This window comes from Agrobacterium sp. SORGH_AS_0440 (assembly GCF_031453135.1).
GTDB classification, from domain to species: Bacteria; Pseudomonadota; Alphaproteobacteria; order Rhizobiales; family Rhizobiaceae; genus Agrobacterium; species Agrobacterium pusense.
In genome coordinates this window covers 1263358-1319826 of record NZ_JAVIYR010000001.1, presented here as the reverse complement: position 1 = coordinate 1319826, position 56469 = coordinate 1263358, and the positions used below count along the sequence as shown (strand labels likewise).

Sequence of the window (56469 nt, the reverse complement as noted above, 5' to 3'; positions counted from 1 at the left end):
CCTGCTTCGGCATTTCGACCAGCGCCGGTTTCACATAATAGGCATCTGCCGCACCCGTATCCACGCGCCCGCCCCCATTCACCACGCCGCCAGCCGCCTTGGCCGCTTCGAGGGCTTTCTGCATGGCCTCGAATGCCGCCTTGTCGACCAGCGGGCCTACGAGTGCGGAGGTTTCCAGCGGGTTGCCGACGGAGACGGAAGCATAGGCCTTTTTCAGGCGTGGCACGAGCTCGTCATAAACGCTGTCATGCACGAAAAGGCGGCGAAGCGTGGTGCAGCGCTGGCCGGCCGTGCCCATCGCACCGAAGGCGATGGCGCGCAACGCCATATCGAGATCGGCGGAGGGGCAGACGATGCCGGCATTGTTGCCACCGAGTTCAAGAATGGCACGGGCGAAGCGTTTCGCCAGACGCGGCCCGACATCACGGCCCATGCGGGTGGAGCCGGTGGCCGAAACCAGCGGCACCTTGGGATTATCCACCAATGCCTCGCCGACCGCGCGATCGCCGATCAGCAGTTGGGACAGACCTTCCGGCGCGTCGCCGAAGCGGGCGGCAGCGCGTTCGAAAATGCCCTGAACGGCAAGCGCCGTCAGCGGCGTCTTTTCGGACGGCTTCCAGACGACCGAATTACCGCAGACGAGGGCAAGTGCGGCATTCCACGACCAGACGGCGACGGGGAAGTTGAAGGCGGAGATGACGCCGACGACGCCGAGCGGATGCCAGGTTTCCATCATCCGGTGGCCGGGGCGTTCGGTGGCGATGGTGAGGCCATAAAGCTGGCGGGAAAGACCGACCGCGAAATCGCAGATATCGATCATCTCCTGCACTTCGCCCAGACCTTCGGACGGGATTTTGCCCGCTTCCAGCGATACGAGACGGCCGAGATCGGCCTTGAAAGCGCGCAGTTCTTCGCCAAGCAGCCGGATCAGCTCACCACGGCGCGGCGCGGGAACATTACGCCATGCCTTGAAGGCAGCGTCCGCCCTGTCGATCACGGCCGCTACGCCCTCGACCGAAACGGTCTTCAGACTTGCAATTCGCTCGCCTGTCACCGGGCTGAAAGAGGCCATGTCGCCACCAGTGTAGAGATCGCGGGCAACGCCCATCCTCTCGAGCAGGGCGGCGGCTTCCTGTTTCACGTCGAGCTTCGTGGTTGCATCCATATCAATTGTCCTTTTGGCTGAGAGGGAGGAAGGCCGCCTTGATACGGCGCTTTCAACTCCCGTCGCTCTTCTTTCCCCGGAATTCGTTATATGTTCTGGGAACTCGCTCCGTCGAACTCGGCAAAACCCCGTTCCATTCTTTCCCGTAATCATATATGGGCATTATGACCCTTTTCCAATGAGGAAATCGGGTAAGTTGATGCGAGAATGGAATGGATCCGCGTAGAAGACTGGTCCCTGACATCGTCACCCTGCAGGCGTTCGAATGCGCCGCACGGCATGGCAATTTTACCCGCGCTGCCGAAGAACTCAACCTCACGCAGAGCGCTGTCAGCCGACAGATCGGCGAACTCGAAGCGCAGACGGGGATGCAGCTTTTCGAGCGTATCCGCAGACGGGTGGTCCTTTCAGAGGCGGGGCGCAAATTCCTGCCCGATGTGCGGCGCCTGTTGCAGCAATCCGAGCAGCTGATGGTGCGTGCGGTTTCGGCGGGAACATCGCATGCATCGCTATCCGTCGCGACGCTGCCGACCTTCGGCAGCCGCTGGCTGATGCCGCGCCTGCACCGCTTCATCGACGCCAACCCGGATATGACGATCACAATCGGCTCGCGCTCGCATCCCTTCGATTTCGACGAGGAGGGCTTCGATCTGGCCATTCACTACGGCCAGCCGGTCTGGGCACATGGCACCTGCACATTCCTGTGCGATGAGGTGATCGTACCCGTCGCCAGCCCTGCCCTGCTGCGCCATGCGGCGGTGACGCGGCCTGAAGACCTGACGCGGCAGTCATTGCTGCACGTCACCACGCGCCCGAAACTGTGGACGGAGTGGCTGGAAATGAACGGGGTGATGGCCGAAAATGCCTATCAGGGCAGCCGTTTCGACCAGTTCTCCATGATCATCGAAGCCGCCGCGAGCGGTATCGGTTTCGCCCTTCTGCCGAAATATCTCATCGAGGCCGAACTTTCCTCCGGCCGCCTCGAAATCGTTTTCGATATGCCGTTGCAGACCGACAAGAGCTATTATGTCGCCCTGCCGGAAGGGCGGCAGGACAATGCGCTCGCCCGTGCCTTTCAGGCCTGGCTGCTGGATCAGGTTGGCAAGCCGTTATAGCTGTGCGCATTAGAGGCGATTGCGGAAAAACGGGTTCCAGCGCACCGTGCCGAGCCTGACCTTTTCGCGGATCATTGTCAGCAGCCCGGATGCGGCGATGACGGCGAGCCCAAGTACCGCAATGGCGTCAGGATATTCGTGGAAGAAGGCCATGCCCATCGCGACTGCCCAGAGGATTTGCGAATAATGCGAAGGGGCGATCTGGCTTGCCGGTGCAATGCGGGTTGCCACCAGAAGCGTGATCTGCCCTGTCGCCGTGCAAAGCCCGATAAAGGCAAAGGCCAGCAGCTGGTGCAGGTTGGGCATGACAAAATCGGGAATGGAGGCAATGCCGTTGAAGGTGAGGCCGTAGACCAGCAGCACACCCATGATCGAGGTGCGCTTTTCCTTGCCCGCAAGCGAGCGCAAAAGCACGATGGTCATGGCCGCCAGGAAGGCGACGCCGATTGCGGCGATATGCCCAAGTTCCAGCGTCTTGAAACCCGGCCGCACGACGAGGATGACGCCCACGATGCCCGCCAGAACCGCAGCCCAGCGCCATGGGCCGATATTCTCCTTCAGCACGACGGCGGAAAGGACGGTTACGAAGAGCGGTGACAGGAAGATCAGCGCATAGGCTTCCGCCAGCGGAATGGTGGTGAAGGCATAAATACCGAAAATACCCGCGAACAGGCCGGAAATGGCGCGACCGTGCACCGCGAACGGCCGGCTCATGCGCCAGAACTCACGCCACCTTTCCTCGCGCGGTTTGCTGAAGAAGATGAAGATGCCGGAGAACAGGATGCTGAAAAAGCCGATTTCGAAAACGCTGATCTGCGATCCAAGCGACTTGATGGTGGCATCGCCCATGGAAAAGGTCGCGTAGGCGAACAGACCGAGCAGAAAACCCTTTTGCATTTAAACGTCCCCGAAAATCGACCGCAACGCAAAACTTCTCCCAGCCGCGTGGAACGCGACCCGGACGCCCCCACTCCGGGGGACAGACAGTCTGGCAGATTTTGATCCTCTCCCTATGGCTAGACCCGGCTACCTATGAGTGCAAGCCGGAAAAATCGTAAAATGGTCCGATTGAACGCGACCGGTGCAAATGGCTGCAAGGTGCGGCAAATTTGTCCCGTCACCGCCATCACATCCCCGTCATGGAAAGACGTTAGCCGGTGTTGATCGCGGCGCTTGGCGGCGGGCATGAAGGCGGCTAAATATTATCCTGCGATTTTCACTCGATGATTTCCCTGGCTTATATTGCTGCGTTACCATGGCCTCGCTAACCGAAAGGAAAAAGAATGCGGATTGTGATGATCGGTTCGGGTTATGTCGGCCTTGTGTCCGGCGCGTGTTTTGCAGATTTCGGCCATGACGTGGTTTGCGTCGACAAGATGCCGGAAAAGATCGAAGCCTTGAAAAATGGCCATATCCCGATCTTCGAGCCGGGTCTGGAGACCATCGTCGCCAACAATGCCAAAGCCGGGCGGTTAAGCTTCACCACCGATCTTTCCGCCGCCGTTGCCAAGGCCGACGTGGTCTTCATCGCGGTCGGCACGCCTTCGCGGCGCGGGGACGGCCATGCCGATCTCGGTTATGTCTATGCAGCGGCAAAGGAAATTGCCCATGCGCTGGATGGCTTTACCGTAATCGTCACCAAATCCACCGTTCCCGTCGGCACCGGCGACGAAGTGGAACGAATTATCCATGAGGAAAACCCCTCGGCCGATTTCGCCGTGGTTTCCAACCCGGAATTTCTGCGTGAAGGTGCGGCGATAGAGGATTTCAAGCGGCCGGACCGTATCGTCGTCGGCCTGTCGGATGAACGTGCCCGGCCGGTCATGACCGAGGTTTACCGCCCGCTTTATCTCAACCAGTCGCCGCTGCTCTTCACCACCAGACGCGCTTCCGAACTCATCAAATACGCCGCCAACGCCTTTCTGGCGATGAAGATCACCTTCATCAACGAAATGGCCGATCTGTGCGAAAAGGTTGGCGCCAATGTGCAGGATGTCTCGCGCGGTATTGGCCTCGATGGCCGTATCGGCCCGAAATTCCTGCATGCCGGCCCTGGTTATGGCGGCTCCTGTTTTCCGAAGGATACGCTGGCGCTCGCCAAGACCGCGCAGGATTATGATGCGCCGGTGCGGCTGATCGAAACCACCATCGCCATCAACGACAACCGCAAGCGCGCCATGGGCCGCAAGGTCATCAACGCGGTGGGCGGCGACGTGCGCGGCAAGAAGATCGCCGTGCTAGGCCTCACCTTCAAGCCGAATACCGACGACATGCGCGACAGCCCGGCGATCGCCATCATCCAGACCCTGCAGGACGGGGGCGCGAAGGTGGTGGGTTACGACCCGGAAGGCATGGCGAATGCCCGCCATCTGATCGAGGACATCGATTACGCAACCGGGCCTTATGAGGCTGCGGAAGGCGCTGACGCGGTGGTCATCGTGACGGAGTGGAACCAGTTCCGCGCCCTCGACCTGCCGCGCCTCAAGGCGATCATGAAAAGCCCGGTGCTGGTGGATTTACGCAATATTTACCGCACCGACGAAGTCGCCGCCCATGGCTTCATCTATGCCGCCGTCGGTCGCCCGCAGGAAAGCGGTTCGGATAACGACGCTTGAAGGCGTCGCCATCGCAGTTTCATCAAAAGGTTTTCTGCGTTTCGGTTTAACCGCAGACGCACCAATGGATTCGGGAAATCATCATGCGTTATCTGGTCACCGGCACAGCAGGCTTTATCGGCTTTTACGTCGCCAAGCGTCTGCTCGATGCTGGTCATTTCGTCACCGGCTTCGACGGCATGACGAAATATTACGATGTCAGCCTCAAGGAAAAGCGTCACGCCATTCTTTCCCGCTCCAACGGCTTCCGGGCGGAGATCGGCATGCTCGAGGATAAGGATGCGCTGAAGCGCGCGGCCGACGCCGCCGAGCCTGAAATCATCATTCATCTCGCCGCCCAGGCGGGTGTGCGTTACAGCCTTGAAAATCCCCGCGCCTATGTCGATTCCAATCTCCTTGGCTCGTTCAACATACTGGAGCTTGCCAGAAGCCTTGATGTCAAGCACCTGATGCTGGCATCGACCTCCTCCATCTACGGCGCCAATGAGAAAATCCCGTTTGCGGAAAGCGACAAGGCCGATGAGCCGATGACGCTTTACGCCGCCACCAAGAAGTCGATGGAACTGATGGCGCACAGTTATGCCCATCTGCACAAGCTGCCCACCACCGCCTTTCGTTTCTTTACAGTCTACGGTCCTTGGGGGCGGCCGGACATGGCGCCGATCAAATTCGTCGACGCCATCTCGAACGGCCGCCCGATCGATATCTACGGTCAAGGCAAAATGAGCCGCGACTTCACCTATATCGACGACCTGGTGGAGGGCATCGTCCGACTGAGCGCGGTCATCCCTTCCGAGGAAAACCGCGTCACACAGGAAGGCGTCACCGACACGCTCTCCCACCATGCACCGTTCCGCGTGGTCAATATTGGCGGCGGCCAGCCGGTGGAACTGATGCATTTCGTCGAGACGGTCGAAAAAGCGGTTGGGAAACCGGCGGTCCGCAACATGCTGCCGATGCAGCAGGGTGACGTTCCCCGCACTTTCGCCTCGCCCGATCTTTTGAGAGCCCTTACCGGCTACGTGCCGCAGACGTCGGTCGAAGAGGGCATCAAAGCCCTCGTCGCCTGGTATCGGCAGATGCAATCCTCCTCGCTGCAGGAATAACTACAGCGTTGCCAGCAGGCGATTGGAGATGGTGCCGCCGGACGCGCTCTGCATGGCGATCTTGGTTTCCACTGCCTCTATGATCGTGTCGCTGAAATCCATATCCGTGAGGTCGCGGATATTGGAAAGCCCGCCCGGCGAAAACACGTTCACCTCCAGTATCTTGTCACCGACGATATCAAGTCCGACAAGGAACATGCCGTCCTCCACCAGCTTCGGCCGCACCATTTCGGCAAGCACCACGATGTCGTCTGTCACCTTCACGGCCTCCGCCGTACCGCGGGCGTGGATGTTGGAACGCAGATCGCCTTTTGCAGGCACACGGCGAAGAGCGGCATATTTCCCGTCGCGCATCAGCGGCCGGCCATTCATCATGAAGAAGCGGATATCGCCGTCCTTAGCAGCCGGCAGATAGGCCTGCGCGATCAGATAACCCTCGAGGCTGACGGCCTCGAAAATCTGGTTGAGATTGGTTTCCTTGCTGGAGCCGATCTTGAAGACGTTCTTGCCGCCGGAGCCCTGCAGCGGCTTGACGATGACGCCTTTTGGATGGGCATCGGCAAAGGCTCGGATTTCATCCACATTGCGCGAAATAATCGTGGTCGGCCGGACGATTTCGGGAAAGCTCTGGAAATAGAGCTTGTTCTGCGCCAGCGCCAGACCTTCTGGATCGTTCAGCACGACGACGCCGCGCTGTTCGGCGAGCCGACCGAACAGGATGCCGGCATGGACCGCCCAGGGCCGTGTGGTCTGGTCGAGCGAGGGATCGTTGCGCAGCATCAGAGCATCGACCTCCTCGACATCCATGGTCCGCCGTTCCAGCGTCTTGTCCTGAAGAGCAGCATGAAACGCTTCGGATTTCTTGTATTTCGCCTTCGGCAGCACCGTGGCATGGATCGTCAGGCTGTCATCCGAACGCAGGGTAAAGTCACCCGGCGTCAGATAGATAACCTCATGGCCGCGATTGAGCGCCGCCATGGCCAGCAGGCCGGTTGCAAAATTCGGCCCCTCGGTTTCAATCGAATTGACGAAAAATGCGATACGCATGAAGCCCCTCCTATAATGTCGCGAGTTCGGCAATGGATATTCCCGCCCGGATTTTTTCCAGACGCTCGTTGGCCCTGGCCGGCAGCAGGAATGCGGGCCTGACGCCTGGCGGGCGCAAAAGGCCGCGCAGGCCAAGCTCCTGCATGACCGGGAAATGCTGGGCGGCTATCTTGCCCATCCAGAACGGATCGAGCGCACCGCCCTTGCGCAGATGGTCCAGCACCTCCGCCAGCCCGCGCAAATAGATCGCGTCCTTCGAGAGGCCGCCGCCGCGATAGATGCGCAACGTCATGTTGAAGGCGCCAGCCTCATCAAAACCATGGTCGCGGGTCATGAGCCGGAACGTCTCCACAAAGCTGGCGCCATCCAGCATGGCGGCACAGCCGACGACGCGGGCAGCAATCAGCCGCAGGCGCTCGCGCGTCATTCCGCCAGCCAGATGCTCCGCCAGCACCGCCAGCCCTTCCTGCACGCCCTCATAGCCGGAGAGGCCGGTACGAAAGAGCCTGAGCCCCTGAAACGACCCATTGAAATAGGTGAGGAGATGCACGCCGATCTCATGCGACAGGAGCGCTTCGACACGGCGCTGTTCCATAACGGTGTGCCGGGAAATCAGAAGTTTCTCGCCCGTCACCATCAGACCCGGCGGCAGGTCGTCGCGGATTTCCACCCGTGCCTTGAAGCCCGGCTCCTCGGCCAAGTAGGACTCGACCATCTCGCGCGACTTCCGTGCGACGGCGTAACAATCTACCATCGCGATTTCGCCGCCCTCCTCCCGGCGAGGACAATCCTCCAGCACCCGCAGCGCCAGCGTCAGCAGCGCAGGTTCGACGGCGCCATAGAGGGCGCGTGAAAAATCCGTGAAAGTGCGCCGGTGCAGATTGGCCAGCATCGTCAGTTGCAGATCGATCTCCTGCTGTTTCTCCCGATAGAGATGGTAAAGCACCGGATCTTCCAGATGATCGAAAACCACCGAATAGAGCTTTCGCTTCTGCTCCTCGACATCGACGCCCAACGGCCGGTAGAGAAGACGCGGCGCGAACTGGAAGCTGCCGTCCCGAAATTCCTCGAAGGCCCGGCGGGCATTGATTGGCGTGACGGAGAGAAGGAAATCGAAGGACGATACGATATCGTCGATGGACCTGTCTGCGCGCCTGACCGCATCGACGAAGGCCTTGCGGCCGAGCGCCCTGTGGCTGGTCACTTTAAGCGCGTCCATCCCTGCAGAGAATGACGAGAAGGCTTGCAGGCCCGCGTCGAAAAGATCGGCGATCATCGTCTCGCGCAGGCCCGGATAATCGGCACCGGATTCCGGCTGTCTATAGATCGGCGCGAAACGGACACTGATACAGGGAAAGTACAGTCCTGCATTCTGAAACCGGAGGATCGGGTCGCCTTCCGGCTCGGGCCGGGTGATGCGCGGTGTACGAAACCGCACCTCGGCGTCACACACGGCCTTGATGAATACCCGACGGGCCTTTTGTGTTTCCGGTTCGGCTGTCGCCGAGACGGAGACTTCATAATGCGGTAAGAAGGGTGAATCGTCGGCAAGCAGGATGTCGTGCTCCAACTCACCGATATCGAGCACGATGAAGGCGCCGAAACGCTCCCGCATGGCCGTACCCACGGCGTCGATCAACGGCGCGGCCTCCTGAACGGTCGAAGCAATGAGATAGGAAGCGTGAGCGGCGGCAATGTCGCGCGCGGCAAGATCTTTCGTGCCGCCGGTCAGATGCAGGCACAGGAAAGGTAGTGGCCGATCGATATGAAGCCGGCCGTCTTTGCCGATATCGCGACGTATCGCCTTGCCTGCCTGGAGGCAGGATGTCACGTCATCCACCAGCTCGGCAGTGGAAGAAGGGACATCACGGGCGGCAGAAACATTCATCGCCGCGACCTCAGACATTCCTCGACAACGGGCTGAAGTGCCGTGATCATGTCCCGTATTTCCGACACGACGCGCCTGTCCGGCTTTCCGGTCCATTCGTCCATAAAGAATTTCTTGAACTCGATAGCGATGGCACAGCCGTTTTCCGCGAAACGCTCGTGGATGAAACGGGTCTGTTCCCCCTTGCCCTGAAACGCCACGTTCTCGCGGACATCAAGACGGCGTCCGGCAATGGTCGCTGACGCGAAATGATGACCGACGGCGCTGACGATATCGTTCCAGCGGCTGCGGTCCATGGAAAAGGTGCCGATATTGATATCGGGTGCTTCCGCAGGCGTGGTCGGCGGCGAAGCCGGACCCTGCCGGCGATGGTTGTAGGTGTGCACGTCGAGCACGACAAAAGCGCCGTGCCGCCGTTCGAGCGCGGCCAGCGTATTTTCCAGCATCGCGTAATAATCCGCGTGGAAATCCAGAGATTGCCGGACCGCTGCTGGCGCGGGCTCCTGTTTCCATACCTCAAGCCCCCAGGATTGTTCCGGCTTCAGATAGATGGCCTGATCGGCGGCGCGGTTGAGGTCGATTTCGAAACGTGAGTGGTGCACAATGATGCGGTTGGTCAATCCCGCAATCATGTCGCCGGTGAACGGATCTTCCTCTCTCAGGCGTTGTTCGCCCGAAAGGGCCACCAGCCCGGCTATATCGGGCCGTATGCGGTGACCGTCATGGATGGCGGTGCCGATAACCGGCGAATTGCCAAACCCGACCGTCCAGAAGCCCGTATTTTCATCCTTGCCGTCGCTGTGTCTGGCTACCATGCTGCCTCCCCTGCATCAGGGGTAGAACAGCACAAGCGGCCCGTTTGTTCCGGCAAAAATTGCGCGCGATTTATTGGGCCGCAGCACGCATGCGCCGTCAAAAAACTGCGGAACCATACCGGAAAGCTCACGTTGTTCTGGCAGGAGGGCCGCCGTGTCAAACGGACATGATGGCGCTGAAGAACATCGGGGTTTTTCCGTTTTCTCCCGGTGGCCAACGAAACGGCAGTCGAGCTTCTTACCCATCCGGCGTCCCTCCGTTCCCGATTCCACACACTAGGAGCCGCGACATGGAAAAAACCGAAACGCGCAAACTTGCGGAAGAATATCTGCGGCTCGGCGGCACGCGTCAGGTGATGATCGACGACAACAAGACATTTGTGCGCCAATGGGAGCACGAACCAGCTGCAGCCGAGACATTCTGGCAGACGCACATCGAACCGCTCGACGCTGAACGCCGCAAGGACGTGGAATTTTTCCTCCCCTCCGTGAATTCGGACAAGGAAGATTGAACCCAAAGGAGACAGATATGACTGCTATTAACGCCGCAAAAATCCTTATCCTGGCAACCGACGGCTATGAACGCTCGGAGCTCAGGGTGCCCTACGATCAGCTCAAGGCCAAAGGCGCGGATGTAAAGATCGCCTCTATCAAGGAAGGAGAGATCAAAAGCTGGGATGAAAAGGACTGGGGCGACAGTATTGCCGTCGATCTCCTCGCGAAAAGCGTTCGCCCGGATGATTTCGACGCGCTGGTGCTTCCCGGCGGCCAGATCAATCCGGACGTGCTGCGCCATGACGAAGACGCCATGCGGGTGGTCCGCGATTTTCTGAAATCCGGCAAGGTGGTAGCCGCCATCTGCCACGCGCCCTGGCTTCTGGTCGAAGCCGACGCCCTTCGCGGCCGTGACGCCACATCCTATTGGTCGATCAAGACCGACCTGAAAAACGCTGGCGCCAACTGGAAGGATGAAAAGGTGGTCACCGACAAGGGGATCATAACCTCCCGCAGCCCCGATGACCTTGATGCCTTTGTGGCCAAGATCGTCGAAGAGGTGGAGGAAGGTCGCCACGAGCGCCGTGCCGCCTGATACACTCCGCAATTCCTTTGTGCCGCCGGCTTACGGCGGCACTTTTTTTGGGAGGAAGTCATGAAAAGCAGATTGCTGGCGAGCGCCGCCGAACGTACCTTCATTCTCGTGATCGAGCCGGAAGAAGAGGCATTCGACGCGATCCGCCGCTTTGCGCGGACCGAAAACATCAACGCGGCGTCGGTGACGGCGATCGGTGCCTTCTCCACCGCGACGCTTGCGTTTTTCGACCTTTCATCGCGAGAATACAAAGAAATACCCGTGACGGAACAGAGCGAGGTCCTGAGCCTGCTCGGCGATATTACCCTTGACGAAAACGATACGCCGAACCCGCACCTGCATGTCGTTCTGGGCTTTGCCGATGGCTCGACCAAGGGCGGGCACTTTCTGAAAGGCGTGGTACGACCGACACTGGAAGTGGTTATCCGCGAAACACCCGCAGAACTGCGACGCAGCTATATCAGTGACTTCGGCATAGCCCTCATCGACCCCGCGAAATAATCCCGCGGAACCGGAAAAACGCCATTGCGTTATCTCTTCACACGGGGGATGGCATGGCGGCGACAATCGATCGGGACGGTGAAGGCGACGACGAGGTCAGACAGTTTCTGACAGGTCTGGCGCGAGGAACGGCGGGCGCATTGCTGTTTGCCCTGCCCATGCTGATGACCATGGAGATGTGGTTTCTGGGCCTTTACATCAGCCCATGGCGGCTCCTGCTGCTTTGCGTCCTCAACCTGCCGCTCCTTCTACTTCTCGCCCGTCGGATCGGGTTCGAGAATATTCACTCCTGGAGCCAGGCGGCGCGAGACGCAATAACCGCCTACGGGCTGGGCGTCGCGGTGAGCGCGGCCGCACTTCTGCTGTTCGGTGTCCTCAACGACCAGATCACCGCCTCCAACATCGTCACAAAGGTTGCGTTACAATCCGTTCCCGCGAGCATAGGCGCCCTGCTTGGCCGCAGCCAGCTTGGACAGCATTCCGATGAGCAGGATGAAGAGAAAGGCGAATATTCGGGCGAGACCGGATATCTGCACGAGCTCTTCATGATGGTGGTGGGTGCGCTCTTTCTGAACCTCAACGTCGCGCCGACGGAAGAAATGATCCTCATCGCCTATAAGGTGACCCCCTATCACATTCTCGCCCTGTGCCTGCTGTCGATCGCCATCATGCATGGTTTCGTCTACGCGCTTCATTTCAAGGGCTCGCATCGGCTCCACGAGGGACAGAAATGGTGGCAATCCTTCATCCGCTTCACCCTGCCGGGCTACGTCATCGCCATCGGCATCAGCATCTACACGCTCTGGACTTTCGAACGCCTCGACCACACCTCCCTGTCGCAGATATTGAATGCCGCCGTCATTCTCGGCGTTCCCGCCTCGATCGGCGCCGCCTCGGCCCGGCTGATCCTGTGAGGACATCATGACAATCTCCAAGGATGGAAAACACACGGAAAGTTCCGATCCGCACTGGATCGAATGGGTCACGGGCGCCATCTGCACCCTGCTCGTCGCCGCCATGCTCGGCTGGATCCTCTACGACATCTATCGCTACGAACCGGACGACGCCCGCTTCGAGATCGCCGTGACAGACGTTAACGGTGAGCCGGGGCAATATCGGGTGAAATTCGATATCCGCAATCTCTCCATGACGACGGCGGCGCAGGTGCAGGTGCGCGGAGATCTGCAGCAGGACGGCGGCACGCAGGAAAGCGCGGACGTGACATTCGATTACGTTGCCTCGGAATCGCGCGACAGCGGAACGCTTTTCTTCCGCAACGATCCCGCAGGCGGGAGGCTTATCATCAACGTCGCCGGCTATACCGAACCGTGACAGTTTTCAGGACCATTTCATGACCGCATCAGACCTGACGAAGGAACGCGACCTCAGGGAGTCAACCCCGCTCTGGGCCGATACGCCGCGGATCGGTGTCAGAAGCGGCAAGACGCCGAAAGACAACCACTACGACACAATCGTTGTCGGGACCGGCATCAGCGGCGCGCTGGTGGCCCACTCGCTGCATCGCCCGGGACGATCCATGCTGATCGTTGACCGACGCGAACCCGTCAAAGGCAGCAGCATGGCGAGCACCGCAATGATACAGCACGAGATCGACACGCCGCTGACGAAACTCCGGACGATGATCGGCAGGGAGGCCGCAGACAGGGCTTGGCAGCGCTCGGCGCGCGCGGTTCTTCGTCTGGAGGAAATCGTCACCTCGCTCAATATTTCCTGCGGCATGAGACGAAAACAGGCACTGTACCTCGCCGGTGACGACATGGGTTCGCGCGCTCTGAAGGCAGAGGCGGATGCCCGCGCAGAAGCCGGCATCGAGGCTGAGTTTCTCGGCGCCGCGCAACTGAGAGAGCATTATGGGTTGGAACGGACCGCCGCCATCGTCAGCGACATATCGGCCTCCGCCAATCCCGCCCAGTTGACAGCGGGTCTGCTGCGCCATACCGCGAGCGCTGGAGCGGAAATCGTCGCTCCTCTGGAAATCACCGATCTCAGAAACGTTGGCGACGAAGTAATCGTCGCCACTGCCAACGGGAAAATCCTCTCCGCCGGCAACATCGTATTTTGCACCGGGTATGAGTTCTTGAAAGCCCTTGAAAGCCCGACGCACCGGATCATTTCCACCTGGGCGCTGGCCAGCAGAAAAGGGCTGGATCTGCCGGACTGGCTGCAAAGCCACATCGTATGGGAGGCGGCAGACCCCTATCTCTATCTGCGAACCGACCGTGAGGGACGAGTGATTGCCGGCGGCGAGGACGAGGAAAATCCTGTCTCCTATCAGTCGAAGAGCAAGCTGGCGGGCAAGACACGAACGATCCGCCGCAAGATTGAAAAACTGCTGGGCGTGGATATCGGTGAACCCGATTATCGCTGGGCGGGAGCCTTTGGTACGACCACCACGGGCCTGCCGCTGATCGGCCTCGTTCCGGGCATGAAGAATGTCTATGCGGTGATGGGGTTCGGCGGCAACGGCATCACTTTCAGCCAGATCGCCGCCGAAATCGTGGCCGCCGCCATCAATGGCGGTACCGACCCCGACGCCGATCTTTTTCACTTCCGCTAATGCCGTTCATTCATCCTTGATGCCGGTTACCACCTGGATACGGCGAAGCGTCCATAATACGACGATGCCCATTGCTGCGGCGAGCAGAGCGAGCGGCCACATGCCGAGACCGGCCGAGAGGCCGATCGCCGCCGAAAGCCACATGCTTGCGCCCGTCGTCAGCCCCTTGACGTCGCCCTTGGTGTAAACGACCACACCTGCGGCGAGAAAGGCGATACCGGCGGTTACGGCTTCCACCAGTCGGATGGGATCGAGCCGGGCTGCCTCATGCCCTTCCGCCATCGTTTCCATCATATGGATGGTGATGACGCAGAAAGTGACGGCGGCAAGGCCGATGAGCATATTGGTGCGCAGACCAGCGGTGTTTTTGTGAAATTCGCGCTCCAGACCGATCAGGCCGCACAGGATGACCGCGCCGAACACGCGCACCAGCAGCACCTCGAACGGAATGGAAATATTCATGGAAAATTCTTCTGCAAGGCTTTGGGGCACTGTCGCGTCTCCTCCCGGAAATTTCTCCACACTAAGTTCGAAAAGGCGCGATGGTTCCGCACAGCAATATAAACGTTGCGTACAACCGAACCGGAACCATAGGAGCAGCTGAAAGTTTGTTTCCCGTGCGCATGAGCGCACATCGTGCATTTCCACTTCATGGGAGAAGGACCAATGGCCGAGAAGAAACTCGACGACCTGTTTTACGACACGCTGAAGGACATCTACTACGCCGAAAGGCAGATCCTGAAAGCCCTGCCGAAAATGGCGCGGGCGGCGACCGACCCGAAGCTGAAGCAGGCTTTCGAAAAGCACAAGGAAGAAACGCAGGGCCACGTAGAGCGCCTGCAGGAAGTATTCGAGATCATTGGCAAGCGCGCCCAGGGCAAGACCTGCGAAGCCATCCAGGGCATTATCGCCGAGGGCGAGGAAATCATGGAGGATTTCAAGGGCACCGCCGCCCTCGACGCCGGTCTCGTCTCATCGGCCCAGGCGGTCGAACACTATGAAATCGCCCGCTACGGCACGCTGAAGGCCTGGGCGGAAAAGCTCGGCCATACCAAGGCGGTATCGCTGCTCGATGCCACTCTTAAGGAAGAGTCGAAGACCGACGACGCGCTGACCGCGCTTGCCAAGACTTCGGTGAACGCCGCGGCCGAGAAGAAGGCTGCCTGACGCCATCCGCATCGACTCAAAGAAAAACCGGAATGGTCCCCCATTCCGGTTTTTTATTGTCGTCGTAGCCTGAAGGTTACGGCAGGGTGTAGGCGATGACGTAGTCGCCCGGTTTGGTCCCGACGGAACCGTGACCGCCCGCAACCATCACCACATATTGCTTGCCGTTTTCCAGTGCATAGGTCATCGGCGTTGCCTGACCGCCAGCGGGCAGGCGCGCTTCCCAGAGCTGCTTGCCGGTGGTGAGGTCATAGGCCCGCAGATAATTATCCACTGCGGCACCCAGGAAGGCTACGCCGCCCTTGGTGATCATCGGTCCGCCAATTCCCGGCACGCCCACCTTGAAGGGGAGCGGCAGCGGGGTCATGTCATAGACCGTGCCGTTCTTGTGCTTGTAGGCCACATCCCCGGTGCGCAGGTCCGCGCCGGCGACATAACCCCACGGCGGCGCCTGGCAGGGAATCTGCAGCGGGCCGAGGAACGGTCCCATGAAAACGCCATAGGGCGCACCGTCATTACGGTTCAGACCCTGCTCGCTGCCCTTTTCGTCCTGACCCTTGGGCGGAATCTGATCGCGCGGGACGAGCTGGGAGGTGAAGGCGAGATAGGTCGGCATACCGAACATGACCTGCCTTTCAGGATCCACAGCCACACTGCCCCAGTTGAAGGTGCCGAAATTGCCGGGATAGATGATCGAGCCGGTCAGTGACGGCGGGGTGTAGCGGCCCTTGTAGTTCAGCTGGTGGAAGCGGATGCGGCAGGCGAGCTGGTCGAACATGGAGACGCCCCACATGTCCTTTTCCTGCAATGGCTCCGGCTTGAACGAGAGGGCCGTTGTCGGCTGCGTCGGCGAGGTGAAGTCCTCGGGGATCGCACCGCCCGGGGCTGGCTCCTCCGTGATCGGCAGAAGCGGCTCACCTGTGCGCCGGTCGAGAACGTAGATATCACCCTGCTTGGTTGGCCCGACGAGCGCAGGAACGGTCTGACCATCCTTGGTTATGTCGAGCAACACCGGCTGGGCCGGCACATCCATGTCCCAGAGATCGTGATGAACCGTCTGGCGCACCCAGCGATCCTTGCCCGTATTGATATCGAGCGCGACGATGGAGGAAGAATATTTCTCCACATTCTCGCTGCGGCCCATGCCGAGCTGGTCCGGAACCTGATTACCGAGCGGGACATAAACGAGCCCGAGGCCTTCGTCATAACTGAAGACGGACCAGCTGTTCGGCGAGTTGGTCGTGTAGGTCTCACCGGCCGCAATCGGCTCGGTCTTTTGCGGGTTCCCGGAATCCCAGTTCCAGATGAGCGCACCGCTGTTCACATCGAAAGCGCGGATCACGCCGGATTGTTCCTGCGTGGAGTAATTGTCATTCACCGCGCCGCCGATGATGATCTTGCCCGCAGCAATCACGGGCGGCGATGTCGAATAATAATAGCCGGCGGGATTATATTTCATGCCCTGCTCGAGATGCAGCACACCCTGATCGGCAAAGGAGGTGCAAACCTGCCCGGTGGCGGCATCGAGCGCGATCAACCGTGCATCCGACGTGGGCAGATAGACCCGCTCGGCGCAGGCCGTTCCCGGCGCGGCACCCGGTTCGGCATAATAGGACACGCCGCGGCACGTCTGGTGCTGGCGATCCGGATTGAGGCCGACATTCGGATCGTATTTCCATTTTTCCTTGCCGGTCGCCGCATCGATGGCGATGGCCCAATTATGCGGCGTGCAGATGAAAAGCGTATTGCCGATCTTGAGCGGCGTCACCTGATAGGTGGTTTCGCCCACATCGTCCGGCAGCTTCACGTCGCCGGTCTGGTAACGCCACGCTTCCTTCAATTGCGAAACATTGTCGACATTGACCTGGGTCAGCGGCGAATAACGCTGCCCATAGGGCGTGCGGCCATATTGATGCCAGTCACCGTCAGGCACATTGCCGCCATAGGCGGGCGTCGCGGATGCCGTTTCCTGCGGCAAGGACCCTGGCTGATCATGCGGGTCCTGTGCCATCGAATATCCGGCAACCGCGATGGAAGCGAGAACGGAAAGCGCCAGCGGCCAGGCATTCGGCCCATAGCTCAGCCCCGTCGGGCTTGCAAAACCGAGTGGCTTCCTCACCCAGGGCACCAGGAGCCAGAGGCCTATCACAATGATAAAACCGCCGCGCGGGCCAAGCTGCCACCAGTCAAAACCGACTTCCCAGACTGCCCACGCAAGTGTTGCGACAATGAAGACGGCATAGACGTGAAGTGCTGCGCGATTGCGCTTGAAGAGCAGAACGGCCGTCAACAGAAAGGCCAGTCCGGAAAGCACATAATAAAAACTGCCCCCAAGCATCACAAGCTGGGAGCCGAAACCGAACAGCGCGAGGCCGATGAGCGTGAGAAAAACTGCAGTGACGGTGACTGCCATGAATGAAACCCCCGATTCCTGTCACTTTGTGTGAAATGAAATCGGGAGCAATATGGTTCCATTCAAACGCCACGAAAATTCATGGCATCTGCGTCACGGGTTCTGTGGCGCCCCCGTGGAGTCCTGCGGGGAAGGGTTTCGCTCCGTTGAAGCCGGCGGCGAAGCACCGCCGTTCGCGGGATTGTTGTCGAAGCTTTCCGAACCCGAGGGCTGCTGCGGGACGGGGGCGTTCTCCGTGTGCGGATTTTGCGGCAGGTTCTCGTCCGGTTCGAAAACCGCGTATTCCACGACAGCCCAGACCACCAGCGCTAACAACACGCTGACGATCAGAATGACAAGAACCGGACGTCCTGTCGATCCTTGCCGTGCCCGTGTGGCCGTCTCCTTTTTCGGAGCATCCCGACCGTCGAGATAGCTGGTATTTTCTCTGGCCATGTCTTTCACTCCCTAAACTCTGTCAATCTAATCCACAGGGAGAGGTTTTGTTCCCGCGAGGGGCCGGCGCATTCGACATGGCGCAATCTGGCCCTTACCGGAAGAGGGCGTCCGGGCCTCTCGGTTATTTCGCGGTCCAGCCGCCATCGATGGAAATGGTGGTGCCGGTGATGGAACGGGCCATATCGCCAGCGAGATAAAGTGCCATTTCGGCGATTTCCTCCGGCTGGATGAAGCGTCTTGTCGGCTGCGGCGCAAGCATCACCTTTTTCACCACATCTTCCTCACTCATGCCGTGTACCCTCGCCTGATCCGCGACCTGCGCGGCCACAAGCGGGGTCCAGACATAGCCGGGGCAGATGGCGTTACAGGTGATGCCGAGTTCGGCAACCTCCAGCGCAACGCTTTTCGTCAGTCCCACCACCGCATGTTTGGTTGCCACATAGGGAGCCTTGAAGGGAGACGCGCGCAAACCATGCGCGGAAGCGATGTTGACGATGCGGCCCCAGCCTCTTTCCTTCATGCCCGGCAAAGCAGCGCGGATGGTGTGAAAGGCGCTGTCGAGAGAAATGGCAACGATGCGGGAAAAATCCGCGAAGTCGAACTCATCGATCGGCGCGACCTTCTGAATGCCGGCATTGTTGACGAGGACATCGACATGGCCGAATTCCGCAATGACCTTTTCAGGCAAATGCGCGCTTTCTTCATAGTTCGCGAGGTTGGCGGAGAAATAGGCCGGCCTTTGCCGCGCCACTTTCCCTACAGCCTCCAGCGCCTGCGTCGCCTCCTCCACCGTTTCTATGCCATGCACAGCGACCAGATAGCCCGCCTCGGCGAAACGCCTGGCGATGGCAAGTCCGATGCCGCTGGTGGAACCGGTGACAAGCACGGTTTTCGGTTGATCCTCCATGGGCCTAGTCCTTCAGCTGCGGCAGGTTGCGGAAAAGTTCGAGCGCTTCGGGATTGGCGAGCGCATCGGCATTCTTCACCGGCCGACCATGGATGGTGTCGCGCACCGCGATTTCGGAAATCTTGCCGGAGCGTGTGCGTGGGATAGCGCTGACAGCAATGATCCTTGCCGGCACATGCCGCGGCGTCGCCCCCGAACGGATGCGGCTGCGGATGGTCTTTTCCAGCTCTTCCGTCAAGGCAGCACCACCCTTCATGCGCAGGAAGAGGATGACCCGCTGGTCCCCGTCGATATCCTGCCCAACGGCAATGGCCTCCTCTACTTCGGGCACGGTTTCCACCTGCCGGTAGATTTCCGCAGTCCCGATGCGCACCCCACCTGGATTAAGCGTCGTGTCCGAGCGTCCATGGATCACATAACCGCCGGAGGGCCGCAGTTCGGCGAAATCGCCATGCGCCCAGACGCCGGGGAAACGATCGAAGTAGGCGGCCTGATAGCGCGAACCATCCTCATCGCCCCAGAATTTCACCGGCATGGACAGATGCGCATTCCGGCAGACGAGTTCACCGGGGACGCCGCGAACGGAACGGCCCTCATCGTCAAGCGTATCGATATCCATGCCGAGCATCGCGCCCTGCAATTCACCGCGATGAACCGGCTGTAGGGGATTGCCGCCGAGGAAACAGGCGCAGATGTCAGTGCCGCCGGAAATGGAGGCGAGATGCACATCCGCCTTCCAGTCGCGATAGATATAATCGAAGGATTGCGGGATGAGCGGCGAACCAGTGGAGAGAATTGTTCGCAGCGATGAAAGATCATGGCTTTCCCGCGGTTTCAGTCCCGCCTTCAGGCATGCATCGATAAATTTCGCAGACGTGCCGAACGTGGCGATCCCTTCGGCGTCGATGAGATCGATCAGCCGGCCGGGCGTCGGATAGCCGGGATTGCCATCATAGGTGACGAGGGTGGTACCGAGCGCGAGACCGGAGACCTGCCAGTTCCACATCATCCAGCCGCAGGTGGTGAAATAGAAAAAGCGCTCACCCTCCTTGATATCGCATTGCAGTTTCAGCTCCTTCATGTGCTGAAGAAGCAGGCCGCCGCCGGAATGGGTGATGCATTTCGGCTTGCCTGTCGTACCGGAGGAATAAAGGATCACCAGCGGCGCCTTGACGGGCAGACGGTTGAAGACAATCTCGCCCGCCGCATAAGGCGCAACGAAAGCCGCAAGCGTGACGCAGCCGAGATCAGTAAGGCTTTCGGGAACGGTTTCACCGATCAGAACGATCTTTTCAGGGGCCGCACTTTCCGCCACGGCGCGGATGGTCGGGCCGACGTCGATGCGTTTGCCGGCATAACCATATTCCGGCACGGCGATGATGATTTTCGGGCCGATCTGAGACAGGCGGTCAGAGGCGCCTGCCGGGCCGAAATCCGGAGAGCAGGACGACCAGATGGCACCGATGGCGCTCACGGCCAGATATCCCACAATCGCCTCTATATCATGGGTGACGATCGCCCCGACGCGATCACCTTCCTGCACCCCGGCATGCACGAGCGCCTGCACCATGCGGGACACTGCGTTGTAAAGCCCCTTGCGGCTTATCTCGCGCCTTGTACCATCGTCACGATGAGCGATGATGGCCAACCGCTCATCGGCATCGCGCAGAAGGTTTTCGGCGTAATTCAACCTCGCGCCCGGATAGAACTCAGCCTCCCGGATCGTCGCGCCCGGCTTGAACGCAACGTCGCCGCGCGTGCCGATAATGCCGAGCTCGTCCCACAGCGCATCGTAAAACTCTTCCGGCGCGTCGATGGACCAGCGCAGCAGGCCGGCATAATCATCGGCGGCCTGCCCGTGTATCTTTGCGGTTCTTGTCGCGAAGGCGAAAAGCGCCGAGCGCTTCACCCTCTCTTCCGGCGGCACCCACAGAATGTCAGATGGCGCGGCGGCTGTCATGCTCTGCTCCCGCGCAGCATTTCAACGATGGCGGAAAAATCACGCCCGCCCTGCCCGTCGTCGACGAAGCTCTCATAAAGCGCCGCCGCCGCAGCACCCAGCGGCGTGGAGGCGTCAGCACCATTGGCCGCCTCCTGCGAAAGCTTCAGGTCCTTGAGCATCAAGGCTGCGGCGAATCCGGGCTGGTAATCCTTGTTGGCGGGTGATGTCGGCACCGGACCCGGCACCGGGCAATAGGTGGTGAGCGACCAGCATTGCCCGGAAGAGGTGGAGGCGACATCGAACAGCGCCTGGTGCGAAAGCCCGAGTTTTTCGCCGAGCACAAAAGCCTCGGAAACCGCGATCATGGAAATGCCGAGGATCATGTTGTTGCAGATCTTGGCCGCCTGCCCGTTGCCGCCCTTGCCGCAATGCACGATCTTTTTGCCCATGGCTTCCAGCAGCGGCTTCGCCGCCGAAAAAGCCTCCGCCTCACCACCGCACATGAAGGTCAGGGTGCCGGCGGCCGCACCGCCCGTGCCGCCGGAAACGGGGGCGTCGACCGAAGGGCAACCGGCGGAAGCGGCCAGTTCATGCGCCTTCAATGCGCTTGCCATATCCACGGTCGAGCAGTCGATAAGGAGCGTTCCGGCAGAGATTTTACTAGTCAGATCGTCATAGACCGAAACGACATGTTCGCCCTTGGGCAGCATGGTGATGACCACATCAGCCGCGTTGACTGCTTCGGCAGAATTCGCGGCAACCGGAATGCCCGCCTCCTTTGCCGCTGCACGGCAGGCTTCGGCAAGATCGTATCCCCTGACGGCATATCCCGCCTTGACGAGATTGGCGGCCATCGGCAGGCCCATATGTCCCAGCCCCAGAAAAGCGATGGTCTTCATCGGTAGGTTCCTTTCAGCGATTATCCGCAAGGATCATGTCGGCGGCCTTTTCGGCAATCATGATCGTCGGCGAATTGGTATTTCCGGATGTAATGCGCGGCATCACCGAGGCATCGGCGACGCGCAGCCCGGCGAGCCGGCGGAACTTCAGGCGCGCATCAACGACACTTTCCATATCCGACCCCATGCGCAGCGTGCCGACAGGGTGGAAGATGGTGGTGCCGATATCACCTGCCGCCTTGGCAAGATCATTGTCGTTTTCGAAGGCGGGGCCGGGCCGGTATTCCTCCGGCCTGAAGCGGGAAAAGGCCGGCTGGGCGACGATGCGGCGCGTCAGCCGCATGGCATCTATGGCCACCTTCCGGTCGCCTTCGGTGGAAAGATAGTTCGGGCGGATTTCCGGTTGCATGGCGAAATCCGGTCCTTTCACATGCACTGAGCCACGGCTTTCCGGCCGCAGATTGCAGACGCTTGCCGTTATGGCGGGAAAAGTGTGAACCGGATCCCCGAACTTGTCGAGCGAAACCGGCTGCACATGATATTCCAGATCAGCGGTTTCCTTTTCCGGCGAAGAGCGGGTGAAGACACCGAGCTGGCTCGGCGCCATGGACATCGGCCCGGAGCGCGTCAGCGCATATTCCAGGCCGATCCGCGCCTTGCCGAAGAGCGTCGAGGCCCGCTCATTGAGCGTCAGAACACCGGAGACCTTGTAGACCATGCGCAGCTGCAGATGGTCCTGCAGGTTCTCGCCCACACCCTGGACCTCCGCCACCGTATCGATACCGGCAGCCTGCAACACATCCCCACGGCCGACCCCGGAAAGCTCCAGAACATGCGGCGAGCCGATTGCGCCGGCGGACAGCACGGTTTCGCGCCGCGCCCGCATTTTTTTCAGGACGCCGTCATGATGGAATTCGACACCCGTCACCCGGTCTTCTTCGATGATGAGCCGTTTGACATGGGCCTTGGTCAAAACGGTGAGGTTCTTGCGGCCAAGCACCGGTTTCAGGAATGCTTTCGCCGTGTTCCAGCGCCAGCCCGCCCGCTGGTTGACATCGAAATAACCGGCCCCTTCATTGTCTCCGCGGTTGAAATCGTCAGTCGCGGGAATACCCGCTTCTCCTGCCGCCTTCTGGAAGGCATCAAGCACATCCCAGCGCACGCGGGCCTTTTCCACACGCCACTCGCCCCCGCTGGAATGCAGGTCACTCTTGCCGCGATAAAAATCTTCAGACTTCAGGAAATAGGGCAGGATGTCGTTCCAGCCCCAGCCTTCGCAGCCAAGCTGCCGCCAGACGTCATAGTCCCGCGCCTGCCCGCGCATGTAGATCATGCCGTTGATGGAGGAGCAGCCGCCCAGCACCTTGCCGCGCGGATAGATCAGCGCGCGTCCATTCAGGCCAGGCTCTTCCGCCGTCTTGAAACACCAGTCCGTGCGTGGATTGTTGATGCAATAGAGATAACCGACCGGAATATGGATCCAGTGGTAGTTGTCGTTGCCGCCCGCTTCCAGAAGCAGCACGCGGTTGTTCGGGTCTTTCGAAAGGCGGTTGGCGAGAACGCATCCGGCGCTCCCCGCTCCGATGACGATATAGTCATATTCGCCCATTCTCTTCTCCACACGCCATCCTTGCCGCGTCGTCCCGAACGCGGGGAGGCTTTTCAGGTGTTTTCAAAATTGGCTAGCTGCGGTGCTGAAAACCGAGTTTCCGCCCCAGCCGGGAAGCATAAAATTCACCGATCAGACCGCGACGGAACACCAGAACGCAGGCCATGAAGACGAGGCCGGTGATGATGGTGACCGGGAAGTCCGAGGTCGCGAGATAGTTCTGCAGGGTCACGACAAGGCCCGCGCCGAAAATCGGGCCGATCATGGTGCCGATGCCGCCGAGCAGCGTCATCAGGATCACTTCACCGGACATCTGCCATGTCACGTCGGTCAGCGTCGCGAATTGGAACACCAGCGCCTTCAGCCCGCCAGCAAGCCCAGCGAGCGCCGCCGACATGACGAAGGCGCCGAGCTTGTAGCGCTGCACGCTATAACCGAGCGAAATGGCGCGTTGCTCGTTTTCACGGATCGACTTCAGGATCATGCCGAACGGCGAATTGACGAAACGCCAGATGACCAGCAGCGCCAACACGAAGGCGGCAAGCACCGTGTAATAGATATTGAGCGGACCATTGAGATCGAGAATACCGAAGAGATGGCCGCGCGGCACGCCCTGCAGGCCGTCCTCTCCATGAGTGAACGGCGCTTGCAGGCAGAAGAAATAGAACATCTGCGACAAGGCGAGTGTGATCATGGCGAAATAGATGCCCTGTCGGCGAATGGCGAAAAAGCCGATGACAAGGCCGAGGAGAGCGGCACCGGCCATGCCGATGACCAGACCAATTTCCGGTGTGACACCCCATTCCTTCACGGAATAGGCGGTGAAATAGGCGGCGCCGCCAAAGAATGCCGCATGGCCGAAGGAAAGCAGCCCGGTATAACCGATCAGCAGATTGAAGGCGCAGGCAAAGAGCGCAAAGCAGAGAAGCTTCATCAGGAAGATCGGATAAACGAACATCGGCGCGGCGATGAGAATGGCAAGCCCGGCCAGAATGAGCACCGTCTTGATGGTTGCTGCCGTCGTCGATACTTCCGTCCGCGGCATTGCGCCGGCTGTCGGGCTATGGGTGGCTTTGGACATATCAGGCGTCCTTTCCGAAAAGTCCGGCGGGGCGGATGAGCAGCACAAAGGCCATGATGACGAAAATGACGATATTGGAGGCCTCAGGGTAGAACACCTTGGTGAGGCCCTCGGCGATACCGAGCATGTAGCCGGTGACGATGGCGCCCATGATCGAGCCCATGCCGCCGACAACCACCACCGCAAAGACGACGATGATGAGGTTTGTGCCCATCAGCGGCGAGACCTGATAGATGGGGGCGGCGAGAACGCCGGTGAAACCCGCAAGGCCGGCGCCGAGCGCGTAGGTGAGCGTCAACAGAACAGGCACATTGATGCCGAAAGCCTGCACAAGGGTCGGGTTTTCCGTCGCGGCGCGCAGATAGGAGCCGAGACGCGTCTTTTCGATCAAGGCCCAGGTGGCGATGCACACGATCAGCGAGATCAAGACGACGAAGGCGCGGTAGTTCGGCAGGAACATGAAGCCGAGATTGGTGCCGCCTGCGAGTTCGCGCGGCACCGAATAGGGTTGGCCCGCCGCGCCGTAAAGCCACCGGAACGTGCCTTCCACCACCAGCGCCAGGCCGAAGGTGAAGAGCAGACCATAGAGTGGATCGAGATCATAAAGCCGCGACAGAAGGAAACGTTCGATGATCGCCCCGAACAGCGCGACGACGAGCGGCGTGACGATGAGCGCCACCCAGAAATTGATGCCGAAATATTGCAGGCCGAGAAAGGCGACGAAAGCGCCGAGCATATATTGCGCGCCATGGGCAAAATTGATGACGCGCAGAAGCCCGAAGATGACAGCAAGCCCAAGTGACAGCAGCGCATAGAATGAGCCGTTGATAAGGCCGACCAGCAATTGCCCGAGGAGCGCCTGAATTGGAACGCCGAAGATCATCGTCATGGTTAAACCCCCAGCACCTTGTTAAGCTCCCCCATGCGGGCGGAAAGCTCCCCCACCGGAAAATCGCCGACCATCTGGCCGTGGTCCATGAGGTAGAAGCGATCGGCGATACGGCTCGCAAACCGGAAATTCTGCTCCACCAGAACCACGGTCATGCCGCGGCTCTTCAGCTTCTGCAAAACCTCTCCAATGCGCTGTACGATGACGGGGGCAAGCCCTTCGGTCGGCTCATCCAGCAGCAGCACCTTGACGCCGGTGCGCAGGATGCGCGCCATGGCCAGCATCTGCTGCTCGCCACCGGAGAGCTTCGTGCCGGGGCTGGTGCGGCGTTCGTAAAGATTGGGAAACAGCTCGTAGATTTCATCGAGCGTCATGCCGCCGGACGCGACGACGGGCGGCAGCTTCAGGTTTTCCTCAACACTCAGGGTCGCGAAGATGCCGCGCTCCTCCGGCACGAAACCGAGGCCGTATTTCGCCGTACGATGCAGCGGCACCGGCATAAGATCCTTGCCGCCGAGCTTGATGACGCCCTTGCGGTTTGCGGATGATGCCCATGATGGTTCGCAACGTCGTGGTCTTGCCCACGCCATTGCGGCCGAGAATGGTGATGGTTTCGCCCTCGCCGACCGTCAGATCGACGCCGTGCAACGCCTGGCTTTCGCCATACCAGGATTTCAGGTTGGAGACTTCGAGCATCGCCGCCATATCAAGCCTCCTCCGTGCCCATATAGGCCGTGCGCACGCGCGGATCGGCAGAAACCGTGGCATAATCGCCCTCAGCCAGAATTTCTCCACGCTGCAGAACAGTAACGTGATGGCAGATGTCGGCCACGACCTTCAGATTATGTTCGACCATCAGCACCGCGCGGGTCTTTGCCACCTCACGAATAAGCTCGGCCACATGCGAGACATCTTCTCCACCCATGCCCGCCATCGGCTCGTCCAGCAGCAGAACTTTGGGATCAAGCGCCAGCGTAGTCGCGATTTCGAGAACCCGCTTGCGGCCGTAAGACAGATCGGCCGCAAGCGCGTGTTTTTCCCGCGTGAGGCCCACCATGGAGATCAGCTCTTCGGCGCGGGCATTCAGCCTGTCCAAAGAAGAGAGCGGCAGCCAGAACTGCGTTGCAAGGCTGTTGGGCCGCTGCAACGCCACCCGCACGTTTTCCAGAACCGTCAGATGCGGAAACACCGCCGATATCTGGAAAGATCTGACGAGGCCGAGACGCGCCACCTTGTCCGGTGGCGTCTTTGTTATATCCGTTCCCATGAAGGTGATCGCCCCGCCTGTCGGCTGGAGAAACTTGGTCAACAGGTTGAAAACCGTTGTCTTGCCGGCGCCGTTTGGGCCGATCAGCGCATGGACGCGGGCGTGATGCACGTCGAGATCGACGTTTTTCACGGCTGCGAATGCGCCGAAGGTCTTGGTGAGACCACGCGCCGAAAGAACGACGCGAGGTTCTGCCTGCCCGGCGGGGGCGGGAGCGATCGTCATGAAACTTTCCCCTTTATTGCGTCAGTCTTTTATTGCGTCACCAGCGGGCAACCGCTCTTTGCGGGGTCCATGAAGGCTTCCTTGCCGGGGATGGTGGCGAGAACCTTGTAATAATCCCAGGGCTGCTTGCTTTCGTCAGGCTTCTTCACTTCCATGAGGTACATGTCGTGGATCATCCGACCATTGGCGGCCACATGGCCATCCTTGGCGAAGACGTCGTTGACAGGCATTTCCTTCATGGCCTTGGCGACGGCGTCTGCATCGTCGGTGCCGGCCTTCTCGATCGCCTTCAGATAATGCAAGACAGCGGAATAGGTGCCGGTGTGAACCATGTTCGGCATGGCGCCGGTTCGTTCCTTGAAGCGCTCACCAAACTTGCGCGATTCATCGTCGCGGTCCCAATAAAAACCTTCCGTCAGTGTCAACCCTTGAGCTGCCTCAAGGCCGAGGCCATGGACTTCTGCAAGCGTGAAGAGAAGCGCTGCAAGGCGCTGGCCACCTGCAACGATACCGAATTCCGCAGCCTGCTTGATGGCGTTGGAGGTGTCGAGACCGGCATTGGCAAGACCGATAACCTTAGCGCCCGAAGACTGCGCCTGCAGCAGGAAGGACGAATAGTCGGTGGTTGCGAGCGGATGGCGCACGGAGCCCAGCACCTTGCCGCCATTGGCCTTGACGAAATTGGACGTATTTTCTTCCAGCGAATAACCGAAGGCATAGTCGGCTGTCAGGAAGAACCAGCTGTCGCCGCCCTGTTTGACGAGTGCGCCACCGGTGCCGACAGCCAGCGAATAGGTGTCATAGGCCCAATGAAAACCATAGGGGCTGCACTGCTTGCCGGTCAGCTCGGTGGTGGCAGCACCGGTGTTGACGGTGATCTTCTTCTTGTCCTTCGAAAGTGCCTGCACGGCAAGGCCCACCGATGACGAGGTCAGTTCCATGATGGAATCGACCTGTTCGGTGTCGTACCACTGCCGGGCAATGTTGGAGGCAACATCCGCCTTGTTCTGATGGTCGGCGGTCACCACTTCCACCGGCGCACCGAGCACCTTGCCGCCAAAATCCTCAACCGCCATCTTCGCGGCTTCATAGGAGTATTTGCCGCCGAAATTGGCGTAAACGCCAGACTGGTCGTTCAGGATGCCGATCTTCACCTTGCCATCCGAAATCTCGGCAGCATAAGCGGCGGTGCCAGCGGCCAGTGCCATGGCCGTGGATAAAACGATACTCTTGCGCATGACTTCTCCTCCCAGAGATGATTGCGAGCCTCAGATTGTCTGTGCAGCGGTGAACCGAAACCTTGCACATGAATGGCCGCACCGCCCTCCTCAAAGCGGCGCATCCTGAGCGTAGACTTCTCGAATTCGGCCGTTGACACAAGAGCGTGTCATCATCAAATTGCGAACAGGAACTGTTCATTTTTGAACAGAACTCTTGATGGGAGACAATTATGGCCACCCCTTTCACCTGGGACGACCTGCAATATTTCCTGGCCGTGGCCCGCACCGGACAGCTCTCATCCGCCGCCAGAAGCCTGCGCACCAGCCACGCCACCGTCTCCCGCCATATCGACCGGCTGGAATTTTCGCTTAAAACCAAGCTCTTCGAGCGGAACCCGCGCGGGTATGAGCTGACGACGGTGGGGCGGCGACTGGTCGATACCGTCGAGCGGATAGAGGCAGAGGCTGAACGGCTGCAATCGGATATTTCCGAAAGCGGCAGCCTCCTGCGCGGCGTTGTGCGCCTGAGCGCTCCTGAAGGTTTTTCCAATTTTTTCTTCGTCGAGAGGCTGAAGGACTTCGCCGCCACCCATCCCCATATCATGGTGGAAATGGTGACGATCCAGCAGATCATGGCGCTTTCCCGAAAGGAGGCGGATGTGGCTGTCACGCTCGATCCGCCGAAGGCCGGTCCCTATATCAATGAACAGATCATCGATTACACTCTGCATATTTACGCCTCACGGTCCTATCTCGCCGGACAGCCGAAAATCACGAAGCGGGAAGACCTGCTCGACCACTTCTTCATCGGCTACGTGCAGGATCTGATCTTTTCACCCGGCCTCGATTACATGCGCGATGTGCTTCCGGGCCTGCGGCCAAATTTCCAGTCTTCGAGCATTTTTGCGCAACTGACCGCCACGCTTGGTGGCCGAGGGCTTTGCATCCTGCCGAATTTCATCGCCGCGCGCTTTCCGGATTTGCAGATGGTGCTTCCGGGTGAGGTCGAGCTGCGGCGAGGTTACTGGCTCACCAGCCATCAGGACTTTGCCAATGTGCCGCGGGTGCGCTCCTTGATGGATTTCATCCTCACCACCGCGCGCGCCCACGAAAAGCTCTTTATTCTCAAGCGCGGCATTATGGTCTGAAGTCGCGGTCGTTCACATTTCGGCGACACCCTGTCTTCATCTCGCAGGTTGGAGGATCTGCGCCGTTACTTATATGAGGGACAACAACGATGTCGCTGCACTAGCGGACATCCTCCAAATCTGGAAGGTCATTATGAAAAAGATCGGATTCCTATCCTTCGGCCACTGGACGCCCTCCCCCCAGTCGCAGACCCGCTCGGCGGCCGATACGCTGCTGCAGTCGATAGACCTCGCCGTGGCCGCAGAAGAACTGGGGGCTGACGGCGCCTATTTCCGTGTGCACCATTTCGCCCGTCAGCTGGCCTCGCCCTTCCCGCTTCTGGCCGCCGTCGGCGCCCGCACGAAAAAGATCGAGATCGGCACCGGCGTCATCGATATGCGTTACGAAAACCCGTTCTACATGGTGGAGGACGCCGGTTCGGCTGACCTCATCGCCGGTGGACGCCTGCAGCTCGGCATCAGCCGGGGCTCGCCGGAGCAGGTCATTGATGGCTGGCGTTATTTCGGTTATCGCCCGGCCGAGGGCCAGAGCGAAGAAGATATGGCGCGGCAGCACACCGAGGTTTTCCTCGAGCTTTTGAAGGGCGAAGGCTTTGCCGAGCCGAACCCGCGGCCGATGTTCCCCAACCCGCCGGGTCTTCTGCGGCTGGAGCCGCATTCCGAAGGCTTGCGCGAGCGCATCTGGTGGGGCTCGAGCTCCAATGCAACGGCAGTGTGGGCGGCAAAGCTTGGCATGAACCTGCAAAGCTCCACGCTGAAGACGGACGAAACCGGTGAGCCTTTCCACGTCCAGCAGGCGCAGCAGATCCGCACCTTCCGGGAAGCCTGGAAGGAGGCCGAACATGCGCGTGAGCCACGCGTCTCCGTCAGCCGCAGCATCTTCGCCCTCGTCAATGATCGCGACCGCGCCTATTTCGGTTACGGTAACGAAGGCGACGACAAGATCGGCTATATCGACGATAAGACGCGTGCGATCTTCGGACGCAGCTATGCCGCCGAACCGGAAGAGCTGATCGAACAGCTGAAGGCCGACGAAGCCATCGCCGAAGCTGACACGCTGCTGCTGACCGTGCCGAACCAGTTGGGCGTCGATTATAACGCCCATGTGATCGAGACCATCCTGAAGCAGATAGCGCCGGCACTTGGCTGGCGCTAAATCTGGAAAAATCGTATCATCCACACGCCCTCACCCCGGACTTGATCCGGGGTCCAGCGCGATCAAGTCTTTGATCGCGAAAGAGTCTTTTTACGGCGCAGACGCGCCGTGGCTGGATGCCGGATCTAGTCCGGCATGACGGAGGACGTGCTTTCCCTCCGTTAAAATCCGGGCTGTATACCGCTGCTCTAGTTCAGCGCCCTGCCGTAACGCGCGAAGCTCTCCGCCAGCGGCGTGGTGCTCGCACCCGGCTGCTCAGGCCGTTTGTAGACACCATCCCGCACCTGGATCGGTTCTTCGAAATGATCCTTGATCCACGGAATATATTCGAGAATGGTCGACGCCGGATGCCAGTAGCTCAGATGCACATGCACCTGGCTCATCTCGCCGGCATGCGGCACGACAGGCAGGCGATGGGCGAGTGCCAGATCGGCAACCTGGATATATTCGGTGACGCCGCCAAGCCGTGTTACATCCGGCTGGACGTAAGCGACGGCGCCGGCATCGATGAAGGAACGGAACGCATCCACCGTATAGAGCTGCTCGCCTAGCGCAATCGGGATAGTGGTATTGCGCGCCAGCCGGGCATGGCTCGTCACATCGTCATACCACAGCGGCTCCTCGAACCAGTAGATGTCCAGATCCCTCGCTGCCGCACAGAAGCGCTGGCATGTGGGCAAATCCCATTTGCCGTTGCCATCGATGGCGATGCGGATGGATGAGCCGACGCGTTTGCGGACGGCAGCAAGCCGGGCGATATCGATATTCGGGTCGTCATGCCCGACCTTGATTTTCAGCCGGGTGAAACCGTCTTCCTCCACCGCCCTTGAGCTGCCTGCAAGCAAATCGTCCAACGAGAAGGAAAGCCAGCCGATATCGGTATTATAAGCTTCCACTGCCGCCGTGCGTGCGCCGCCGAGATAGTGCCACAGCGGCACGCCTGCCTTTTTCGCTTTCAGGTCCCAGAGAGCCACATCGATCGCAGCTAACGCCAGATGGGTGATGCCAGCCCTGCCGACCCATTGGAGTGAGGGATAACGAGCGAGCTTCATCCAAAGCCGTGAATGCTCCGACGCATCCTCGCCGACGAGCAAGGGCGCGTAACAATCGCTGATGCAGGATGTGATCAGCCTGTCCGACGCCAGATGCGCATGGGTGCCGGTGAAACCATAGCCCTCGAGGCCGTCACAGGTGGTGACCTTTGCGCCGACAACACCCCAATGGGTGATGCTGTGGGTGGAATCGGAAATGGAGTCCGATGTCAGCGGCAGGTGCAGGATGAAGGGTTCGACGGCGGTAATTTTCATGATCGGTCATTCCTCGATGCTTGAACGCTTCTGGGGAGGAAAGGCGGAAGTCCCTTTCTGAGACACGCTTTGCCGACTGGGCGGGTGAAATCGCGTCATCTCCCGCGTCCAATGGTTGCAGGAGTCAAACCGTCAGGGGATTGCCGGACCGCCCTCCTCCGGCAGCCGGCTTCCGATGGCAGATAGAGCTAACGGAAAAACGGATTTTGTAAAATAAAAAATTTTTTATTTTTAATATTCGATCATTGCCTGCTTCACAAAGCTGGGCGATGATGTGGGCATGAACACACTCGTCAAAGTCACGCTCGCCGAACAGGCGCACCGGGAACTGCGCGCACGCATCGTCAGCGGCAAATTGCGCGGCGGCGAACGTCTGCTGCCAAATGAACTTGCCGCCGATCTCGGCATCAGCCCGACGCCGGTCAAGGAAGCCTGCCTGAAACTCGAGGCGGATGGGCTGGTGGTCAGTTCGTCCCGGCGCGGAATGGTGGTGCGCGACTTCACGTTCGAGGATGTGGAGGAACTATACGCGGCCAGGATGCTGCTTGAAAAAGGTGCGGTGGAAGTGGCCTTCGATGCCGGGCAGCTGGACGAAACGCTGCACGCGGCACTGCTGGAAAGCCTTGGCAAACACCGCGCCTTCGCCAAAGGCTCGACGCTGGATGAATTGTCGAAAGCGCTTTTTTACGACCGCAGTTTCCACGCGACCCTGGTCGCAGCGGCGCGCATTCCGGTCATTTCCGGTTCGCATGAGCGCATCCTAGACCAGACCCACACGGTCTTCGTCTCGATCCTCGGTGATTACGCCCGCTCGGTCGAGGAGCACCAGAATATTGCCGATGCCATTGCCGCTGGCAGCAAGGCCCAGATCATCGATGCGCTGTGGCGGCACCTGGAGCGCAGCCGCCAGAACACGCTGCGTCAGGTCCGATTGCTCAAAGAGGCCGGCGCCTGATCATTTAAAAAACAAGTGGAGGACTGCATGCACGAAAACCCCGGGGTCGCAATTCCATCAGCGCGAGCCGAGACCATCTCATTCCACAGGGGGATTTTGTGCTGATGATGGACCGGCTTTCCGCTAGAACCCTGCCCCGCCTGCCGCACACGGTCACGACCCCTGCCTATGAGCGCATGAAAATCACGCCCGGCATCGTGCATCTCGGCGTCGGCGCCTTTCACCGGGCGCATCAGGCGGTTTTCATCGACGATTGCCTCAATCGCGGCGAAACAGGATGGGGCATCGTCGCCGCATCGCTGCGCAGCCCGGACACCCGCGACGCCATCGAACCGCAGGATAATCTCTACACCTTCTGCCTTCGCGATGGCCAAAGCGAGCGCCTGCGCATCGTCGGCTCGATTCTTGAAACCGTCGTCGCCCGGGAAAACCCGGAGCGACTGGTGGAGCGGATGGCCGACCCCCGCGTTCTCATCGCGGCCCTTACCGTGACGGAGAAGGGTTACCTGACCAATCTCGCCTCCCGCAGCCTGCTGCGCGACCATCCCGATATCGTCCACGATCTCGAAAACCCGGAGCGGCCGCGCTCGATCTTCGGCTTCATCCTTGCAGCGACCCGGCGCAGACGTGCCGAAGGCTCCCTGCCGCTGACGCTGCTGTCCTGCGACAACCTGCCCGCCAACGGCCACATGCTGCGAAAGCTGCTGCTGGAATTCGCGAGCCTTGCGGATCAGGAACTGGCCTCCTTCATCGAAGCCAATATTGCCTGCCCCTGCTCGATGGTGGACCGTATCGTTCCCGCCACCACGGATGCGGACCGGGATGCGATTTCGGCCACACTCGGCCTCAGCGATGCATGGCCGGTCGTCGCGGAACCTTATTTCCGTTTCGTCATCGAAGACCGTTTTCCCCATGGCAGGCCGGCGCTTGAGAAATCAGGCGTGGAATTCGTCGATGATGTCGAACCTTACGAGCATATGAAGCTGAGGATGCTGAACGGCTCCCACAGCGCCATCGCGGCCATCGGCCAGATTGCCGGCCTTGCGACGGTGGCCGATGCCTGGGCTGAAAAGACCGTGCGCGACTTCATCGACGTCTATTGGCGTGAGGTCGGACGGACGCTGGATCCTGCCGTCAATGGTTCTGAATTCGCAGCCGGCCTGCGGCAGCGTTTCGCCAATCCCTCATTGCAGCACAAGACCATGCAGATCGCCTCCGATGCGTCGCAGAAAGTGCCGCTGCGGATACTTTCACCACTACGAGAACTGCTGGCGGAAAAGGCTGAGTGCGGAGCGGTCATTTTTGCCGTCGCGCTGTGGATCAGGTCCTGCGCAGAGGAAGATGAAAAGGGGCAGCCGATCACCATTCTCGACCCCGCCTTCAGGGAGTGGGATGCGCCGGATCAACTGGCGATGGCTCCGGATGCGGTGGTCGACCGCTTCCTCGCTTTCGAACGCACCTTTGGCAGCGACCTGCCCGCCAACGAAACCTTTGTCCTAGCCCTGAAAGCCGCCTATCGCAACATTCGCGAGCAGGGCGCCCTGGCGGCAATTGGGCGATTCCTGAAGTCCTGAAAAAAGAACAGGCCGGAAATCCGGCCTGCTCCCAACCTTTCGTCAACCGTCAGGCTGTCGCCGCCTGTCTCGCCGCCTTGCGGCGCTCCACGCGGGCGCGAATGGCATCGACGTCCGTGATCGGGGTCGCGGCGAAGAGCTGACGGGTATAGGGGTGCTTCGGATCGGCGAAAAGTTCCTCGCGCGTGCCCTGCTCCACCGCCTCGCCCTTGGAGATGACCATCACGTCATCAGCAATGTAACGCACCACGGAAAGATCGTGGCTGACGAAGACATAGGTCAGTTCGAATTCCTCCTGCAGATCGCGCAGCAGGTTCAAGACCTGTGCCTGCACCGAAAGATCGAGTGCCGAGACCGGCTCGTCCAGCACCAGCAGCGCCGGGTTCAGCATCAGTGCACGCGCAATGGCGATGCGCTGGCGCTGGCCGCCGGAGAACATGTGCGGATAACGGTTGAAATGCTCAGGACCAAGGCCGACCTTGACGAGCATGGCTTCAGCCCGCTCGCGGCGCTCGGAAGCAGGAATCTTCGTGTTGATGATGAGTGGTTCCATCAGCACGTCACCAACCTTCTGGCGCGGATTGAGGCTGCCATAGGGGTTCTGGAACACCATCTGCACCTTGGAGCGCATTTCCGTGCCGGGACGGCGCCTGGCGATATCGACCGGCTGGCCATCGATCTTCAATTCACCGCCGGAAGCCGGATCGATGAGGGCAATGATGCGAGCCAGCGTCGACTTGCCCGAGCCGGATTCACCGACAATAGCGAGCGTCTTGCCGCGCTCGACGGCGAAATCGATGCCCTTCAGGGCCTGCACCATCCTCGCACCGCCGAACAGGCCGCCGGGAACGTGATAGTCGCGGGTAATGCCCTTGCCTTCAACCACGATACTCATCGAACGCCCTCCTTGCCGAAGAAATCGGAGACTGTGGGCAGACGGTCGCCGGTGGCATTCTCCGGCAGGGCCGAAAGCAATGCCTTGGTGTAGGGATGCTGCGGGGCTTCGAAGAGGCGCAGCACATCCGCCTCCTCCATCTTGCGGCCCTTATATTGCACGACGACACGATCGGCGGTCTCGGCAACCACGCCCATATCGTGGGTGATGAGGATCAGCGCCATGCCATATTCTTCCTGCAGCTTCATCAGCAGGTCGAGAATCTGCTTCTGTATCGTCACGTCGAGCGCAGTCGTCGGCTCGTCGGCGATCAGGAGACGCGGCTTGGAGGCAATCGCAATGGCGATCATCACGCGCTGGCACTGCCCGCCCGACATCTGGTGCGGATAGGCCTTGAGCTTGGATTCCGGATCGGGAATACCGACAGCACGGAATAGCTCCAGCGCGCGGGCGCGTGCGGCAGCGCCACTCATGCCGAGATTGAGGCGAAGCACTTCCTCGATCTGGAAACCGACCGTGAAGGACGGATTAAGCGAGGCGACCGGCTCCTGGAAGATCATGGTGATCTCACGGCCGATCAGCTTGCGGCGCTCCTGCGGCGACATGGCCAGCAGATTGATGCCGTCAAAGACCATCTCATCGGCAGTAATCGTCGCCGTATCCGGCAGCAGGCCCATGACGGCGAGCATCGATACCGATTTGCCCGAACCGGATTCACCGACGATGGCCAGCACTTCGTGTTTGTCCACGGACACATCAATGCCGTCGACGGCGGTGAAGGCACCGGTGGCGGTGGCGAATTTCACCGTCAGGTTCTTGATTTTCAGCAGGCTCATATCTCAGCTCCGCTTCAGTTTGGGATCGAGCGCATCACGCAGCCCGTCACCCATCAGGTTGATGGCAAGCACCGAGATCAGGATCGTCAGGCCGGGAAGAGTAACAACCCACCAGGCGCGCAGAATGAACTCACGCGCTTCCGCCAGCATCGTGCCCCATTCGGAGGCAGGCGGCTGAGCGCCCATGCCGAGGAAGCCGAGTGCGGCCGCATCGAGAACGGCGGACGAGAACGAAAGCGTTGCCTGTACGATCAGTGGCGCAAGGCAGTTCGGCAGGATGGTCTTGAACATCAGCCGGAGATTGCCGGCACCGGCCACGCGCGCGGCCGTGACATATTCACGCCGAAGCTCGCTCATCACCGCCGCACGCGTCAGACGCGCAAAATGCGGCTGATAGACGATGGCAATGGCGATCATCGCGTTGGTGAGCCCCGGCCCAAGGATCGCGACCAGCACCAGCGCCAGAAGCAGCGATGGGAACGCCAGGATGACGTCCATCACACGCATGATGACGGTATCGACCCAGCCGCCGAAGAAGCCTGCGATGAGACCGATGACAATGCCGCCAACGAGCGCGATGGAAACGACAACGATGCCGATGAACAGCGAATATTGCGCGCCGTATATCAGACGGGACAACATGTCACGCCCGACGGCGTCGGTGCCGAAGAAGAAGCCGGCACGGCCGCCTTCCTGCCAGACCGGCGGCACCAGCAGCGCATCGCGATATTGCTGGGTTGGATCATGCGGTGCGATCAGCGGCGCAAAAACCGCGACCAGCACGAGGAGAATAAACACGGCAAGGCCGATGACGGCACCACGGTTCTGACGGAAATAGAACCAGAAATCGGCGATCATCCGGCGGCGGATGGCGGCGTCAGAAAGCCTGACGACCGGAGCTGTGGTCACATCGCTCATTTGTGACGGATCCTTGGATTGATGAGGCCGTAGGTGAGGTCGACGAGCAGGTTGACGATCATCACCAGACCCGCGATCAACAGCAGGCCGCTCTGCACGACCGGATAGTCGCGGCGCGAGATGGAATCAATCATCCACTTGCCGATACCCGGCCAGGAAAAGATGGTTTCGGTCAGGATGGCGCCAGCCATCAGCACGCCGATCTGCAGACCGATGGTGGTGATGACGGGGATCATGGCGTTGCGCAGCGCATGAATGCCGACGACACGGGAAGGCGACATGCCCTTGGCGCGGGCCGTGCGCACATAATCCTCGCCGAGAACCTCCAGCATGGCCGAGCGCGTCTGGCGCGCAATGACGGCAAGCGGAATGGTGGCAAGCACCACCGAGGGCAGGATGAGATGCGAAAAGGCCGAGGCGAAGGCGCCCTTCTGTCCCGAAATCAGGCTGTCGATCAGCATGAAACCGGTGACGGAGGGGAAGAAATACATCAGCGAGATGCGGCCCGAAACCGGTGTCCATTGCAGGATACCGGAGAACATGATGATGAGCAGCAGCCCCCACCAGAAGATCGGCATGGAAAAACCGACCAGAGCCGTCGTCATGGAAATCTGGTCGAACCAGGAACCACGTCTGATGGCGGCGATGACACCGACCGGCACGCCGATGAGCGTTGCGATGATGATGGCGACGAGACCAAGCTCGACCGTCGCGGGAAAGAGCGACAGGAACTCGGTGAGAACCGGCTTCTTGGTGACCAGCGAATTACCGAGATCGCCCTGAAGCAGCCGTCCCAGGAAATGAAGATATTGCTGCCACACGGGCTGGGCAAAGCCGAGCTGTTCGGCAAGCTGCGCATGCCGTTCGGGCGAAATGCCACGCTCGCCCGCCATCAGCAGCACGGGATCGCCCGGCAGGACGCGCACGAAGGCGAAGGCAACGATGGTGATCCCGAGGAAGGTCGGAACGAGATAGAGAAGTTTGCCGAGAATGAACCGGATCATGGCTTTTTCCTGAAAAGACGCGCGGAAGAACAGGGTTCTTCCGCGCGTCCGGTTGTTCGGGGATTACTCCGCGATGTCGACGTTTTCGAAGGTGAAGTCGCCAAGCGGGCTCATGGTGAAGCCGGAAACCTTGGCGGACATGGGAACGAACTGCGTGGAGTGCGCAAGCGTCGCCCACGGAGCCTGTTCCTTGAAGATCACCTGTGCCTGCTCATAAAGCTTGGTGCGCTCGGCAACGTCGGTGGTCTGCTTTGCCTTGGCCAAGAGGTCCGAGAACTCCTTGTTGCACCACTGTGCACGGTTCGCACCGCCTTCACCGGTTGCGGCGCAGGACAGGAGAACGCTAAGGAAGTTGTCCGGGTCACCGTTGTCGCCGGTCCAGCCGAGGATGACGGCGCCGTCGCGCTTTGTTTCGGTGGACTTCTTGAGATATTCACCCCACTCAAAGGAGACGATCTCGGCCTTGACGCCGACCTTCGCAAAATCCGACTGGATCAGCTCGGCGGTACGACGGGCGTTCGGCATGTAAGGACGCTGCACCGGCATCGCCCAGATCTTCATCGACAGATCCTTGACGCCAGCGGCTTCGAGAGCCTTCTTGGCAGCTTCCGGATCGTAAGCATCGTCCTTGATGCTGTCGTTGTAGGACCACATTGTCGGCGGGATCGGGTTCTTGGCAACCTGGCCTGCACCCTGGAACACGGCGTCGATGATCGCCTGCTTGTTCATCGCCATGTTCAGCGCCTTGCGGACTTCCGGCTTGTCGAAAGGTGCAACGGTCGTGTTGTAGGCGAAGTAAGCGACGTTCAGGCCCGGCTGTTCATCGAGCTTGAGGTTCTTGTCGGCGCGGATGGTCGCGAGATCAGCCGGAGCAGGGTATGGCATCAGGTGGCATTCGCCAGCCTTCAGCTTCTGCAGGCGAACCGCGGCGTCAGGCGTGATCGCGAAGATCAGGTCGTCGATCTTCGGGGCTTCACCCCAGTAGTCGGCGTTCTTCTGGAAGCGGATGACCGCGTCCTTCTGATAGGCGACGAACTTGAACGGACCGGTGCCGATCGGCAGGTTGTTGAAGTCTTCCTTGGTGCCGGCCTTCTCAAGCGTATCGGCATATTCCTTCGACACGATGGATGCGAAAGGCATGGCGATGTTGGCGAGGAACGGCGCTTCTGGACGGGTCAGCACGAACTTGACCGTGTAATCGTCGACCTTGACGATTTCCTTGATCAGGGACGGCATTTCCATGGAGTTGTAATATTCGTAGGTGATGCCTGCGATATACTGGTTCCACGGGTTCTTCGCGTCGCCCTGGCGGTTGTAGCTGAAGATCACGTCGTCAGCGTTGAATTCGCGGCTCGGCGTGAACTTGTCGTTGGAGTGCCACTTGACGCCCTTGCGCAGGTGGAAAGTGTACTCGAGACCATCCTTGGAAACGTCCCACTTTTCCGCAAGGCCCGGCTCTACTTCTGTCGTGCCCTTCTTGAATTCCGTCAGACGGTTGTAGACCGGATGCGCGGAAGCGTCGAAGGTGCCGCCTGCGGTGTAAGGCGACGGATCAAAGCCTTCCGGCGATGCCTCGGAGCAGTAAACGAAGGTCTTCGCCATGGCTGGCATGGCGGAAGTCATCGCAAGTGCAGAAGCGATAAGCAAACTGCGGGTCAGCATTTTCATCTGATGGTCCTTTCCCTCTTTTTCTGAGTTCCTGCGGCCCCCTCCAGGGGCCTACCTCTTCTGGTCAGCGGCGGCACGGGGATGCCCGTCTCGCCGTTCGGTCTTTGCCTCCCGACCAATTACCCGGCGACCGGCTGAAACAACCGGTCGAGGTTCGTTTCCGGTGGGCAGAACCAGCGCGGCCCTGCCTCCGTCATGTAAGCGATATCTTCGAGACGAACGCCGCATTCCCCATAAACGCACAGCATCGGCTCGATGGAAAAACACATGCCGGGCTCAAGCGCCGTGGCATTTCCTGCAACGATATAGGGTTCTTCGTGAATATCCAGCCCAAGCCCGTGACCCGTACGGTGCGGCAGACCGGGAAGCTGATAATCCGGACCAAATCCGGCCGCCTTCAGACTGTCCCGGGCGGCCTTGTCCACCTCGAAACAGGCGGCGCCAACGCGGGCGGCAGCGAAGGCCGCGGCCTGTGCGTCACGTTCGGCATTCCAGAGAAAACGCTGCCGTTCCGTTGGCTTGCCAAAGACATAGGTACGGGTGATATCGGAACGATAGCCATGAAGAATACCACCGAGGTCGACCAGTACCATGTCGCCCTGGTTCAGCGTCTGCGCATGGGGCACGCCATGCGGATAGGCCGTCGCCTCGCCGAACTGCACCGCCACAAAAAGCGGCTTCATGCCAAGGGCAATATGGGCGGCATTAACGAAATCCGCGACTTCCGTGGTGGAGATGCCGGGACGCAGGCCTTCGAACACCGCCTTCTGCACATTATAGCTCGCGTCCATCGCTGTCTGAATGAGGGCGATCTCCGCTGCAGACTTGACCTGCCGCTGGGCGACAATCAACGGCTGAGCGGAAATGATGCGGCCTTCCAGACGCTGCATGAGCGCGGATGCAAAAACAAAGGGCGTAGCCGGATCGATGGCGACGAAGTGACCTGCACAGGCCAGCGCACCGATACGCCTTGCCATCAGGTCGAACGGGCTTTCATCCTCTTCCCAGGTGGCGACTGCGCCGGGGATACGGATCAGGGTCTGGAGTTTCGGTTCCTCGAAGGTCGGGCTTATATAGATCGGCTCGCCCTCGGCCGGCACCAGAGCACCGTGAATACGCTCGGAAAGGCCAAGCGACAGACCGGTATAATAAGTCAGCGACGACGAAGCGTCGAGCCAGACCGCCTTGATGTTTTGCTGGGTCATTCGCGCCTGCAGGCCACGCAACCGCAACCTGAGCTCGTCTTCAGCGATCGATGAAACCGCGATCGGCTGAAACTGCTTCAGCGCCTCTTGAAAGTCTGCCATTCTCTCCCCGCCGCCCTCGGGCGCACGGACACTGGCGTGCCGGCACCTCCCAAGCGTTCTTTTGCCCATGCTTAACCACAGGGGGAAGGCTAAGCAATGGGGCGGGAGGACGCACCGCCACAAAACTGTGCATATTTATCTAGACATAACGAAATCGTGATCGACGCGAGCCTGATTTCAGGAGTCGTTGCCTTGACGCGGAAATCGAAAATCCCCCGGAAATCCAAGGGAGAAACCAGCCCCTTGTCCACGCATCGCGTGCAGCCGGGAAACGGACGCCAATCCACCACGTAAAAAAGAGCCAAGAAAAGGAAAAAGCCTGCCGCGGGAGGAGGTGCGGCAGGCTTCAAACTTGATCGGTGATTGGGAGGAGGAGTACCACCGATCCACATCGAGCGACGCTGGGAGGAGGAGTGCGTCGCTTCGATGATTTGAATATAGCGGGATCTGTGATTTTTAACAGAGCAAGTCTCGCAATGCAGCATTGCATTTCTGCATAGCTCCGGAATGACTGCCCGGTTTTTCGGCACAACCTACCCTACCGCGGGAGGTCAGCTCTCCCGGTAGACCTGGAAACCGGCGAAGGACTGGTTGACTGGCATGAGCTCAAGACTGTTGATGTTGATATGTTTGGGCTGAGAGGCGACCCAATAGATGGTGTTGGCGATATCATCGGCCGTGATCGGATTGACGCCCTTGTAGAGATTGTCCGAAGCTTCCTGATTGCCCCCGGTGCGCACCAGCGTAAATTCCGTTTCGCACATGCCCGGTTCGATCGAGGTTACCCTGACGCCCTTGCCGTGCAGATCCGAGCGCAGACCGAGCGAAAACTGCCGCAGGAAGGCTTTGGTGCCGCCGTATACATTGCCGCCCGTATAGGGATAATGCGCGGCAACAGACGAAAGGTTGACGACGATACCTTTACGGTCGATCAGTGTCGGCAGGAGATGGTGGGTGATGTTCAGCAGACCGGTGATGTTGGTGTTCACCATGGTCTGCCAGTCCTTTAGCGGCACCTGCGGCGCGGGGGCCGTGCCCAGTGCCAGACCGGCATTGTTGACGAGGACATCGATGTCTCGGAAGCCCTCCGGCAAGGCGGCAAGCGCTTTTTCGGCCGCGTCCTCATCGGTGATGTCGAAGGCGGCGCCGTAGAAAGCCGATCCGAGTTCGGCCGCCAGTGCCTCCAGTCGTTCCGCCCGACGGCCCGTGCCGATGACCTTCCAGCCTTCCCTGATGAAGCGTCGGGCCGTAGCCTGTCCGAAGCCCGACGTCGCGCCGGTGATGAGGATGGTTCCGCTCATGATGATGCCTCCACTCTATTCGTTTTTTCAGGGTCAATCGGTGTCAGTAGTTTTTCCGCCGCCGCTGCAAGGCAGCGCTGGTAGGCGGCGAGATCCGTATACAAGTCCTCATCGGAAACGTCGCCGACAATAACGTTGCCGCCCCGCCGCAAAATCCCGCCGTGCAGCATGAGATTGTCGACCATGTCGAAATTCTCGATCGACAACCCGTCCGGTCCGCGATACCGGCCCGTTTCATCCACGGTGACAACATTGCCGTAATGCGCCTTGATGCGGCTGAAGTGATTGGCCGCGACATTGGTGTAGGCGAACACCGGCTTGCCCAGCGCGCACATGAAGCCCAGCTCGTAGCTCGTTCCCGTGTCGGCGGCGATGCCGCGAAACGGTGTGAGATTGGCAATCACGGCATCCGCTTCAAGCATCATCCCTTCGTCGACTTCATTGATGTTGCAGCCATGACCGATCCTGGTATCCGCCGGCGGGATCTGCAGATCGCCCGGCGAAAGCGGGATGAAGCCGGCCTCCCGCGCCAGTGCTGCCTTGAGGTCGAGCATTTCGCGCGCATTCGGGAGGAACACTTCCGGTCCGGCGAGATAGATTTTCTTTGTCATTGGGAATTCATGCAATTTGTCAGGAAAAGATTTCCGACCCTAACCCGGGGACTTTCGCAAAGGCAAGTGCCAAGGGCGTGCGGCGTGGCGCGGCGGACCGACCGATAAAACGGTATCGTCCCGCTAGTCTTTCCGTTATAGCCGGAGCAGTAGACTGGAATTTCTGGAGCAGGACATGGCAGCACCCATCCGTTATCACGAAGGCGATATTTCCGCCGAAGATGCCGCGCGCTATACCGGCGCCATCGCCATCGATACGGAAACGCTGGGGCTGGTGCCGCGTCGCGACCGCCTCTGCGTCGTCCAGCTTTCGCCGGGCGACGGCACGGCAGACATCATCCGCATCGCCGCTGGGCAGAAAGAAGCGCCGAACCTCGTGCGCATGCTTGCCGATCCCGCCCACCAGAAGATCTTTCACTATGGCCGTTTCGATATCGCCGTGCTTTTTCATACGTTCGGTGTGACGACCACGCCTGTCTTCTGCACCAAGATCGCTTCACGGCTGACCCGCACCTATACGGACCGGCACGGGCTGAAGGACAACCTCAAGGAAATGCTGGAGGTCGATATTTCCAAGGCGCAGCAATCTTCGGACTGGGCAGCGCAAACGCTTTCCCCGGCGCAGCTCGAATATGCCGCTTCCGACGTTCTTTATCTGCATGCGCTGCGCGACAAGCTGACGGCGCGTCTCATCCGCGACGGCCGCCTTGATCATGCCGATGCCTGTTTCGCGTTTTTACCGACCCGTGCGAAGCTAGACCTGCTCGGCTGGGACGAAACCGACATTTTCGCCCATAGCTGAGCGTTTTCGCCTTCGTTTAAACACTGATTTACCAGACTTGCCTATTCTCGGCCGTAACTTTGGGCGGCCGGGGACTTTCCAGATGATTACTCCGCTACAACAGACGGCGGGCATTGCAGTGAGCGACCTCATGCGCTCGATGGTCGAAACCATCGAGGAACGCCAGCGCGAGGAGCAGGAAAAGGCCAACGGCACCAAGAAGGATGATGCGGTCAGAACGAACCCGCAGCCGGATGAAAGCCAGCGCGTCGCCAATGAGAAGATAAGCGCTTATCTCTTCGGTGCCATGAAGCCGGACCCGGATGCCTTCGCCTCGCTTGTTTCCCGCTTTTCCGCCGCCCTCGGCATCACGCAGGACGTGGATGAATCCAATTTTTCCTTCGCACAAAGGCTTCAGGATGCGCTGACCCTGACCCAGGGTTTCGAAAAAACCGATGCGCAGGGAAAAGCCACCACAATTTCCCTCGCCTCCTTCGGTGTTTCGCAGTTGCAGGTCGTCGATGTACTGAACAACGGCGTCAACGCCAAAACCGATCCCATGGCGGCCCTTGCCGCCCGCATCGCCGAGCGTGCCGGCCTCACCGGAACGGAGGAGGATTTTGGCGCGCAGATGTCGGAGGCCATCATGGCCGCGCGGGCGACCTTGCCCATGAACGTCAGTGAACTGGAGGAATCGACCGGTCTCAAGGAGCTCGGCATCTCAGCCAGCGCGATGATCGCCGCCATCGCCAATCCTTACGGAGATCAGGCGCGAGCGGTAAAAGATGCGCTCAATGACAAGGCACAAGGCACTCTCTTCATGACGAGGGAGACCCTGAAGGTCATCCAGCGTCTGGAAGACGTGGCAGATCCGAAGTCTAAGGAAGAATTGCAGGCCGAACGTGGCGAAAAGCGCATTGGCGAAATCAACGATGCGGAAGTGGCAGCCGAACGGGAAGAAGATATCCAGACCCGTGACGCACAGGGCAAGCTTGAGGACGTGCAGGAACTTCAGGACGTCGTGAAGGAGCACATTGACGCCTCCGCCGATGAGAAGGCGGATGGCGCAGCCGGCCAGGGCCCCGCCGACATGTCATCGGAAATCGCCCTGATTTCCGTGCTCGCGGCAACGCCGGCGGAAGAGGCCCCACCTGCTGAAGGCGATAACGAGCCTGAGGGAGCGGATGCGGCCACCACGCCGGCCGATGCGGAAAACGAGGCAGAAAAGCTGCTTGATGCACAGGCCGCTGTCGAAGCTGCCGGAACCGACATCTTGCCGATTTCGGTCGATGAAAACGGCCTTTATGCATTGCTGAAGAAAAAGGCGGCATGATTGCCGTCTGGAACTGTCACGTGAGCGAAACATGATGTGAGTTCAGACATGGTCGATATCTCAGGCGTGTCAGGCGGCGCCATTCACGATGCCGAACCGAACGCGGCCCAGGCCCTTCTCTCCATGGCGGCTCCGCCCCTCGCGCCGGAGGATGCCACCATCATTCCACTGGCTGGCGAAGAAGCGACTATCGCGCCCGCAGAAATCCAGCCGGAGCGAAGCTCTCCGAAAGCGAGCTGGCTGGATGCCATGCCGCCGGAGGCGCTGGAAGTCACGGTGAGCGGACCCGATCGTATCTCCTCCGTCAATTCGGACGATAACGGGCTTTATCGCATGTTCATCGGCGTTTCGCCCTGAGCCGGTCCGGCCGCTCGCAATCACTTGGTTAGCCAAATCTTAATACCTGCAGGCGAGGATTCGGCTTGATGATTCTGTGTGCGCTGAAAAGAGCGGGCCTTCGAGCCTATGGTGCACATGACGCTCCCGCATGAGCGGGCGAGATGACACCTGTATGCCAGCGGCGTGGCGATTTTTCAACATTCGAGGCAGATGCGGATCACAGAGCCAATGGGGATTGGCGCTTTCACAGCCGGCGCCGGCCACCGATAGAAACGGAGCGCAGCATGTTACCGCCTGTATCCAAAGTTTCCGCAGCCGATGCCACCTATGGAGCCTCGCTCGCGCCGGCGCAGCGCGCGCAGCCGAAAGGCGTCGTGCAGCCGCAACCAAGCACTGCCCTTCCCGAACAGAGCGCCAGCCTTTTTTCACGGGCTGCAGTGGCCTCCCTCGCCGGCGAGTTCCAGCTGGCCCGGAGCACCGCAGTCTTGGCGGAAACACTCGGCAAGCTGATGAACCTGCCGCGACGGGACGGCGAAGCCGTCGAAACCTATGTCGGGCGTCTGACGGAAGCCTTACGCGCCCTGCCGCCCGCGCAGCGTCTTGCGCTGGAACAGCAGATTGGCAAAGCACTGCAGGGTCTCAGCCTTTCGATGCTCGCGGAAATCCTGAAACAGCCGACGGGACCGGATGCGGCGCGGCTTGCGCTGCTGATCGAGCTTTCGCGTTACAGGGGGGCCGATCTGGCTGCGAGGGCGGTGGTCTCCTCCTATCAGCAGAATAATTCCACCAGTCCGGCGCCCGCCCAGCCCAGGCAGCAGCCGACCGCCGCGAGCCCCAATGCGGAGTTCCGTTCCAATCCGCCCGCGGCAGCGCAATTGCCGGGCTCCACGACAACCGGCCGTCTGTTGCCGCTGCTCACCGGCCCACTCGCCCTCAGCGGTGCGGCAATGAAGGCAACGGTCACGGCGCTGACCGCGCAACCGGAAGGAGCCGTCCGGCATTCCGCCGCGCCCGCAAATGCGCCTGACCTGCCAGACCAGTCGGCAAAACCGGAAGGCAGGACGGAAAACACGACGCGTCCGCTTCCGCCGCAGACGGGCAGCATGACAAAAGAAGCGCCGGCAGAGACCCGTCCAGGCAATCCGCCTCGCGCACAAACCGGCGAAGCACGCCCTGCCCTTCCGCATCGGGAGATGATGAAGACCGAGCAGAAAGACGTCCGCACCGCCTCACCATCAATCTTCGACCCGCCTGCAACTGATGCAGAGAACGTGGCCAGTCCTGTGCTGGCCGCCACGGCCGGCAAACTGCCGGTGAGAGCAAGCACGACGCAGCAGCCCCCCGCCATGCCGCAGGGCATCGAGCTGCCATCGCCGGAGGATCAGCCAACCGAAAAGTCGGGGCTGATGACGTCCGCTGCCCACCCAACAGGGGAAGAAGCGGAGACGGTGGCTCACCGGCCTGAAGCTCCCTACTCTTCGCGACTCCCGCTGGACACGGAAGCGAGAATGGCGATGATGGAGCAATCCGCTTCGCAATCGCTGATCGCCGCCGCTCTGGCAAAAGACGGTACGCCGCTGCCGCTCGTCGCTTATCCCCCTGCCGATGATGATTACGAATCAGAAACGCCACCCCGGGGCGGCGGGCCTTTTTCCGACGATGAGGCGGAAAGCGAAAGCGGAGCGGAGTCTGAAAATTCCGGCGATGATGATGGCCTGGAAGAGCGCATTGCCGCCAATGACGGGATCGACACGCAGAAAAGTCCGACGGCGACGGCCTCCGACGACAGCGCGGAGAATTATTATCTCAAGATGAGCGGCGTCCTCTGAACGCCAAATTGCCTGCCGGCGGATCGCCCAAGAAAAAACCCGCCGGAAAATTCCGGCGGGTTCTTCATTTCAACGATCTAGACGATTATTCGCCGCGGTTCTTCAGAGCCGCGCCGAGGATGTCGCCGAGTGAAGCGCCCGAGTCGGACGAACCGAACTGTGCGACGGCTTCCTTTTCTTCAGCGATTTCCAGAGCCTTGATCGAAAGCATGACCTTGCGGTCCTTCTTCGAGAAGTTGACGACGCGGGCGTCGACAACCTGGCCAACGGAGAAGCGCTCAGGGCGCTGCTCGTCACGGTCACGGGAAAGATCAGCGCGACGGATGAACGAGGTGAGGTCTTCGTGGTTGACGAGCTTCACTTCGATACCGCCATCGTTGACCGCGGTGACTTCAGCGGAAACGACTGCGTTCTTGCGCAGGTCGCCGGAAGAAGCGGCTTCGCCGACAGCGTCCTTGCCGAGCTGCTTGATGCCGAGCGAGATGCGTTCCTTCTCAACGTCAACGTCGAGAACGACAGCCTTAACGACGTCACCCTTGTTGTACTCTTCGATGACCTGCTCGCCCGGACGGTTCCAGTCGAGGTCCGACAGGTGAACCATGCCGTCGACATCGCCTTCGAGGCCAATGAACAGGCCGAATTCGGTCTTGTTCTTGACTTCGCCTTCGACTTCCGTGCCAGCCGGATGGCTGTAAGCGAATGCCTGCCACGGGTTTTCAAGCGTCTGCTTGAGACCGAGCGAGATACGGCGCTTGGACGGATCGACTTCGAGAACGACAACATCAACTTCCTGGCTCGTGGACAGGATCTTGCCGGGGTGTACGTTCTTCTTGGTCCAGGACATTTCGGAAATGTGGATCAGGCCTTCGATGCCCGGCTCCAGTTCAACGAATGCACCGTAGTCGGTGATGTTCGTGACCGTACCGGAGATCTTCTTGCCAACCGGGTACTTGGCGGAGATGCCATCCCACGGATCCGACTCGAGCTGCTTCATGCCGAGCGAGATACGGTGGGTTTCCTGGTTGATGCGGATGATCTGAACCTTGACCTGCTGGCCAATGTTGAGGATTTCCGAAGGATGGTTGACGCGGCGCCATGCCATGTCGGTGACGTGCAGCAGACCGTCGATGCCGCCGAGGTCAACGAACGCACCGTAATCGGTGATGTTCTTGACGACGCCGTCAACAACCTGGCCTTCTTCGAGGTTCTGAACGATTTCAGAACGCTGCTCGGCACGCGACTCTTCGAGAACCGTACGACGCGAAACAACGATGTTGCCGCGACGCTTGTCCATCTTGAGGATTTCGAAGGGCTGCGGGTTGTGCATCAGCGGGGTAACGTCGCGGATCGGACGAATGTCGACCTGCGAACGCGGCAGGAACGCAACAGCGCCATCCAGATCGACGGTGAAACCACCCTTGACCTGGTTGAAGATGACGCCTTCGACGCGCTCGCCAGCTTCGAACTTGGCTTCGAGCTTGACCCAGCTTTCTTCGCGGCGAGCCTTCTCGCGCGACAGAACGGCTTCGCCGAGAGCGTTTTCAATGCGCTCGACGTAAACTTCGACTTCGTCGCCGACCTTCAGCGTGCCGTCCTTGGACTTCGCGCCGAATTCCTTCAACGGTACGCGGCCTTCAACCTTGAGGCCGACGTCGACGATGGCAACGTCCTTCTCGATTGCCGTTACGATGCCCTTGGCAACATAGCCTTCGGCAAGATCGTTGGAGGCAAAGGATTCTTCGAGAAGCGCTGCGAAATCTTCGCGCGTGGGGGTAGATACTGACATGAAATCTCCTGATTGCATCCGCGCAATGGCGAATACAAAAGCGCCGGTGGGCTAGTGTTGTTGATACCCGACCCCATGCCCGCCTTTTCAAAAGGCTTTCCGGCGCAAGGACATGTCTTCGGGCAATTCCTGACTAAACGCAGACGGCAGGAAGCCGTTCCGCGAAAAACCTATCTCTTCAGAGCGGCGTCGATGATCGTGCGCGCGGCCTGAAACGCCGCCTCTATACTCATTTCCGACGTATCTAGCAAGTGCGCGTCTTCAGCGGGTTTCAACGGGCTGTCGGCGCGGCCCATGTCGCGCTCGTCGCGTTTTTTCACCTCGGCGAAAATGGCATCATAGTCCGCGGTGCCGCCATTGGCCAGAATCTCATCGTAGCGCCGGCGCGCCCGCACGTCGGCAGAGGCGGTGACATATAGCTTCACTGGCGCATCCGGGCATACTACCGTGCCGATATCGCGGCCATCGAGAACCGTACCCGGCTCCCTCAAGGCAAAACGCTGCTGCGCCATCACGAGCGCGCGCCTCACCGGTGTCATCACCGCAATCCTCGACGCGGCTTCGCCAATATCGTGCCGGGACAGGACGGAGCGGTCGAGCCCCGCAAGATCGACGTCCAGGGCGACCTTCTCCGCCACGGCCTCGTCATCCAGCGGCAGGCCCGCGTCCAGAAGCGCCTTCGCTGTCGCCCTGTAGGTCAGCCCGGTATCGAGATGATGAAAACCGTAGGCTTCCGCGATCTTTCGCGACAGGGTTCCCTTGCCCGCCGCAGCCGGCCCGTCTATGGCGATCGTGAAGGTCATTAAGCTTTCCGCCTGTGCATCTGTTATTCATATAATAGAGTGCGACACGCCTTAAGATTTATATCAGCATTCCCGCACAGGGGTTGCGCCAAGGCAGGAGGCACCCGAAGTTTGTCTTTGACACGAAAGAGCGCAACGATTAAGGGGACCGGCTATAAATTTTACCGTCTATGCCGGTTTTACGGCGTACACCCCGAAACTCATTCGACAATTTGAGGCTTAGACAGTGGCAAAAGCGGAACTTGGTACCAAGCGCACAGACCCCGATACCGGCAAGAAGTTCTACGATCTGAACCGCGATCCGGTCGTTTCTCCTTACACCGGCAAGTCCTGGCCGCTCTCCTTCTTCGAGGAAAGCACAGCTCAGGCAAAGCTCGAGCAGGCTGAAGAAGAGGATGTAGCGGAAGTCGATACCGAAAACACGGAAGTCGAACTCGTGTCGCTGGAAGATGCCGACGGCGACAACAGCGGCGACGATATCCCTGATCTCGGCGACGACGATGACGTCGAAATCGACGACGACGACGACACCTTCCTGGAAACCGACGACGAAGATGACGACGACGACATGTCCGGTATCATCGGCGTATCGGGCGACGACGAAGAAGCTTGATTTTATTCGACAATTCGGCCCGACGACAAAAAAATGACGCCGGGCCGTTTTTTATGCTTGCACTCGTCGGAAAGCCGCAGTAGTAAGCCGCCACCGAACGGAACAACAACCGCTTCGGTTCCCGGAACCGGAAGAAATGCCGGAACCCTTATGGGGCTATAGCTCAGCTGGGAGAGCGCTTGCATGGCATGCAAGAGGTCAGCGGTTCGATCCCGCTTAGCTCCACCAAATTTCCCAAGATAAAATTCATCACGTCAGTAAAATCTGGATCGTGCGACCTTCAGTCCCACCTCACGCGGCCATCTATCGCAATAACGCCCGCACATCCTGTCCGTTGATACGGCATTCCAGAGAACGGAGCGCACCGCTCTCCTCCACCACGCGACATTCAATATATCTGCCGCGCAAACGGTTCTCCAGCGCTTTGAAGGCATTGAGGCCGCAGGCATAACGGCGGCCGTCCGGGGTGGTGCAGACACGGTTTCTCTCCACCTCCTCCACGCCTGCGAGGCGGAACTCCTCGTTTTTGAAGGTGAAGCGGCTGCTGGAGATGACGCGAAGGCGCTGGTCGGCATGCATCTTCAGCGGGAAGGGATCCGGCGGGGTCGGAACGCGCTCGTATTCCTGCCGGGTGGGGTCAACCCGTACGGGCGAGGTGGTCCACAGCTGTTCGGTGTTGGCCGCAAGTCCTGCCGGGGCGGAGGCAGTCTCGCCATTGACGAGCGAGGCAATCCGCATGCCGGCTATGGCAACGCCTATGACCAGGGCAATCTGAAACAGCAAAATTGCGACCTGCCGGACCATGTCACCGCAACATTAAAAACAATGAACAAAATAAAATCGGCCTGACGTTCCCTTGCGAGAGGCCACGGCCGCCCATCACATCAATAGAAGCTTGCCTGCGCTGATATCCCTGACCGTGCCCATGGCCATAATCGGAAGCCGATCGCTGTCGAGGATCACCCGTCCTGTTGTCCGCAGCCAGCGAAACCCACCAGAGGTGAGCTGGATACGATATTCCTGATCGTAAAACACGCCGTTCGTCAGCGAATTATAGACCGCTTCAGCCACACGCGCCCGGGAGCCGCTTTCGATTTGTGCAATAAAATCCTCTACCGGGATACCGCGGGCGGCCTTTTCCGGACGAACCTCCCGCAGGCGCGCGGCCACGGCATCCAGATAAACCAGATTTTGCCCGATATTCCAGGTGTAGTAACCCACAAGTGTCTCTTCGAGAGATATGTTCTTCAACATCGGCCTTCAACAGTCTGAGATGCTTGTGGCGGGTCTCTACCATAATGGACGATAAACGGCTAACCACAAGAATTCATTCTTTTGTCTGATATAGTATCTTTTTTGGCCGGTCGCTTATCGACAGGCCATTTCGGCAGCCATGTTGGCGAAGCGATCTTCCTGTGCCAAAGAAGGTTGACCTTGCCGCCACAGATCACAGGAGCCGCCGTGACCATCGGGCTTGCCCATGCCGAACTCATTGCCGTCGTCACCGCCATTACCGGAGATGAACCGCGCGTGATGACCGTTCGGGCGGGGGCGGCGCTTCCTTCGGGACCCTTCGAATTCGGTCACAGGACGCTTCAAAGCGGCTTGCGGGAATGGATTCACGAGCAGACGCATCATCCCGTCGGTTATCTCGAGCAGCTCTACACCTTCGCCGATCGCGACCGAAACAACGATATTCCGGGCGGCAGAACCATCTCCATCGGCTATCTGGGACTTGTCCGCGAACAGGAGGCCATGGACGGCAAACGTCCTTTCTGGCACGGGTGGTACGATTATTTCCCGTGGGAAGACCATCGCCAAGGACGCCCCGCGGTTCTCGCCAGCATCATCGAGAAGCTGCGGGCATGGGCGGATTCCGACCCATCTTGTAAAAACCAGCGCCACTTGCGGGCCGATTTTACCTTCGGCCTCGACGGCGGCGGCTGGAACGAGGAACTCACCCTTCAGCGCTATGAGCTGCTGTATGAGGCGGGGCTGGTTGAGGAAGCGCAGGCCGAACCCCGGATCAATTTCGGAAGGCCGATGTTCGCCGATCACCGCCGCATCCTCGCCACCGGAATTGCCCGGTTGAGGGCCAAAATCAAATACCGGCCGGTGGTATTCGAACTGATGGCCGATACCTTCACGCTGCTGCAATTGCAGCGTGCCGTCGAGGCGTTGGCCGGGCTGACGCTGCACAAGCAGAATTTTCGCCGGCTGATCGAACAGCAGCAACTGGTGGAAGAAACCGGCGACATGGCTACGGAAACCGGCGGACGACCGGCAAAGCTTTTCCGCTTCCGCCAGACCGTCCTCGATGAACGCGCCCTTTCCGGAACGAAACTGCCGCTCTCCCGCAATTGACATATGCTCATAATGAGAATATCTCTTCGTTCTAGATATACTCAAAACGAGCATAAATGGGAGAGCATCGTGAACGAGCAGATTTCCGCCGCAAGCCTTTACGACCGCGTCGCCCGCGTCATTCCCAAGGCCGAATGGATGGGTTTCCAGGACGATGTGGAGGCGATCCTTGAGTTGAAGCGCAAGCGTAATGCCGTCATCCTCGCCCATAATTACCAGACACCTGAAATATTCCACGGTGTCGCCGATATCGTCGGCGACAGCCTTGCCCTTGCCCGCAAGGCGATGGAGGTGGAGGCGGATGTCATCGTTCTCGCCGGCGTGCATTTCATGGCCGAGACGGCGAAGCTGCTCAATCCGGGAAAAACCGTGCTCATTCCTGATATGGCTGCCGGCTGTTCGCTTGCCGATTCCATCACGCCGGAGGATATCGCCCTCCTGAGAAAGGCCTATCCCGGCGTGCCTGTTGTGACCTATGTGAACACGTCCGCCGCAGTGAAGGCTGCGTCCGATATCTGCTGCACGTCGGGTAATGCCCGCCAGGTGGTGGAATCGCTCGGCGTGCCGCGCGTCTTGATGCTGCCGGATGAATATCTGGCGAAGAACGTGGCCATGGAAACCAATGTCGAACTGATCGCCTGGCGCGGCCATTGCGAAGTGCACGAGCTTTTCACCGCCGATGACATCAGGGAGCTGCGGGAAAGCCATCCCGGCGTGATCGTACTGGCGCATCCCGAATGTCCGCCTGAGGTTGTCGAGGCCGCGGATTTTTCCGGCTCTACCGCCGTGATGTCCGACTATGTCGGTCGTGAGCGCCCCGCCCGCGTGGTGCTTCTGACGGAGTGCTCGATGAGCGACAATGTCGCCGTGCATCACCCGGACGTCGAATTTATCCGCCCGTGCAATCTCTGCCCGCACATGAAACGCATCACGCTCGGAAATATCCGCACAGCCCTTGAGGAAAACCGCCACGAAGTGACTGTCGATCCGGCCATCGCCGCCGCCGCCCGTCGCGCGGTGGAAAGGATGCTGGAAGTATGAGCGAGCGCTTGCCGCAGCAGGACTGGACGGCCATCGTCGGCAGCGGCATTGCCGGCCTGATGGCGGCGCTGACACTTGCGCCGCAGCCCGTGCTGCTTCTGACACGTGGTGCGCTTGGCGGCGAAACGTCGAGCGCCTGGGCGCAGGGCGGCATTGCCGCAAGCCTCGGTCCCGATGACAGCGTCGCGCTGCATCTTGCCGATACGCTCGCCGCGGGAGACGGTCTCTGCGATGCGGAAATGGCCGCCGATATCGTTTCCGCCGCCCCTGCTGTCATCGAGGCGCTGGAGCAGGCCGGGGTGCGCTTCGACCGGGACGCCAATGGCAGGCCCATCTTCGGGCTGGAGGCCGCCCACAGCCGAAGGCGCATCCTGCACGCCGAGGGCGACGGTTCGGGCGCGGCCATCGTCAGGGCTCTCGCCGCCGCCGTTCTGCGCACACCGTCGATCACGGTTCTTGAAGGCACCGAAGTGCGCCGGCTGCTGACACAGGACGGCGCGATCGCTGGCCTCGCCTGCGCCGGACCGAAAGGCGGCTTCGTTCTGCCGGCAACGCGGGTGGTTCTCGCCACCGGCGGCCTCGGCGGCCTCTACGAGGCCACGACCAATCCTTCCGGCAATTTCGGACAGGGCATCATGCTGGCCGCCCGCGCCGGCGCAATCCTTGCCGACATGGAATTCGTACAGTTCCATCCGACGGCGCTGTCTTCAGCGCGGCGGCCGCTGGCGCTGGTCAGCGAGGCAGTGCGGGGCGAAGGCGCACTTCTCCTCAACGAAAGCGGTGAAAGGTTCATGGCCCCTGTTCCCGGCGCGGAACTCGCCTCCCGCGACGTCGTCGCACGCGCGATAGATCGTGAAATCCTGCGCGGCGGCAGGGTGTTTCTTGACGCCCGCAAGGCCCTTGGCTCCGGCTTTTCCGCCCGGTTTCCTGCAATCGACCTGCTCTGCCGGGAGGCTGGAATAGATCCGGCCCGTGAACTGGTGCCCGTGCGCCCTGCCGTGCACTATCATATGGGCGGCATTGCCACGGACGGCAGAGGCCGAAGTTCGGTGCCGGGCCTGTGGGTCGCCGGCGAGGCCGCCTGCACGGGGCTTCACGGCGCCAACCGGCTGGCCAGCAATTCCCTGCTGGAAGCTGCCGCAATGGGTATGCGTGCGGCGCAGGATATCGCCACCCAGCCCTCGTTCGCACGGCCGAGTACCACCGCTTCTGCAACCCGCACGGTGGACCATCCTGCCGCCGATCCCGCCACCGTCCGCGCCATCATATCCCGACATCTCGGTATCGTCAGACATGCGGCGGGTCTAACCGAGGCGATCCGGGATTTACTGCCGCTCGTGGAGGGAAAGGGCCCGGCATCCGATCCCGCCCTCGTGGGTCTGGCGATCGCTGTTTTTGCCGCCTTGCGGACGGAATCGCGCGGAGCGCATTTCCGCGATGATTTTCCTGGGAAGGATGCGACGGCGACGAGGCGACGCCTGAGCATGGCAGAGGTGATTGACCTTGCCCATGCCCTTTCCTCGACCAGCCCCGCCTCTTCAAGCTTCGCACGGACCGCCTGACATGACCCTTGCCCCCCTGCCCCGCCTCATCATCGAACCGCTGGTCCGTAACGCCCTTCTGGAAGACCTGGGCCTTGCGGGCGACGTCACTTCTACCGCCGTCATTCCCGCCGATCACCGGTCGGTCGTCGTCATGGCGGCACGCGAAGAGGGTGTCGTCGCCGGGCTTGATGCTGCGGAACTGGCCTTCCAGCTCGTGGACCCGGCCATCACGATAGAGCGGAACGTGCAGGATGGAGCTTCCGTCGCACCAGGCGACACCGTTGCAACGATCAGGGGGCCTTCACGCGGACTTTTGACGGCGGAGCGCACGGCTTTGAATTTCCTCGGCCACCTGTCGGGCATCGCCTCCGTCACGGCTAAGATCGTCGCGGCCATCGCCGGGACCAATGCTTCGGTCGCCTGCACCCGCAAGACCACACCAGGCCTCCGGGCACTGGAAAAATACGCCGTGCGCGCCGGCGGCGGCATGAACCACCGTTTTGCACTCTATGACGCTGTTCTCATCAAGGACAACCACATCGCCGTGGCGGGCAGCGTGCGTGACGCGATCCGCCGTGCAAAAAAGGGTGTCGGCCATCTCGTCAAGATAGAAGTCGAGGTGGATACGCTTTCGCAGTTGCGCGAGGCGATGGATGAAGGTGTCGATGCGGTTCTTCTCGACAATATGACGCCTGAACAGCTGCGCGAAGCGGTGAAAATTGTCGCCGGTCGTGCCATTACCGAAGCGTCCGGGCGCATCACTCCACAGACGGCTGCAGCCATCGCCGCCACGGGCGTCGACCTCATCTCCATCGGCTGGCTGACCCACAGCGCGCCGGTTCTGGATATCGGACTGGATTTCGAGAGCAAAAATTGAAGCCCACGCGACACGGAACAAATTTTCCGCGCCATCGTTATTATCCCGCCTGGGGTCGATTCAAGGCGGGGGGACGTGCGCACAAAGCGGGTCCATATGCCTTTTGACCTCTCTTAGAAAGGAAAGGCCTGTTATGGAAGACGCACAAGTTGGCTGGATTGCAGCAATCATCATTGGCGGCGTAGCTGGTTGGCTCGCCGAACAGTTCATGAAAAGCAATATGGGTGTTTTCATGAACATTATCCTTGGCATTGTCGGTGCCATCGTCGCCAATTTTCTTCTGGGACTGGTGGGCGTTTCGCTTGGCGGCTGGATTGGCTATCTCATTGCCGGTTTCATCGGCGCCTGCATTCTTATTGCCGTCGGGCGTGCATTTCGCCGCTAAGGAGAGGACAGAATGAGCTTTTTCGACAAGATCAAGAACGCCATTTTCGGCAAGGCGGAAGCCGCCCCACAGACTTCGGCTCCGGCCGGCACGCCGACGGGCACTGCCAGCACAACT

The 56469-nt window shown here is 60.0% G+C and carries 55 protein-coding genes, 1 tRNA gene and 1 pseudogene (2 of these 57 cut by a window edge); 26 read left to right on the top strand and 31 right to left on the bottom strand.

The genetic code is table 11. From position 1 onward, the window contains the following. Positions 1-1165 carry the 5' portion of an aldehyde dehydrogenase family protein gene (locus QE453_RS06075; RefSeq protein WP_112765935.1) on the bottom strand. It extends 365 nt beyond the left edge of the window, so 1165 of the gene's 1530 nt are visible here — the first part of the coding sequence; it begins with the start codon at positions 1163-1165; the stop codon falls past the left edge of the window. 212 nt (positions 1166-1377) lie between these two features. On the opposite strand from QE453_RS06075, the gene QE453_RS06070 reads away from it, so the two are divergent. Continuing rightward, positions 1378-2280: a LysR family transcriptional regulator gene (locus QE453_RS06070; RefSeq protein WP_279873900.1), complete on the top strand. Its 903-nt coding sequence runs from the start codon at positions 1378-1380 to the stop codon at positions 2278-2280. A gap of 9 nt (positions 2281-2289) precedes the next feature. Here the strand turns inward: QE453_RS06070 and QE453_RS06065 are convergent, their stop codons facing one another. After that, entirely contained in the window at positions 2290-3177 is an 888-nt protein-coding gene (locus QE453_RS06065) for a DMT family transporter (RefSeq protein ID WP_004437937.1), read from the bottom strand. Between the two features lie 386 nt (positions 3178-3563). On the opposite strand from QE453_RS06065, the gene QE453_RS06060 reads away from it, so the two are divergent. Both QE453_RS06060 and QE453_RS06055 read left to right on the top strand, forming a co-directional pair. Then, positions 3564-4895, top strand: a complete 1332-nt coding sequence (locus tag QE453_RS06060; protein WP_037090656.1) for a UDP-glucose/GDP-mannose dehydrogenase family protein — start codon at positions 3564-3566, stop codon at positions 4893-4895. Positions 4896-4978: 83 nt separating this feature from the next. Then, positions 4979-6001 (top strand): NAD-dependent epimerase, encoded by a 1023-nt coding sequence (locus QE453_RS06055; RefSeq protein WP_279873899.1) that lies wholly within the window; start codon positions 4979-4981, stop codon positions 5999-6001. Here QE453_RS06055 and QE453_RS06050 read toward each other — a convergent pair whose 3' ends face one another. From QE453_RS06050 to QE453_RS06035, 4 genes are read right to left on the bottom strand one after another with little or no spacing between them, the layout of a single operon-like run. Next, positions 6002-7048: a glutathione synthase gene (locus QE453_RS06050; RefSeq protein ID WP_309776534.1), complete on the bottom strand. Its 1047-nt coding sequence runs from the start codon at positions 7046-7048 to the stop codon at positions 6002-6004. 10 nt (positions 7049-7058) lie between these two features. Further along, a complete protein-coding gene (locus QE453_RS06045; protein ID WP_279873898.1) occupies positions 7059-8936 on the bottom strand; it encodes a flavohemoglobin expression-modulating QEGLA motif protein in 1878 nt (625 codons plus the stop codon). After that, positions 8933-9751: an N-formylglutamate amidohydrolase gene (locus QE453_RS06040; protein WP_279873897.1), complete on the bottom strand. Its 819-nt coding sequence runs from the start codon at positions 9749-9751 to the stop codon at positions 8933-8935. Before QE453_RS06040 ends, QE453_RS06045 begins: the two co-directional genes overlap by 4 nt. Positions 9752-9766: 15 nt before the next feature. Beyond that, entirely contained in the window at positions 9767-9997 is a 231-nt protein-coding gene (locus tag QE453_RS06035; protein ID WP_004437918.1) for a hypothetical protein, read from the bottom strand. Positions 9998-10041: 44 nt separating this feature from the next. Here QE453_RS06035 and QE453_RS06030 point away from each other — a divergent pair, with 44 nt between their 5' ends. Genes QE453_RS06030 through QE453_RS06005 form a run of 6 tightly spaced genes read left to right on the top strand, consistent with a single transcriptional unit; the run spans position 10042 to position 13920 of the window. Next, positions 10042-10263 carry a hypothetical protein gene (locus QE453_RS06030; RefSeq protein ID WP_004437916.1) on the top strand — a complete coding sequence of 74 codons (222 nt, stop codon included), beginning with the start codon at positions 10042-10044 and terminating at the stop codon, positions 10261-10263. 17 nt (positions 10264-10280) lie between these two features. Next, the gene (locus tag QE453_RS06025; RefSeq protein ID WP_004437914.1) at positions 10281-10841 is read left to right on the top strand and encodes a DJ-1/PfpI/YhbO family deglycase/protease; all 561 of its coding nucleotides are present in this window, start codon (positions 10281-10283) and stop codon (positions 10839-10841) included. A gap of 60 nt (positions 10842-10901) precedes the next feature. Next, complete coding sequence (locus QE453_RS06020) at positions 10902-11342, top strand: PPC domain-containing DNA-binding protein (protein ID WP_072495043.1); 441 nt, start codon at positions 10902-10904, stop codon at positions 11340-11342. A gap of 53 nt (positions 11343-11395) precedes the next feature. Continuing rightward, positions 11396-12256, top strand: coding sequence for a TIGR02587 family membrane protein (locus tag QE453_RS06015; RefSeq protein ID WP_004437909.1), 861 nt, complete (start codon positions 11396-11398; stop codon positions 12254-12256). Positions 12257-12263: 7 nt separating this feature from the next. Then, positions 12264-12674 carry a TIGR02588 family protein gene (locus QE453_RS06010; protein ID WP_004437907.1) on the top strand — a complete coding sequence of 137 codons (411 nt, stop codon included), beginning with the start codon at positions 12264-12266 and terminating at the stop codon, positions 12672-12674. 19 nt (positions 12675-12693) lie between these two features. Next, positions 12694-13920: an FAD-binding oxidoreductase gene (locus QE453_RS06005; RefSeq protein ID WP_137069797.1), complete on the top strand. Its 1227-nt coding sequence runs from the start codon at positions 12694-12696 to the stop codon at positions 13918-13920. Between the two features lie 6 nt (positions 13921-13926). Here the strand turns inward: QE453_RS06005 and QE453_RS06000 are convergent, their stop codons facing one another. Next, the gene (locus QE453_RS06000) at positions 13927-14412 is read right to left on the bottom strand and encodes an MgtC/SapB family protein (RefSeq protein ID WP_004437902.1); all 486 of its coding nucleotides are present in this window, start codon (positions 14410-14412) and stop codon (positions 13927-13929) included. Positions 14413-14586: 174 nt separating this feature from the next. Here QE453_RS06000 and QE453_RS05995 point away from each other — a divergent pair, with 174 nt between their 5' ends. After that, entirely contained in the window at positions 14587-15087 is a 501-nt protein-coding gene (locus QE453_RS05995) for a ferritin-like domain-containing protein (protein ID WP_004437899.1), read from the top strand. A 76-nt stretch (positions 15088-15163) separates the two neighbouring features. Here the strand turns inward: QE453_RS05995 and QE453_RS05990 are convergent, their stop codons facing one another. From QE453_RS05990 to QE453_RS05940, 11 genes and pseudogenes are all read right to left on the bottom strand, one after another. Further along, positions 15164-17500, bottom strand: a complete 2337-nt coding sequence (locus QE453_RS05990) for a glucose/quinate/shikimate family membrane-bound PQQ-dependent dehydrogenase (RefSeq protein WP_044459434.1) — start codon at positions 17498-17500, stop codon at positions 15164-15166. A gap of 93 nt (positions 17501-17593) precedes the next feature. Continuing rightward, entirely contained in the window at positions 17594-17935 is a 342-nt protein-coding gene (locus QE453_RS05985) for a hypothetical protein (protein WP_309776533.1), read from the bottom strand. A 124-nt stretch (positions 17936-18059) separates the two neighbouring features. Continuing rightward, entirely contained in the window at positions 18060-18845 is a 786-nt protein-coding gene (locus QE453_RS05980; RefSeq protein WP_004437889.1) for a 3-hydroxybutyrate dehydrogenase, read from the bottom strand. A gap of 4 nt (positions 18846-18849) precedes the next feature. After that, a complete protein-coding gene (locus QE453_RS05975; protein ID WP_108081682.1) occupies positions 18850-20805 on the bottom strand; it encodes an acetoacetate--CoA ligase in 1956 nt (651 codons plus the stop codon). Next, the gene (mmsB, locus tag QE453_RS05970; protein WP_112556695.1) at positions 20802-21686 is read right to left on the bottom strand and encodes a 3-hydroxyisobutyrate dehydrogenase; all 885 of its coding nucleotides are present in this window, start codon (positions 21684-21686) and stop codon (positions 20802-20804) included. The genes QE453_RS05975 and mmsB overlap by 4 nt, the downstream gene beginning before the upstream one ends. A gap of 13 nt (positions 21687-21699) precedes the next feature. Further along, positions 21700-23295, bottom strand: coding sequence for a GMC family oxidoreductase (locus tag QE453_RS05965; protein ID WP_279873896.1), 1596 nt, complete (start codon positions 23293-23295; stop codon positions 21700-21702). 73 nt (positions 23296-23368) lie between these two features. After that, positions 23369-24376, bottom strand: a complete 1008-nt coding sequence (locus QE453_RS05960; RefSeq protein ID WP_006698062.1) for a branched-chain amino acid ABC transporter permease — start codon at positions 24374-24376, stop codon at positions 23369-23371. Position 24377: 1 nt separating this feature from the next. Next, positions 24378-25265 carry a branched-chain amino acid ABC transporter permease gene (locus QE453_RS05955; RefSeq protein ID WP_279873895.1) on the bottom strand — a complete coding sequence of 296 codons (888 nt, stop codon included), beginning with the start codon at positions 25263-25265 and terminating at the stop codon, positions 24378-24380. A gap of 2 nt (positions 25266-25267) precedes the next feature. Further along, positions 25268-25970 (bottom strand): annotated as a pseudogene (locus tag QE453_RS05950) (ABC transporter ATP-binding protein). A gap of 1 nt (position 25971) precedes the next feature. Continuing rightward, positions 25972-26757 (bottom strand): ABC transporter ATP-binding protein, encoded by a 786-nt coding sequence (locus tag QE453_RS05945; RefSeq protein WP_004437874.1) that lies wholly within the window; start codon positions 26755-26757, stop codon positions 25972-25974. A 29-nt stretch (positions 26758-26786) separates the two neighbouring features. After that, entirely contained in the window at positions 26787-27995 is a 1209-nt protein-coding gene (locus QE453_RS05940) for an ABC transporter substrate-binding protein (protein ID WP_006698064.1), read from the bottom strand. Positions 27996-28207: 212 nt separating this feature from the next. Between QE453_RS05940 and QE453_RS05935 the strand changes: the two genes are divergently transcribed. Together QE453_RS05935 and QE453_RS05930 are read left to right on the top strand one after the other, a co-directional pair. Next, entirely contained in the window at positions 28208-29125 is a 918-nt protein-coding gene (locus tag QE453_RS05935; RefSeq protein WP_004437871.1) for a LysR family transcriptional regulator, read from the top strand. A 133-nt stretch (positions 29126-29258) separates the two neighbouring features. Further along, positions 29259-30281 (top strand): LLM class flavin-dependent oxidoreductase, encoded by a 1023-nt coding sequence (locus QE453_RS05930; RefSeq protein ID WP_279873894.1) that lies wholly within the window; start codon positions 29259-29261, stop codon positions 30279-30281. A 188-nt stretch (positions 30282-30469) separates the two neighbouring features. Here the strand turns inward: QE453_RS05930 and QE453_RS05925 are convergent, their stop codons facing one another. Further along, positions 30470-31588 (bottom strand): mandelate racemase/muconate lactonizing enzyme family protein, encoded by a 1119-nt coding sequence (locus tag QE453_RS05925; RefSeq protein WP_279873893.1) that lies wholly within the window; start codon positions 31586-31588, stop codon positions 30470-30472. Between the two features lie 280 nt (positions 31589-31868). On the opposite strand from QE453_RS05925, the gene QE453_RS05920 reads away from it, so the two are divergent. Beyond that, on the top strand, positions 31869-32543 hold the full coding sequence (locus QE453_RS05920) for a GntR family transcriptional regulator (RefSeq protein WP_135856771.1): 675 nt from the start codon (positions 31869-31871) through the stop codon (positions 32541-32543). Between the two features lie 104 nt (positions 32544-32647). Continuing rightward, complete coding sequence (locus QE453_RS05915; protein ID WP_279873911.1) at positions 32648-34117, top strand: mannitol dehydrogenase family protein; 1470 nt, start codon at positions 32648-32650, stop codon at positions 34115-34117. A 49-nt stretch (positions 34118-34166) separates the two neighbouring features. Here QE453_RS05915 and QE453_RS05910 read toward each other — a convergent pair whose 3' ends face one another. From QE453_RS05910 to QE453_RS05875, 8 genes are all read right to left on the bottom strand, one after another. Beyond that, a complete protein-coding gene (locus QE453_RS05910) occupies positions 34167-35012 on the bottom strand; it encodes an ATP-binding cassette domain-containing protein (protein ID WP_004437861.1) in 846 nt (281 codons plus the stop codon). After that, entirely contained in the window at positions 35009-35848 is an 840-nt protein-coding gene (locus QE453_RS05905) for an ABC transporter ATP-binding protein (protein WP_279873892.1), read from the bottom strand. Before QE453_RS05905 ends, QE453_RS05910 begins: the two co-directional genes overlap by 4 nt. Before the next feature lie 3 nt (positions 35849-35851). After that, positions 35852-36766, bottom strand: a complete 915-nt coding sequence (locus QE453_RS05900) for an ABC transporter permease subunit (protein WP_044459446.1) — start codon at positions 36764-36766, stop codon at positions 35852-35854. Beyond that, positions 36763-37770 carry an ABC transporter permease subunit gene (locus QE453_RS05895; protein WP_004437854.1) on the bottom strand — a complete coding sequence of 336 codons (1008 nt, stop codon included), beginning with the start codon at positions 37768-37770 and terminating at the stop codon, positions 36763-36765. Before QE453_RS05895 ends, QE453_RS05900 begins: the two co-directional genes overlap by 4 nt. Before the next feature lie 63 nt (positions 37771-37833). Further along, positions 37834-39438: an ABC transporter substrate-binding protein gene (locus QE453_RS05890; RefSeq protein ID WP_004437852.1), complete on the bottom strand. Its 1605-nt coding sequence runs from the start codon at positions 39436-39438 to the stop codon at positions 37834-37836. Between the two features lie 119 nt (positions 39439-39557). Beyond that, a complete protein-coding gene (locus tag QE453_RS05885; protein ID WP_112416480.1) occupies positions 39558-40745 on the bottom strand; it encodes a Xaa-Pro peptidase family protein in 1188 nt (395 codons plus the stop codon). 551 nt (positions 40746-41296) lie between these two features. Next, complete coding sequence (locus QE453_RS05880; protein ID WP_006698072.1) at positions 41297-42046, bottom strand: SDR family oxidoreductase; 750 nt, start codon at positions 42044-42046, stop codon at positions 41297-41299. Then, positions 42043-42657: a nucleoside 2-deoxyribosyltransferase gene (locus QE453_RS05875; RefSeq protein ID WP_022563461.1), complete on the bottom strand. Its 615-nt coding sequence runs from the start codon at positions 42655-42657 to the stop codon at positions 42043-42045. The genes QE453_RS05880 and QE453_RS05875 overlap by 4 nt, the downstream gene beginning before the upstream one ends. Before the next feature lie 175 nt (positions 42658-42832). Here QE453_RS05875 and QE453_RS05870 point away from each other — a divergent pair, with 175 nt between their 5' ends. From QE453_RS05870 to QE453_RS05855, 4 genes are all read left to right on the top strand, one after another. Beyond that, the gene (locus QE453_RS05870; RefSeq protein ID WP_006698074.1) at positions 42833-43459 is read left to right on the top strand and encodes a ribonuclease D; all 627 of its coding nucleotides are present in this window, start codon (positions 42833-42835) and stop codon (positions 43457-43459) included. A gap of 82 nt (positions 43460-43541) precedes the next feature. Then, positions 43542-44771, top strand: coding sequence for a hypothetical protein (locus tag QE453_RS05865; protein WP_279873891.1), 1230 nt, complete (start codon positions 43542-43544; stop codon positions 44769-44771). 48 nt (positions 44772-44819) lie between these two features. Then, positions 44820-45128: a hypothetical protein gene (locus QE453_RS05860; RefSeq protein WP_279873890.1), complete on the top strand. Its 309-nt coding sequence runs from the start codon at positions 44820-44822 to the stop codon at positions 45126-45128. A gap of 266 nt (positions 45129-45394) precedes the next feature. Then, positions 45395-46939 carry a hypothetical protein gene (locus QE453_RS05855; protein ID WP_309776532.1) on the top strand — a complete coding sequence of 515 codons (1545 nt, stop codon included), beginning with the start codon at positions 45395-45397 and terminating at the stop codon, positions 46937-46939. A gap of 85 nt (positions 46940-47024) precedes the next feature. Here the strand turns inward: QE453_RS05855 and rpsA are convergent, their stop codons facing one another. Beyond that, a complete protein-coding gene (gene rpsA / locus QE453_RS05850) occupies positions 47025-48725 on the bottom strand; it encodes a 30S ribosomal protein S1 (RefSeq protein ID WP_004437832.1) in 1701 nt (566 codons plus the stop codon). A 170-nt stretch (positions 48726-48895) separates the two neighbouring features. Then, on the bottom strand, positions 48896-49528 hold the full coding sequence (gene cmk, locus QE453_RS05845) for a (d)CMP kinase (RefSeq protein WP_135856775.1): 633 nt from the start codon (positions 49526-49528) through the stop codon (positions 48896-48898). A 226-nt stretch (positions 49529-49754) separates the two neighbouring features. On the opposite strand from cmk, the gene QE453_RS05840 reads away from it, so the two are divergent. After that, a complete protein-coding gene (locus QE453_RS05840; protein ID WP_004437826.1) occupies positions 49755-50141 on the top strand; it encodes a TIGR02300 family protein in 387 nt (128 codons plus the stop codon). Positions 50142-50293: 152 nt separating this feature from the next. Then, positions 50294-50369 (top strand) — tRNA-Ala (locus QE453_RS05835). Between the two features lie 75 nt (positions 50370-50444). Here the strand turns inward: QE453_RS05835 and QE453_RS05830 are convergent. After that, positions 50445-50945, bottom strand: coding sequence for a hypothetical protein (locus tag QE453_RS05830; protein ID WP_004437825.1), 501 nt, complete (start codon positions 50943-50945; stop codon positions 50445-50447). Positions 50946-51020: 75 nt separating this feature from the next. Continuing rightward, positions 51021-51395: a PAS domain-containing protein gene (locus tag QE453_RS05825; protein ID WP_006698082.1), complete on the bottom strand. Its 375-nt coding sequence runs from the start codon at positions 51393-51395 to the stop codon at positions 51021-51023. 207 nt (positions 51396-51602) lie between these two features. Between QE453_RS05825 and QE453_RS05820 the strand changes: the two genes are divergently transcribed. From QE453_RS05820 to QE453_RS05795, 6 genes are all read left to right on the top strand, one after another. Then, positions 51603-52505 carry an NrtR DNA-binding winged helix domain-containing protein gene (locus QE453_RS05820; protein ID WP_042935995.1) on the top strand — a complete coding sequence of 301 codons (903 nt, stop codon included), beginning with the start codon at positions 51603-51605 and terminating at the stop codon, positions 52503-52505. 69 nt (positions 52506-52574) lie between these two features. Then, entirely contained in the window at positions 52575-53546 is a 972-nt protein-coding gene (nadA, locus tag QE453_RS05815) for a quinolinate synthase NadA (RefSeq protein WP_044459452.1), read from the top strand. After that, entirely contained in the window at positions 53543-55108 is a 1566-nt protein-coding gene (locus QE453_RS05810; RefSeq protein WP_279873955.1) for an L-aspartate oxidase, read from the top strand. The genes nadA and QE453_RS05810 overlap by 4 nt, the downstream gene beginning before the upstream one ends. A gap of 1 nt (position 55109) precedes the next feature. After that, positions 55110-55967, top strand: coding sequence for a carboxylating nicotinate-nucleotide diphosphorylase (nadC, locus tag QE453_RS05805; RefSeq protein ID WP_044459454.1), 858 nt, complete (start codon positions 55110-55112; stop codon positions 55965-55967). A 133-nt stretch (positions 55968-56100) separates the two neighbouring features. Then, on the top strand, positions 56101-56352 hold the full coding sequence (locus QE453_RS05800) for a GlsB/YeaQ/YmgE family stress response membrane protein (RefSeq protein WP_004437812.1): 252 nt from the start codon (positions 56101-56103) through the stop codon (positions 56350-56352). Between the two features lie 12 nt (positions 56353-56364). Beyond that, positions 56365-56469: the 5' end (the start) of a DUF3597 domain-containing protein gene (locus tag QE453_RS05795; protein WP_004437809.1), read on the top strand. It continues 321 nt past the right edge of the window; 105 of the gene's 426 nt are visible here — the first part of the coding sequence; its start codon is at positions 56365-56367; its stop codon lies off the right edge, out of view.

What these genes read in the sequence shown, in the direction of transcription:
- QE453_RS06070 (WP_279873900.1), top strand. Translation starts at nt 1,378, where the DNA reads ATGGATCCGCGTAGAAGACTGGTCCCTGACATCGTCACCCTGCAGGCG.
- QE453_RS06065 (WP_004437937.1), bottom strand. Translation starts at nt 3,177, where the DNA reads ATGCAAAAGGGTTTTCTGCTCGGTCTGTTCGCCTACGCGACCTTTTCC.
- QE453_RS06060 (WP_037090656.1), top strand. Translation starts at nt 3,564, where the DNA reads ATGCGGATTGTGATGATCGGTTCGGGTTATGTCGGCCTTGTGTCCGGC.
- QE453_RS06055 (WP_279873899.1), top strand. Translation starts at nt 4,979, where the DNA reads ATGCGTTATCTGGTCACCGGCACAGCAGGCTTTATCGGCTTTTACGTC.
- QE453_RS06050 (WP_309776534.1), bottom strand. Translation starts at nt 7,048, where the DNA reads ATGCGTATCGCATTTTTCGTCAATTCGATTGAAACCGAGGGGCCGAAT.
- QE453_RS06045 (WP_279873898.1), bottom strand. Translation starts at nt 8,936, where the DNA reads ATGAATGTTTCTGCCGCCCGTGATGTCCCTTCTTCCACTGCCGAGCTG.
- QE453_RS06040 (WP_279873897.1), bottom strand. Translation starts at nt 9,751, where the DNA reads ATGGTAGCCAGACACAGCGACGGCAAGGATGAAAATACGGGCTTCTGG.
- QE453_RS06035 (WP_004437918.1), bottom strand. Translation starts at nt 9,997, where the DNA reads ATGGGTAAGAAGCTCGACTGCCGTTTCGTTGGCCACCGGGAGAAAACG.
- QE453_RS06030 (WP_004437916.1), top strand. Translation starts at nt 10,042, where the DNA reads ATGGAAAAAACCGAAACGCGCAAACTTGCGGAAGAATATCTGCGGCTC.
- QE453_RS06025 (WP_004437914.1), top strand. Translation starts at nt 10,281, where the DNA reads ATGACTGCTATTAACGCCGCAAAAATCCTTATCCTGGCAACCGACGGC.
- QE453_RS06020 (WP_072495043.1), top strand. Translation starts at nt 10,902, where the DNA reads ATGAAAAGCAGATTGCTGGCGAGCGCCGCCGAACGTACCTTCATTCTC.
- QE453_RS06015 (WP_004437909.1), top strand. Translation starts at nt 11,396, where the DNA reads ATGGCGGCGACAATCGATCGGGACGGTGAAGGCGACGACGAGGTCAGA.
- QE453_RS06010 (WP_004437907.1), top strand. Translation starts at nt 12,264, where the DNA reads ATGACAATCTCCAAGGATGGAAAACACACGGAAAGTTCCGATCCGCAC.
- QE453_RS06005 (WP_137069797.1), top strand. Translation starts at nt 12,694, where the DNA reads ATGACCGCATCAGACCTGACGAAGGAACGCGACCTCAGGGAGTCAACC.
- QE453_RS05995 (WP_004437899.1), top strand. Translation starts at nt 14,587, where the DNA reads ATGGCCGAGAAGAAACTCGACGACCTGTTTTACGACACGCTGAAGGAC.
- QE453_RS05990 (WP_044459434.1), bottom strand. Translation starts at nt 17,500, where the DNA reads ATGGCAGTCACCGTCACTGCAGTTTTTCTCACGCTCATCGGCCTCGCG.
- QE453_RS05985 (WP_309776533.1), bottom strand. Translation starts at nt 17,935, where the DNA reads ATGGCCAGAGAAAATACCAGCTATCTCGACGGTCGGGATGCTCCGAAA.
- QE453_RS05980 (WP_004437889.1), bottom strand. Translation starts at nt 18,845, where the DNA reads ATGGAGGATCAACCGAAAACCGTGCTTGTCACCGGTTCCACCAGCGGC.
- QE453_RS05975 (WP_108081682.1), bottom strand. Translation starts at nt 20,805, where the DNA reads ATGACAGCCGCCGCGCCATCTGACATTCTGTGGGTGCCGCCGGAAGAG.
- mmsB (WP_112556695.1), bottom strand. Translation starts at nt 21,686, where the DNA reads ATGAAGACCATCGCTTTTCTGGGGCTGGGACATATGGGCCTGCCGATG.
- QE453_RS05965 (WP_279873896.1), bottom strand. Translation starts at nt 23,295, where the DNA reads ATGGGCGAATATGACTATATCGTCATCGGAGCGGGGAGCGCCGGATGC.
- QE453_RS05960 (WP_006698062.1), bottom strand. Translation starts at nt 24,376, where the DNA reads ATGTCCAAAGCCACCCATAGCCCGACAGCCGGCGCAATGCCGCGGACG.
- QE453_RS05955 (WP_279873895.1), bottom strand. Translation starts at nt 25,265, where the DNA reads ATGACGATGATCTTCGGCGTTCCAATTCAGGCGCTCCTCGGGCAATTG.
- QE453_RS05945 (WP_004437874.1), bottom strand. Translation starts at nt 26,757, where the DNA reads ATGACGATCGCTCCCGCCCCCGCCGGGCAGGCAGAACCTCGCGTCGTT.
- QE453_RS05940 (WP_006698064.1), bottom strand. Translation starts at nt 27,995, where the DNA reads ATGCGCAAGAGTATCGTTTTATCCACGGCCATGGCACTGGCCGCTGGC.
- QE453_RS05935 (WP_004437871.1), top strand. Translation starts at nt 28,208, where the DNA reads ATGGCCACCCCTTTCACCTGGGACGACCTGCAATATTTCCTGGCCGTG.
- QE453_RS05930 (WP_279873894.1), top strand. Translation starts at nt 29,259, where the DNA reads ATGAAAAAGATCGGATTCCTATCCTTCGGCCACTGGACGCCCTCCCCC.
- QE453_RS05925 (WP_279873893.1), bottom strand. Translation starts at nt 31,588, where the DNA reads ATGAAAATTACCGCCGTCGAACCCTTCATCCTGCACCTGCCGCTGACA.
- QE453_RS05920 (WP_135856771.1), top strand. Translation starts at nt 31,869, where the DNA reads ATGAACACACTCGTCAAAGTCACGCTCGCCGAACAGGCGCACCGGGAA.
- QE453_RS05915 (WP_279873911.1), top strand. Translation starts at nt 32,648, where the DNA reads ATGATGGACCGGCTTTCCGCTAGAACCCTGCCCCGCCTGCCGCACACG.
- QE453_RS05910 (WP_004437861.1), bottom strand. Translation starts at nt 35,012, where the DNA reads ATGAGTATCGTGGTTGAAGGCAAGGGCATTACCCGCGACTATCACGTT.
- QE453_RS05905 (WP_279873892.1), bottom strand. Translation starts at nt 35,848, where the DNA reads ATGAGCCTGCTGAAAATCAAGAACCTGACGGTGAAATTCGCCACCGCC.
- QE453_RS05900 (WP_044459446.1), bottom strand. Translation starts at nt 36,766, where the DNA reads ATGAGCGATGTGACCACAGCTCCGGTCGTCAGGCTTTCTGACGCCGCC.
- QE453_RS05895 (WP_004437854.1), bottom strand. Translation starts at nt 37,770, where the DNA reads ATGATCCGGTTCATTCTCGGCAAACTTCTCTATCTCGTTCCGACCTTC.
- QE453_RS05890 (WP_004437852.1), bottom strand. Translation starts at nt 39,438, where the DNA reads ATGAAAATGCTGACCCGCAGTTTGCTTATCGCTTCTGCACTTGCGATG.
- QE453_RS05885 (WP_112416480.1), bottom strand. Translation starts at nt 40,745, where the DNA reads ATGGCAGACTTTCAAGAGGCGCTGAAGCAGTTTCAGCCGATCGCGGTT.
- QE453_RS05880 (WP_006698072.1), bottom strand. Translation starts at nt 42,046, where the DNA reads ATGAGCGGAACCATCCTCATCACCGGCGCGACGTCGGGCTTCGGACAG.
- QE453_RS05875 (WP_022563461.1), bottom strand. Translation starts at nt 42,657, where the DNA reads ATGACAAAGAAAATCTATCTCGCCGGACCGGAAGTGTTCCTCCCGAAT.
- QE453_RS05870 (WP_006698074.1), top strand. Translation starts at nt 42,833, where the DNA reads ATGGCAGCACCCATCCGTTATCACGAAGGCGATATTTCCGCCGAAGAT.
- QE453_RS05865 (WP_279873891.1), top strand. Translation starts at nt 43,542, where the DNA reads ATGATTACTCCGCTACAACAGACGGCGGGCATTGCAGTGAGCGACCTC.
- QE453_RS05860 (WP_279873890.1), top strand. Translation starts at nt 44,820, where the DNA reads ATGGTCGATATCTCAGGCGTGTCAGGCGGCGCCATTCACGATGCCGAA.
- QE453_RS05855 (WP_309776532.1), top strand. Translation starts at nt 45,395, where the DNA reads ATGTTACCGCCTGTATCCAAAGTTTCCGCAGCCGATGCCACCTATGGA.
- rpsA (WP_004437832.1), bottom strand. Translation starts at nt 48,725, where the DNA reads ATGTCAGTATCTACCCCCACGCGCGAAGATTTCGCAGCGCTTCTCGAA.
- cmk (WP_135856775.1), bottom strand. Translation starts at nt 49,528, where the DNA reads ATGACCTTCACGATCGCCATAGACGGGCCGGCTGCGGCGGGCAAGGGA.
- QE453_RS05830 (WP_004437825.1), bottom strand. Translation starts at nt 50,945, where the DNA reads ATGGTCCGGCAGGTCGCAATTTTGCTGTTTCAGATTGCCCTGGTCATA.
- QE453_RS05825 (WP_006698082.1), bottom strand. Translation starts at nt 51,395, where the DNA reads ATGTTGAAGAACATATCTCTCGAAGAGACACTTGTGGGTTACTACACC.
- QE453_RS05810 (WP_279873955.1), top strand. Translation starts at nt 53,543, where the DNA reads ATGAGCGAGCGCTTGCCGCAGCAGGACTGGACGGCCATCGTCGGCAGC.
- nadC (WP_044459454.1), top strand. Translation starts at nt 55,110, where the DNA reads ATGACCCTTGCCCCCCTGCCCCGCCTCATCATCGAACCGCTGGTCCGT.
- QE453_RS05800 (WP_004437812.1), top strand. Translation starts at nt 56,101, where the DNA reads ATGGAAGACGCACAAGTTGGCTGGATTGCAGCAATCATCATTGGCGGC.